Source organism: Treponema sp. SP13 (assembly GCF_050938355.1).
Classification (GTDB): domain Bacteria; phylum Spirochaetota; class Spirochaetia; order Treponematales; family Treponemataceae; genus Treponema_D; species Treponema_D socranskii.
The window spans coordinates 1-57,671 of the sequence record NZ_JADOVM010000003.1 but is presented as its reverse complement, the minus strand read 5'-3'; the positions used below and the strand labels follow the sequence as shown (position 1 = coordinate 57,671).

55 protein-coding genes (1 of these 55 running past the window's edge) are annotated in these 57,671 nt (G+C 48.2%); 28 read left to right on the top strand and 27 right to left on the bottom strand.

Annotation, left to right across the window (positions count from 1 at the left end):
* The 16 genes from IZU26_RS06480 to IZU26_RS06405 form a co-directional block, all read left to right on the top strand.
* Positions 1–178 carry the end of a hypothetical protein gene (locus tag IZU26_RS06480; protein WP_433277685.1) on the top strand. It extends 800 nt beyond the left edge of the window, so only the last 178 of its 978 coding nucleotides appear in the window; its start codon lies beyond the left edge, outside the window; the stop codon is at positions 176–178.
* A 45-nt stretch (positions 179–223) separates the two neighbouring features.
* Positions 224–592, top strand: coding sequence for a hypothetical protein (locus IZU26_RS06475; protein WP_433277683.1), 369 nt, complete (start codon positions 224–226; stop codon positions 590–592).
* Between the two features lie 55 nt (positions 593–647).
* Positions 648–1,598, top strand: a complete 951-nt coding sequence (locus IZU26_RS06470; RefSeq protein WP_433277681.1) for a major capsid protein — start codon at positions 648–650, stop codon at positions 1,596–1,598.
* Positions 1,599–1,691: 93 nt separating this feature from the next.
* Positions 1,692–2,081: a hypothetical protein gene (locus tag IZU26_RS06465; RefSeq protein WP_433277679.1), complete on the top strand. Its 390-nt coding sequence runs from the start codon at positions 1,692–1,694 to the stop codon at positions 2,079–2,081.
* Positions 2,071–2,676, top strand: a complete 606-nt coding sequence (locus IZU26_RS06460; protein WP_433277678.1) for a hypothetical protein — start codon at positions 2,071–2,073, stop codon at positions 2,674–2,676. Before IZU26_RS06465 ends, IZU26_RS06460 begins: the two co-directional genes overlap by 11 nt.
* Positions 2,677–2,694: 18 nt before the next feature.
* A complete protein-coding gene (locus IZU26_RS06455) occupies positions 2,695–3,111 on the top strand; it encodes a hypothetical protein (protein WP_433277676.1) in 417 nt (138 codons plus the stop codon).
* Positions 3,112–3,124: 13 nt separating this feature from the next.
* Complete coding sequence (locus tag IZU26_RS06450) at positions 3,125–3,811, top strand: hypothetical protein (protein WP_433277674.1); 687 nt, start codon at positions 3,125–3,127, stop codon at positions 3,809–3,811.
* Between the two features lie 2 nt (positions 3,812–3,813).
* Positions 3,814–4,266 (top strand): hypothetical protein, encoded by a 453-nt coding sequence (locus IZU26_RS06445; protein WP_433277672.1) that lies wholly within the window; start codon positions 3,814–3,816, stop codon positions 4,264–4,266.
* 59 nt (positions 4,267–4,325) lie between these two features.
* Positions 4,326–4,562: a hypothetical protein gene (locus IZU26_RS06440; RefSeq protein WP_433277670.1), complete on the top strand. Its 237-nt coding sequence runs from the start codon at positions 4,326–4,328 to the stop codon at positions 4,560–4,562.
* Positions 4,563–4,581: 19 nt separating this feature from the next.
* A complete protein-coding gene (locus IZU26_RS06435; protein ID WP_433277668.1) occupies positions 4,582–7,149 on the top strand; it encodes a phage tail length tape measure family protein in 2,568 nt (855 codons plus the stop codon).
* A 1-nt stretch (position 7,150) separates the two neighbouring features.
* Complete coding sequence (locus tag IZU26_RS06430) at positions 7,151–7,507, top strand: hypothetical protein (RefSeq protein ID WP_433277666.1); 357 nt, start codon at positions 7,151–7,153, stop codon at positions 7,505–7,507.
* Positions 7,500–7,979 carry a DUF1833 family protein gene (locus IZU26_RS06425; protein ID WP_433277665.1) on the top strand — a complete coding sequence of 160 codons (480 nt, stop codon included), beginning with the start codon at positions 7,500–7,502 and terminating at the stop codon, positions 7,977–7,979. Before IZU26_RS06430 ends, IZU26_RS06425 begins: the two co-directional genes overlap by 8 nt.
* Positions 7,979–8,395, top strand: coding sequence for a C40 family peptidase (locus IZU26_RS06420; RefSeq protein WP_433277664.1), 417 nt, complete (start codon positions 7,979–7,981; stop codon positions 8,393–8,395). Before IZU26_RS06425 ends, IZU26_RS06420 begins: the two co-directional genes overlap by 1 nt.
* Entirely contained in the window at positions 8,367–12,578 is a 4,212-nt protein-coding gene (locus IZU26_RS06415) for a host specificity factor TipJ family phage tail protein (RefSeq protein WP_433277662.1), read from the top strand. The genes IZU26_RS06420 and IZU26_RS06415 overlap by 29 nt, the downstream gene beginning before the upstream one ends.
* A gap of 21 nt (positions 12,579–12,599) precedes the next feature.
* Positions 12,600–14,111 (top strand): hypothetical protein, encoded by a 1,512-nt coding sequence (locus IZU26_RS06410; RefSeq protein WP_433277660.1) that lies wholly within the window; start codon positions 12,600–12,602, stop codon positions 14,109–14,111.
* A gap of 32 nt (positions 14,112–14,143) precedes the next feature.
* On the top strand, positions 14,144–15,184 hold the full coding sequence (locus IZU26_RS06405) for a hypothetical protein (protein WP_433277658.1): 1,041 nt from the start codon (positions 14,144–14,146) through the stop codon (positions 15,182–15,184).
* A 6-nt stretch (positions 15,185–15,190) separates the two neighbouring features.
* Here IZU26_RS06405 and IZU26_RS06400 read toward each other — a convergent pair whose 3' ends face one another.
* Together IZU26_RS06400 and IZU26_RS06395 are read right to left on the bottom strand one after the other, a co-directional pair.
* Positions 15,191–15,433, bottom strand: coding sequence for a gp53-like domain-containing protein (locus IZU26_RS06400; protein ID WP_433278132.1), 243 nt, complete (start codon positions 15,431–15,433; stop codon positions 15,191–15,193).
* 11 nt (positions 15,434–15,444) lie between these two features.
* On the bottom strand, positions 15,445–15,708 hold the full coding sequence (locus IZU26_RS06395) for a gp53-like domain-containing protein (protein ID WP_433277656.1): 264 nt from the start codon (positions 15,706–15,708) through the stop codon (positions 15,445–15,447).
* A 22-nt stretch (positions 15,709–15,730) separates the two neighbouring features.
* Between IZU26_RS06395 and IZU26_RS06390 the strand changes: the two genes are divergently transcribed.
* Positions 15,731–16,414, top strand: coding sequence for a recombinase family protein (locus IZU26_RS06390; RefSeq protein ID WP_433277654.1), 684 nt, complete (start codon positions 15,731–15,733; stop codon positions 16,412–16,414).
* Positions 16,415–16,607: 193 nt separating this feature from the next.
* Positions 16,608–17,396, top strand: coding sequence for a DNA adenine methylase (locus IZU26_RS06385; protein ID WP_433277652.1), 789 nt, complete (start codon positions 16,608–16,610; stop codon positions 17,394–17,396).
* Positions 17,397–17,558: 162 nt separating this feature from the next.
* Here IZU26_RS06385 and IZU26_RS06380 read toward each other — a convergent pair whose 3' ends face one another.
* From IZU26_RS06380 to IZU26_RS06355, 6 genes are all read right to left on the bottom strand, one after another.
* The gene (locus IZU26_RS06380; RefSeq protein WP_310822471.1) at positions 17,559–18,386 is read right to left on the bottom strand and encodes a carbohydrate ABC transporter permease; all 828 of its coding nucleotides are present in this window, start codon (positions 18,384–18,386) and stop codon (positions 17,559–17,561) included.
* A gap of 1 nt (position 18,387) precedes the next feature.
* A complete protein-coding gene (locus IZU26_RS06375; RefSeq protein WP_433277649.1) occupies positions 18,388–19,278 on the bottom strand; it encodes a carbohydrate ABC transporter permease in 891 nt (296 codons plus the stop codon).
* 512 nt (positions 19,279–19,790) lie between these two features.
* Positions 19,791–21,068 carry an ABC transporter substrate-binding protein gene (locus tag IZU26_RS06370; protein WP_310822474.1) on the bottom strand — a complete coding sequence of 426 codons (1,278 nt, stop codon included), beginning with the start codon at positions 21,066–21,068 and terminating at the stop codon, positions 19,791–19,793.
* A gap of 51 nt (positions 21,069–21,119) precedes the next feature.
* A complete protein-coding gene (locus tag IZU26_RS06365; protein WP_433277646.1) occupies positions 21,120–22,391 on the bottom strand; it encodes an AGE family epimerase/isomerase in 1,272 nt (423 codons plus the stop codon).
* Positions 22,392–22,511: 120 nt separating this feature from the next.
* On the bottom strand, positions 22,512–23,618 hold the full coding sequence (locus IZU26_RS06360) for a hypothetical protein (RefSeq protein WP_433277645.1): 1,107 nt from the start codon (positions 23,616–23,618) through the stop codon (positions 22,512–22,514).
* Between the two features lie 64 nt (positions 23,619–23,682).
* On the bottom strand, positions 23,683–25,569 hold the full coding sequence (locus IZU26_RS06355; protein WP_433277642.1) for a PfkB family carbohydrate kinase: 1,887 nt from the start codon (positions 25,567–25,569) through the stop codon (positions 23,683–23,685).
* A 129-nt stretch (positions 25,570–25,698) separates the two neighbouring features.
* On the opposite strand from IZU26_RS06355, the gene IZU26_RS06350 reads away from it, so the two are divergent.
* Positions 25,699–26,679, top strand: a complete 981-nt coding sequence (locus IZU26_RS06350) for a LacI family DNA-binding transcriptional regulator (RefSeq protein ID WP_433277640.1) — start codon at positions 25,699–25,701, stop codon at positions 26,677–26,679.
* Positions 26,676–27,602 (top strand): ROK family protein, encoded by a 927-nt coding sequence (locus IZU26_RS06345; RefSeq protein ID WP_433277638.1) that lies wholly within the window; start codon positions 26,676–26,678, stop codon positions 27,600–27,602. Before IZU26_RS06350 ends, IZU26_RS06345 begins: the two co-directional genes overlap by 4 nt.
* Before the next feature lie 156 nt (positions 27,603–27,758).
* Here the strand turns inward: IZU26_RS06345 and IZU26_RS06340 are convergent, their stop codons facing one another.
* On the bottom strand, positions 27,759–29,849 hold the full coding sequence (locus IZU26_RS06340) for a methyl-accepting chemotaxis protein (protein WP_433277636.1): 2,091 nt from the start codon (positions 29,847–29,849) through the stop codon (positions 27,759–27,761).
* A gap of 41 nt (positions 29,850–29,890) precedes the next feature.
* Positions 29,891–30,190, bottom strand: a complete 300-nt coding sequence (locus IZU26_RS06335) for a hypothetical protein (protein ID WP_433277634.1) — start codon at positions 30,188–30,190, stop codon at positions 29,891–29,893.
* 96 nt (positions 30,191–30,286) lie between these two features.
* On the opposite strand from IZU26_RS06335, the gene IZU26_RS06330 reads away from it, so the two are divergent.
* Positions 30,287–30,433 (top strand): hypothetical protein, encoded by a 147-nt coding sequence (locus IZU26_RS06330; RefSeq protein WP_432898179.1) that lies wholly within the window; start codon positions 30,287–30,289, stop codon positions 30,431–30,433.
* Positions 30,434–30,480: 47 nt separating this feature from the next.
* Here the strand turns inward: IZU26_RS06330 and IZU26_RS06325 are convergent, their stop codons facing one another.
* The 3 genes from IZU26_RS06325 to IZU26_RS06315 form a co-directional block, all read right to left on the bottom strand.
* Entirely contained in the window at positions 30,481–32,061 is a 1,581-nt protein-coding gene (locus tag IZU26_RS06325) for an HAL/PAL/TAL family ammonia-lyase (protein ID WP_433277632.1), read from the bottom strand.
* Positions 32,062–32,220: 159 nt separating this feature from the next.
* Positions 32,221–33,600: an MATE family efflux transporter gene (locus tag IZU26_RS06320; RefSeq protein ID WP_433277629.1), complete on the bottom strand. Its 1,380-nt coding sequence runs from the start codon at positions 33,598–33,600 to the stop codon at positions 32,221–32,223.
* Positions 33,601–33,930: 330 nt separating this feature from the next.
* Positions 33,931–34,347, bottom strand: coding sequence for a VanZ family protein (locus tag IZU26_RS06315; protein WP_433277627.1), 417 nt, complete (start codon positions 34,345–34,347; stop codon positions 33,931–33,933).
* A gap of 213 nt (positions 34,348–34,560) precedes the next feature.
* On the opposite strand from IZU26_RS06315, the gene IZU26_RS06310 reads away from it, so the two are divergent.
* The 3 genes from IZU26_RS06310 to IZU26_RS06300 all read left to right on the top strand — a co-directional run bounded on the left by IZU26_RS06310 (position 34,561) and on the right by IZU26_RS06300 (position 38,875).
* Entirely contained in the window at positions 34,561–35,775 is a 1,215-nt protein-coding gene (locus IZU26_RS06310) for a pyridoxamine 5'-phosphate oxidase family protein (RefSeq protein ID WP_433277625.1), read from the top strand.
* A 473-nt stretch (positions 35,776–36,248) separates the two neighbouring features.
* Positions 36,249–37,418: an FIST signal transduction protein gene (locus tag IZU26_RS06305; RefSeq protein ID WP_433277623.1), complete on the top strand. Its 1,170-nt coding sequence runs from the start codon at positions 36,249–36,251 to the stop codon at positions 37,416–37,418.
* 20 nt (positions 37,419–37,438) lie between these two features.
* The gene (locus tag IZU26_RS06300) at positions 37,439–38,875 is read left to right on the top strand and encodes an aldehyde dehydrogenase family protein (RefSeq protein ID WP_433277621.1); all 1,437 of its coding nucleotides are present in this window, start codon (positions 37,439–37,441) and stop codon (positions 38,873–38,875) included.
* An 84-nt stretch (positions 38,876–38,959) separates the two neighbouring features.
* Here the strand turns inward: IZU26_RS06300 and IZU26_RS06295 are convergent, their stop codons facing one another.
* The gene (locus IZU26_RS06295; RefSeq protein WP_433277619.1) at positions 38,960–39,724 is read right to left on the bottom strand and encodes an IclR family transcriptional regulator; all 765 of its coding nucleotides are present in this window, start codon (positions 39,722–39,724) and stop codon (positions 38,960–38,962) included.
* 174 nt (positions 39,725–39,898) lie between these two features.
* Here IZU26_RS06295 and IZU26_RS06290 point away from each other — a divergent pair, with 174 nt between their 5' ends.
* Positions 39,899–40,339, top strand: coding sequence for a Dps family protein (locus IZU26_RS06290; protein WP_433277617.1), 441 nt, complete (start codon positions 39,899–39,901; stop codon positions 40,337–40,339).
* A gap of 148 nt (positions 40,340–40,487) precedes the next feature.
* Here the strand turns inward: IZU26_RS06290 and IZU26_RS06285 are convergent, their stop codons facing one another.
* On the bottom strand, positions 40,488–40,946 hold the full coding sequence (locus IZU26_RS06285; protein ID WP_433277615.1) for a YbhB/YbcL family Raf kinase inhibitor-like protein: 459 nt from the start codon (positions 40,944–40,946) through the stop codon (positions 40,488–40,490).
* Positions 40,947–41,198: 252 nt separating this feature from the next.
* Complete coding sequence (locus IZU26_RS06280) at positions 41,199–41,948, bottom strand: PrsW family glutamic-type intramembrane protease (RefSeq protein ID WP_310822495.1); 750 nt, start codon at positions 41,946–41,948, stop codon at positions 41,199–41,201.
* Positions 41,949–42,005: 57 nt separating this feature from the next.
* Here IZU26_RS06280 and IZU26_RS06275 point away from each other — a divergent pair, with 57 nt between their 5' ends.
* Entirely contained in the window at positions 42,006–42,587 is a 582-nt protein-coding gene (locus IZU26_RS06275; protein ID WP_433277613.1) for a shikimate kinase, read from the top strand.
* A gap of 27 nt (positions 42,588–42,614) precedes the next feature.
* Here the strand turns inward: IZU26_RS06275 and IZU26_RS06270 are convergent, their stop codons facing one another.
* From IZU26_RS06270 to IZU26_RS06255, 4 genes are all read right to left on the bottom strand, one after another.
* Positions 42,615–43,127: an FKBP-type peptidyl-prolyl cis-trans isomerase gene (locus IZU26_RS06270; protein WP_021329646.1), complete on the bottom strand. Its 513-nt coding sequence runs from the start codon at positions 43,125–43,127 to the stop codon at positions 42,615–42,617.
* 10 nt (positions 43,128–43,137) lie between these two features.
* On the bottom strand, positions 43,138–43,380 hold the full coding sequence (locus IZU26_RS06265) for a NifU family protein (RefSeq protein WP_021329614.1): 243 nt from the start codon (positions 43,378–43,380) through the stop codon (positions 43,138–43,140).
* 106 nt (positions 43,381–43,486) lie between these two features.
* Positions 43,487–45,583: a flagellar assembly lytic transglycosylase gene (locus IZU26_RS06260; protein ID WP_433277610.1), complete on the bottom strand. Its 2,097-nt coding sequence runs from the start codon at positions 45,581–45,583 to the stop codon at positions 43,487–43,489.
* A 21-nt stretch (positions 45,584–45,604) separates the two neighbouring features.
* Positions 45,605–47,149: a LysM peptidoglycan-binding domain-containing protein gene (locus IZU26_RS06255; protein WP_433277608.1), complete on the bottom strand. Its 1,545-nt coding sequence runs from the start codon at positions 47,147–47,149 to the stop codon at positions 45,605–45,607.
* A 286-nt stretch (positions 47,150–47,435) separates the two neighbouring features.
* Between IZU26_RS06255 and rbr the strand changes: the two genes are divergently transcribed.
* Together rbr and cls are read left to right on the top strand one after the other, a co-directional pair.
* Positions 47,436–47,975: a rubrerythrin gene (rbr, locus tag IZU26_RS06250; RefSeq protein ID WP_433277606.1), complete on the top strand. Its 540-nt coding sequence runs from the start codon at positions 47,436–47,438 to the stop codon at positions 47,973–47,975.
* 28 nt (positions 47,976–48,003) lie between these two features.
* Positions 48,004–49,593, top strand: coding sequence for a cardiolipin synthase (cls, locus tag IZU26_RS06245; protein WP_433277605.1), 1,590 nt, complete (start codon positions 48,004–48,006; stop codon positions 49,591–49,593).
* A 33-nt stretch (positions 49,594–49,626) separates the two neighbouring features.
* Here the strand turns inward: cls and IZU26_RS06240 are convergent, their stop codons facing one another.
* The 7 genes from IZU26_RS06240 to IZU26_RS06210 all read right to left on the bottom strand — a co-directional run bounded on the left by IZU26_RS06240 (position 49,627) and on the right by IZU26_RS06210 (position 57,460).
* A complete protein-coding gene (locus IZU26_RS06240; protein ID WP_433277603.1) occupies positions 49,627–50,304 on the bottom strand; it encodes a fructose-6-phosphate aldolase in 678 nt (225 codons plus the stop codon).
* An 18-nt stretch (positions 50,305–50,322) separates the two neighbouring features.
* Positions 50,323–51,801, bottom strand: coding sequence for a xylulokinase (xylB, locus tag IZU26_RS06235; RefSeq protein ID WP_433277601.1), 1,479 nt, complete (start codon positions 51,799–51,801; stop codon positions 50,323–50,325).
* Positions 51,802–51,965: 164 nt separating this feature from the next.
* Positions 51,966–52,766, bottom strand: coding sequence for an SDR family NAD(P)-dependent oxidoreductase (locus IZU26_RS06230; protein WP_433277599.1), 801 nt, complete (start codon positions 52,764–52,766; stop codon positions 51,966–51,968).
* A 15-nt stretch (positions 52,767–52,781) separates the two neighbouring features.
* A complete protein-coding gene (locus IZU26_RS06225) occupies positions 52,782–53,816 on the bottom strand; it encodes an NAD(P)-dependent alcohol dehydrogenase (RefSeq protein WP_277056757.1) in 1,035 nt (344 codons plus the stop codon).
* An 88-nt stretch (positions 53,817–53,904) separates the two neighbouring features.
* Positions 53,905–54,876, bottom strand: a complete 972-nt coding sequence (locus IZU26_RS06220; protein WP_433277596.1) for a sugar ABC transporter substrate-binding protein — start codon at positions 54,874–54,876, stop codon at positions 53,905–53,907.
* Positions 54,877–54,932: 56 nt separating this feature from the next.
* The gene (locus IZU26_RS06215; RefSeq protein WP_433277594.1) at positions 54,933–55,928 is read right to left on the bottom strand and encodes an ABC transporter permease; all 996 of its coding nucleotides are present in this window, start codon (positions 55,926–55,928) and stop codon (positions 54,933–54,935) included.
* A gap of 2 nt (positions 55,929–55,930) precedes the next feature.
* Positions 55,931–57,460, bottom strand: a complete 1,530-nt coding sequence (locus IZU26_RS06210; protein WP_433277592.1) for a sugar ABC transporter ATP-binding protein — start codon at positions 57,458–57,460, stop codon at positions 55,931–55,933.
* Between the last annotated feature and the right edge of the window lie 211 nt (positions 57,461–57,671).

Genomic DNA, 57,671 nt, shown 5'->3' with positions numbered 1-57,671 from the left:
TACGGAAACGAAAAAAACTTCCGCACTCGACCTTTTCGCGGATGTCCTCGATGCGGGATTTAAAGATGCGGGCAATCTGACGCGGCAAGTCTTTACACCGGGATCTTCGGATTTTTCCGATGCAAAAGATCCGAGCGGCAAGAGCGTCGACTGGAACGCACTTGCCGCAAAAATGTGACGCGGGATCAGCGGCATAAGTATACATACCATTCGGGAGGTTATTATGATAAGCGAAAGAGTGTCCGTTGCAACGGGAGATCGCGGCGTGTTTACGACGCAGCATCCGGCAGTGCTCTTGCCGGTACAGCTTACAAACAAAAACAAAACGTATCAGGCGGGTACGATACTCAAAGTATCGGCAGGCGGAACGTACGAACCGGCGGCAGATGCTGACACGCCCGCGTGCATCCTTGCCGAAGATACGGACGGCAGCACGGGACTCGCGCATGCGGGATTTCACGGGGTCGTTGTCCGCGCACGGCTTATCGATGCGTCCGGCGCAAGCGCAAAAGATGCGTCCGATACGCTTGTGAAAAAGCTCGGCGGCATCGGTATCTTTGTCACGCAGTCGTTTGCAGGCGACATGCGATAAAAGCTCCGGCGCCGAGTTTCGGCGTCTGTGTATTATTCATTTTTTGAGGTAGAGTATGATTATTATAAAACCTGAAGATATCGTGCGTATCATCACGGCGTTTCCCGCAGAAACGAGCAATGCGCGCCTTTATTTTAAAACGGCAAAAAACAAAAACACGACGCAGCTTGCCGTCAGCGATATCAAATCGACAGTCGGGAATGTCCCCGTTATCAAAAGAGGCGGCGTCGGTTTCCGGCCGAAGATGGAGGCGGACGTGCTGCACATCGAGCCGCAACCGATCGAAATCGATGACACGTTTTCCGCGGTCGAATCCGACGACTACGAGCGCGCCACGGCGATAGGCAAGCAGCAACTCATCGATGACAGACTTACCCGTTGGGGACGGCTCATCCAAAACACGACGAAAGCGCTGTGCGTACAGGCGCATAAAGGGAAAATCGACTACATGATGCAGGCAGGGCCGAACCTTATCCGTTATGAAGTCGATTTCGGAGACGTCAAAGCAATCATCGCAAATAAAAAGGCATCTGAGCTTGCACTCGCGGATCTCATCGACAGCTTCGAACAGCTTGCCGAAGTGCCGGCCGCAAACGGTATCGGGGGTGAAGTCGAGTTCATCGCTGCGAAAAACGTCTACAAGTGTATTGTGGCGCTTGCGGCAGCTCAGACGAAATTTCCGGTTACGACGGGCGCGGGTTTTATCGACATCGGCGGCTACAAAGTGCTGCGCGATAACGACTCGTATACCGATGTCAACACGAGCGGTACGAGCGTCACAAAACACATGCTTGCCGACAGTGAACTGCTCGTGCGCGCCGTAAACGCAGGGCAGGAACTCGACTTTTTGCGCATCGACGATACGGTGCAGCGCGAAGCGACTCCGCTCTACGCTTTCACGACCGAACGCGATGATCACAGAGGTACAAACCTCTATGTGAAATCAAAGCCGTTCCCGCTCATCAACACGAAGGGTATCGCGCTGATGAAATTCAAAGCGGAGTAAACCCGTACGGGAAAGCCGTAAAGCGCAGATAACGCCGTATGATACAGGGAGCGGATCGCTACAGTCCGCTCTCTTTTTTTTATCGGAGGCACTATGGACATACTTACCGCAGCGGATTTAAAACACGAGCTGACACCGCAGGATTATCAAACACTGACATTTACCGACGACGGTATTGCCGCGCGGTGTATCGAGCGGGCGCGTATGGTTGTAAAGGGTCTCATTCTTTCGACCGGGAACGCTTACGACGAGGATGACGAACTCTGCCGTATGTGCGTCTTAAAGCGAGGCCGCGTCGAGCTCTATCTCTTTAACGGGATGCACGAAACGGCGGATAAAGAGCAAAGCGATCTTGATATCATAATCCGAACGAGTTACGGCCCGATTATAACAAAAAACGGCTCGACGGATGAAAGCGGGCCGAGCGTCGCGGTGATAAAAAAACCGAACGGCAACGTATTGGATCGGCACTATGGGAGTTAGCATCGTAGAAAAGCCGCGAGAGACGGGAGCCGTGATGCGGACACTTAAAAACGGCTTACCCGATGTAATGCGCCGCATGTCGGTCGTCATGAGTAACGAAATAATCGGCGCGATCAATAGGGGTGTCCCGCCGCCGAATGCGCCTTTGACTGCCGCAGTTAAAGGCGGGACAAAAACGCTTCGCGATAACGGCGAGCTTATGGCATCGATCGCGGCTCACTCCGGTACCGATTGGGCAAGCGCCGGAACGAATAAAAAACAAGCGAGTGCCTTACAACACGGAAAGACGATTACGGCAAAAGGAAAAGGTCTTTGGCTTCCGGCAAATGCAAATACACGCCGTTTATACCGAAAGTACAACGCGCAGTCTCCGGCCGCACTTATAGCAGCGATGAGGGGTGACGGCTATTCGTTTTTCAAAATGGGAAAAGTTTTTTGTGCGAGAAAAAAGAACGGCTCGCCGTTCGCCGTTTTTATTATAAAAAAACAGGTGACTATTCCCGCTCGTCCGTTTGTAAAGATTACTGAAAGAGCACGGAAAGCGATAAAAAAGATATGGGGCGATGCGGTAAAGACCGTGCTGTCGAAAAAATGATTTTACAGAGGGGCTGATATGCAAAAACTGTTTGATGCATTATGTGATGCGATACGGAAAGAACTCAATCTCGAGCCGGTGCTGCTGCCGCAAAAGTCAAAGACTGCAACGGGACATGTCGTCCTTGTATTTCAAGATATCACGGAGTGCGGAAACGGCAGTGAAACCTTGTATATAAATGCCGAATATCGATCGGGCGGTACGGGGTCTACATGGGCGATTGAAACGGCAAAGGCGAAGCGGAGATTTCTTAAAATCGAGCAAGACAATATGCCGATTACCGTAAACGGCAAAACGCTGTGCGCTCACTGGACGAGCCGAGGGACGCCGTATTTGGAGTATCCTGACGGAGAGGAAAACGGCGGTATGCCTTGCGCTTACGTCGCTCCTTATACGATCCGGATAAGTTATCCGATATCGTTGATTGATGACTGATTAGGAGGTAGGTATGAAACCGGCTGGAAAAGACGGAAAGTTGTATTTGATCGCATTTAAAGAAGCGGTGACAGGAGGAGCGAGTGTCACGCTCGATAAAAGCGGCTTTTTCAAAATCAAATCGATCGCGTCATCGACAAGCTCTCTTCCGACAAAAGACAGCGGCATCGCCGGAGGCGAGAACATCAAAGTCGGACAAATCGTCCACTTGTGGAAGGGACAAGCGCTTGCCGCAGGCGATGCGGTGATCCCGCTCGAACTTACACTCGTCGGTTTCGTGAAAGACATACCGAACAGTCTGCAAGGATCGAGCGTCGATATTTCGACGCAGGAAAACGTCGAGTCCGGAATCCGCGAATGGGCCGAAAGCGCGTTTTCCGACGGGAGCGGAACGATCACCGGTACATTTGAAACCGACAGCGAAGCGCAGCGGAAACTGCTCAACAATTTTCAGGAAATCACGATCGACGACGGTACGCACGTCACGCGGCTCCCGGCAAAAAAGCAGCATCAGGATTATATGCTTTCGAGACGCGAAACCGAAACCGTCGGAGAGACGGCCGTGTGGGAACATTTCCCCGTCATCGTCGAAAGTCTTACGAAAGACAAGCCGCTTGACGGCGAGCAGAGCTTTTCGTTCGCATACAAGGTTGACGGCGGAAACTTTCCCGGCGTCATCTACTACAAAGTCAAGGAGTAGTTATGATTTTTACCGAAGAGCCGCGCTATGATTTTTATCCCGACATACGTGACAATCTGTCAAAGCCCGAACATGAGCGCCTTGCAGTCGAGATAATCCGTCCGACCGGCTATATGCGAAAAGAGTTCGTAACGACGGTTGCTACGCGCGAATACTACCGCGACGATCAGCCGGTAGATGACGCGGGTAACGAGCGCGCCGTCAAAAAGCTCAAAAAGGTCACGCTTAAAATGCAAGTCGACGCGGATTATATCCTTCGAAATTGCGTCGGGAAAATAAAGAATATGAGCGTCGAAACCGTCGGTAAAGACGGCAAAAAAGCCGAACGCGTTATCGCCGACGGTGCCGCCCTCGCCGAGTGCCGTGCCTACGGTACCGAAGAGCTTGTCAGCGCAATCGTCGTCGAAGTGCAGTCAGACACGATCACCGATTCAAAAAAAAAGAATACCGCATAGCGCTTCAGTGCATTCTCTCATCTCTCTGGCCTCCCGCGTGGGAGGCGGAGTTTTGCGAGATGAGCGAAAAAATCGCATGGCCGGAATCCGAAACCGGCTACATCAGAATCAAACGAAAAGATATTGCCTCATACATGACGCAAGAGTTTTTTACGCTTGTCGATACCTACGCACGCATAAAGCAATACGGCTGGCCGCAAGGAAAAGGCTACCTCGCAGAGCCGAGAATGCTGCTCGCGCTGGTAACATTATTCGACGACGAAAAGGCGCATTTTAAAGCCTTTGCTGAAAAATAATTATTAACGAGGAGCGGATATGCCCGTTACGGAAGAAGAGCTTCGCGTACTTGTCACTGCCGAAGTCGATAAGGCGATCAAAGAAATGAGCCGCATGGATAAGCAGACGAAAGCGAGTTCGAATGAATTCAAGCAGCTCGGAAAAGCTATCGCGGCGGGATTTTCAGCAAAAGCCATTATCGATTTTACGCGGCAATCGGTTGCGGCGTACCAGCAGGATAAACAGGCGCTCGACATACTCCGTTCGACAATAACGGCGACGGGAGCGGCCGCGTGGACGAGCGTCAACGATCTCGACGCGATGGCAGAATCGTTGCAGGATGTGACAAACTACAGTGTCGATACAATCGAATCGATGCAGTCCGTTTTGCTCGGATTTAAAAACATCAAAGGCGATAATTTTACGCAGGCGACGAAAGCGATCCTCGACATGGCGACCGTTATGAAAACGGATCTCTCAAGCGCGGCGCAATCGGTCGGGAAAGCGCTCGACGATCCGATCAACGGTATCGATTCGCTTCGTAAGCAGGGATTTAATTTTTCCGCCGCACAGAAAAAACTAATGCAGGATATGATCGATACGGGCGATATCGCAGGCGCTCAGAAAATCATCCTCGACGAACTTGCAAATACTTTCGGAGGAGCTGCGGAAGCGGGTGTAGTTGCAGGCGAACAGATAAAAAATTCTTGGAACGATGTTAAAAGTTCATTCGGTGAATTTGCGACGGCAATCGCACAGACGACAACATCTTCCGGCGGATTGAAGACGATGCTCGGAGGGCTTACCGATACCTTTAAATCGCTTACAAAAGCGATGACCGTATCGAATAGCGGCGGCTTTGATGCATGGTATTCGTCCTTAACCGATAACGACAAAATCGCCGAAGCTGAAAAACAGATACGGCATTATCAGGATCAGCTCACCATTTTTTCAGGAAAACAAAAAGATGCAGCTGAGGCGAATCTGGCGTATTGGATCGCCGAAAAGCAGCGCGCACAGGATGCGTCGGAGGCATTACAAAAACAGGCAAAGGCCGAAGCGGATGAAAAAGATGCACTCAATGAAATCAACGAACTCGTGTTTGCGATCTCACAGAAATATGAAAATCTCGGAAAAGACGATCCGGTGATTCAGCTCGAAAAATATAAAAAACAACTTGAAAAAATCGCCGCGGATCGTGCAAAGCTTTTAAAGCCGGCAAAAGATATTGACGGGACTATCATCGATACGAGTAAAGCGCAAAAGGAACTCGATTACATCGAAAACGCGATCAGAAAAAAGATGAGCGAGCTCCGAGACGGGGAGAAAAAATCGTGGAAAAAATGGCTTTCCGATATTTTGAAGATCGATGCCGATGCGTTCGGTACGGGAAAAGAAGCGGCCGAGCTGTACATACAAGGTCTCAGCAACGGATTACAGAGTGATCAAAAAATCAGCTCTCTCCTCGGCAATTCTTTTGATTTAGTGTCAACGCTTGAAAAACAACAGGACGAAGTGGAGAAAAAACTGTCGGAACTTTTAACAATCGATCCGCATACCATAGACGAATCCTTTAAAATCGAAGATCAGATAATACAGGGGCTTATAAAAAAATACGGTGAGCTGAAAGCGGCAAAGGGTGCAGCATACGGAGAAAAAGAACTTGCGGATATACAAAAACAGATTGCCGATATTACAAAAACGGAAAAAGAACTGTACCTTGAAAAGCTCAAGACAAACGGTGCGACGGAGGCACAGATAACCGAAGCTGACCGTTTGTATGACAAATATAAAAAACTGAAAGATGCCGGCAGAAGTTGGACGGATACGATGCAGGAAGGGCTTACGGAGCTTATCCTGAAATACAGCGACCTCGATAAAGCAAGCGCGGGTATCCTTGCAAATATGGGAACGGAGCTTATGTCAATGTCGTTCGATTCCGCGATAACCGGTTTCCAGTCGCTCGGCGAAGCGCTCGGTAAAGGAAGCGATGCGGGAAAGTCGCTTCAGCAGGCACTTGCAAATATGGCCGAGACGATTCTCGATCAGCTTCCGATGATGTTTTTGCAGGCAGGCTTACAGCTCATCGCAAACGGTATGTGGCCGATAGGACTCGGCTTTATAGCCGCCGCAGGATCTTCGGCTATGATCAGCGGCTTTGTTAAAGGGCGCACATCGGACGGCAGCGCGTCGGCAAATGCGCTCGGGGGTGTCTACGATACGGACGGTGCGCTCCCATTCGCGAAAGGCGGTACGTTTACCAATGCGATCGTACAAAGTCCGACATTCTTTCGTTTTGCATCCGGCGCAGGATTCGGACTCGGTCTTATGGGAGAAGCAGGGCCGGAAGCCGTTATGCCGCTCTCGCGGGGCGCCGACGGCTCTCTCGGCGTAAACGCATCGGGAATCGGCGGCATGCAGTTTGCGCTCCGCGTCGTGATCAACAATTATTCGACAGAGGAAGTTGCAGCGACGGAAACGGTAGGAGATGACGGTCAGCGGCAGCTTGAAGTAACTATCGGGACATTGATAAACGGACATCTCTCATCCGGTAAAGCCGATAAAGCGCTTTCGGCGCGGTACGGTATAAAAGCGCAAGGAGTGTAACATGACATCTCTTACATGGCCTATAGGTTTACCGCAAGTGCTACGACTCGACGGATTGAGTGCCCAGCGAAAAAGTTCGGTCGTACGCACGCAGATGGATGCAGGCCCCGATAAAATCAGACGACGGTATACCGTCTCGACAAAAGTATTTACCGGCTCAATCGTCGTCACGGAAAAACAGCGCGAGCTGTTTGAAGTGTGGTATCGAAATGTCATTGCAGACGGTGCGTTACGATTTGTGATGAAAGATCCGCAGACGTTACAACCGGCAGAGTTTCGTTTCACTGAAGACTACAGCGAAGAACCGATCGAGGGACTGTGGAAGATTGCAGTAAGCGTGGAGAAATTACATGGCTGAAAAAAGATTGAGCGCCGATGCGGTCGCGGCGGCGACTGCGCCCGAAACGGCGGCGGTATTTGTAACGCTGGTGACTATCAATGTCGACGGGGATGCGGTTTTACATGTCTGTGATGATAAACAAGCGATAATATCACAAGGGACTGAATTCATCCCGTGCGGATTTACCGCACTCCTTCCCGATCAAAGCGAGGGCGGAAACAAATCGTGCCGCCTCAGTATCGACAATGCCGACCTCTCGATTTATAAAATCATAAAGCAAGCCGTTAATAAACCGATAACGGTCGATGTCGCGGTCGTGCTTTCAACTTCGCCCGACACCTACGAGCAGGGGCCGCTGCACTTTGTACTTCGAAACGTTACGGCAACAGTCGATGCAATAACGGGCGAGCTCTACGACGCGTATATGCACGACAGAAAATTCACGTCGCTCACCTATTCGCCGGATGATTTCCCGGGGATGTTTTTCTGATGTACGCATGGACTCAAAAATACGTCGGGATCCCGTTTTTATCCGGCGGACGCAATGAGGACGGCGTCGATTGTTACGGTCTCGTCAGACTCATACTTAACAACGAATACGGATATGATCTGCCGCTTTTAGCAAACACGTACGATAACGCACTCGATATTTCCGAAGCGGGATCTTTATTTCAAAAATACGTGCCGCTTTTATGCGGAGAAAAAATATCGAAGCCGGAAGAAAAAGCGGTTGCGCTGCTCAAGATGCGGGGACTCCCGTCGCACGTTGCCCTCTATGCAGGCGATGACTTTATAATTCATGCGATGAGTAAAACCGGCGTCGCGTGTGAGCGACTTTCGCGGCCGGTACTTACATTACTGATCGAGGGTTGGTATCGTGTCGATAAAAATAACTGCGCTTCTTAATCCGTTCTCTTCCGAGCGTAAAGAATTTGACGTCGCACCCGGACAATCGATTGCGGAAATTCTAAAAAAAATTGACACATTTCACGCGGTTAACAGCGGATGGCGTGTACTCGTAGGTGATACCGTAATTACCGATTTTTCAACCGTACCGACCGACGGAGAGCGGGTATATATCAAACTCGTTCCCGAAGGCAATAATCAGGATATGGGAAACGGCATGAAAGCCGGCGGCGGCATTCTCGTTGCACTCGGTATTGCGGCTTCTTTTATTCCGTATGTTGGAGGCATACTTGGGGCAGCACTCATCGGATCGGGTATCGGCATGCTTGCGGGTGGAATTGTTATGTACAACATGCAAATCCCGTCCCTTACTGAGCGGGAAAAACCCGAACAAGATCCGTCAATAAGAGGCAGTCGAAATCAAATGCGGCAGCTCGGGTATATTCCTTTCCTTTTTGGCAGACGGCGCATTTATGCAGATCTTGCAACTTCGTCTTATACATGGGTCGATCCCGCCGACGGCAGTCAATATCTCTATCAGCTTTTTTGTGCCGGTCAAAAAGATCAGCTTATCGACAAAAATACGATTAAAATCGACGAAACGCTTTTGAAAGATTATTCGGCGTCAGGCAGTATCGATCAAATCCTTGCCGGTACGGATAAGCTCTTACAGATGAAAATTGCATACGGAGAAGATACGCCGCCGCTCGTAAAAAAATGCGTTCATGAAATACAGATCAATAGCTTATTAAAAAATAAGACGGATGAGGGACAGGACGGCTCTGTTATCCGAACGACACCGGCGGGAACGACGGAAATCAATGCCGACGTATTTTTTTATAACGGGCTCGGTAAATATAACGACAAGGGCAAAGTCGAAGAAGCCTCCGTCACGCTCGGCGCGTGGTATAAACAGGCAGATGAAGACGACAGCGCATATAAGCCACTCGGATTCTTTTCTGCCGGAAGTAATACGATTTACGGACATGAGCTTAAAACAAAACGCTACGCGATACATAAGACGGGACTTAGTGCCGACAGATGGACGGTAAAAATCTCCCGTCTCTCGGGCGACAGTACGGATTCGAAAGTCGTCGATGCCGTATACGTCGGATCGATCAGAGCGATAAAAAACGAAGCGCCGGTAAGCAAAGAAAAATGCCGACGATTGACACTCATCGGTCTCAAAATAAAAGCGTCGGAAAAACTTAACAATATCGTCGAACAGTTGAACTTCGTTTCCACGGCGAAGCTCCCCGTGTACACCGGAAACGGAAGCGAAGAAGCCGCATGGGAAATGAAGCTTACGGACAATCCCGCATCGGCGGCGCTCTATGTACTTCGCGGGGATTTTTCTCAGCAGAAGCTCGACAAAAATGAAATCGACTGGCAGGCGTTTGAAAAACTGTATACGTGGTGTGCATCTCACGGCTACGGCTGCAATGAATATGTCGCGGAATCGATGCCGGTAAGCAGTCTCCTTTCGGCGATCGCCTCTACATGCCGTGCCGATATTTTTAAGTCAAACGGCAAAATGACCGTCGTGCAGGATATCGCACGGGACGGTTTTGTGCAGCTTTTTACGCCCCGTAATTCACACGGTTATACTGAAACGCTCGTTATGGCCGATATACCCGATTCCCTTGCATTGCAATTTGTCGATAAGGACGCAGGCTTTGCAAAAAACAAATTACAGGTCTATAACACTTCCGACGGTAACCGCATCAAAGAACCTGAAACGACACAGGACGTTCAGCTCTGGGGCGTTACGGACAGTGTACAGACACGCAAACTCGGTATGTATAAATATGCCGTTACCAAAAACCGCCCTATAGTACATAAATTTTCGGCGGATTTCGAATATCTCCTTGCAATGAAAGGCGACTGGATCAAATATGCAGGCGACATCGCGCTCGCAGGCATTACGCAGGGACGAATTACCGAACTTATTAAAAACGACGCTCGGCAAATTATCGGCATAAAGACCGATGAAATGATTCCGATGGAAACGGGAAAACAATATGCCGTACGCATCAGAAAGAGCGACGGAAGCTGTATGCTCATACAGCTTCGGACAATCGCCGGCAGCCGCGACGAAGTGTTATTTCAATTACCGGTTTCCGAAAACAACGGGCCACGAGAAGGCGATTTATTCGCGTTCGGGACGCAGGGGAACGAAGCGATCGATTTAATCATTACGGATATACAGGCAGGCGAAAATCTCTCGGCAGATATAACGTGCGTTGAATATGCACCGGAGATCTTCGCAGTCGATGATCCGAATTTCGTTTTACCCGATTTCAAAAATAATATCACGGACGTACCGGCCGCCGTCGATTCGGGACGTGTCGATTTATCGGGATGGCAAACGTGGACGACTTTTCACGACGGAACGGCAATCCCTGACTTCCCGACCGGCGACGGATCGTCGGGCGGATGGCATCGGATTGCAACGGCAAAAAGTATGTGGATGTCGACGAAGACTGCGCGAACGATTTACGAGGGCGTATGGTCTGCTCCCGTGCCGACGGGTACGCTCACGGTAGATCAATTACTCGGCGGCGATACCGTTATCGGAAAACCCGATAAACCGCAAAGACTTACAGCGGAAGCGGAAAGAGACGGCATCGAAATCAAATGCCGCGCACAATCCGACGGTTTACGAAATACGATAAAAAAATATGTCTGGGAAATCATAAAAGGAGTCCAGAGCTCAACTATTGAAACGACAGGGGCGGCATGTACCTATGTCTTTAATCGTAAGGTCGACGGGTACCCCGAAACATCCGATCTTACAGTGTGGTCGATACGAGTGCGAGCCGTAAACGTATACGGGAAAGAATCCGAATGGAGCGATGCTGCATTTATCGATCTCGATAATTACGGAACATGGCAAGTGGGTGTTCCGATTGTCAAACAGGAAGTCGTCGGGCGAACTGTTATTCTCACGTTTGCAATCCCGCCCCGCAGCGATAATCGTGTCATCTACGGAAATATACGCTATGGTGTACAAATAAAAAGAATCGGGAATGCCGACCCCGTACATTCACCCGATGTATCGTGCGTCGGAGATACCCTTTGGTATGAGCCAAACACGAAAGATGATCCGCATAAAAATGAGCTTGCCTATCGTAACGGAGCATCTCAAAAATGGCTTACAAGCGGAACAAAATATACCCAGCTGTTACCGCTGCTCGGACAATCGACTAATAAAAACGTCAACACAAAATATTCTTTCCGTATACGAGCGGAAAACGAAGCCGGAAACAGTGAGCCGATTGAGAACGTAGAAGTTATAGCGCTTTGTACTGATATTGCAGATATTGTGCATTCGCACGAACACTATAAAAAACTCTATGTGGAAAATCTCTCCGTTATAAGTGCGGATATCGGGAAGATTACCAGCGGTACATTACAGTCGAATATAAAGGCCGGAGAAACAAAACCGAATGTATTACTCGACTTGACGAACGAGGAATTCAGGATCGGAAACGAGCCGTCGCTTGAAGAAGCAGACGATGAGGCTGCCCAATATATTCATTATCGCAGAATAAACGGCGCTGCACATCTTGCTATGAAAGTAGCAAATTTTATTTTGACTTCGGCCGCCTCGATAATCAAAGGGCTTTTTTATGTGAAATCCGTAATGAGCGATATTGCAAGCTCTTTTTTTGTCGTAAATCCGACCGATGAACAGGATAAAATAACCGGTGTCGGTGCGGAGAGTGCCGTTGTAAACGGTGCGCTCGAAATAAAATCACTTAAAATCAGAAAACAAAAAAATGTCGAACTGCTCCTCCATACCGATTACGGTTATCTTATTACCTCATCGGGTGAACGTATACAAATCGGAATACTTAACAGTTTCGGCGGCAACGCGGATATTGAGGGCGATGTAACTGTCGGCGGAGATATCAATGTTGCCAATAATGCCGGTATTACAGGTGATATAACTGTCGGCAAAAACGCAACCGTAAACGGCACCGTTACGGCGAAAGAGTTTAAAACACTCGGAGGAAAATTTTCTGTACCGAATATCGAGGTAATGCAAGATACGTCATTGAATAACGTATCCGTAACAGGGAATGCAATATTGAAAAAGGATTTGTCAATCGGAGCAATACATTTTTGTGCAGTAAAACCGGATGCACCGGTAAAGGGTGATATATGGTTCGAGGAATAAGAGGAGGCTTGCGAGAAAATTATGAAACGAAATTTATTAACGTTATTGGCGGCAATATTCTTTATTGCCTGTGCAGTAGGTTATGAAAAGCATGAGGAAAACAGTACAATGACTTGGGATACATCGAATTACGATAGCAATATACGTGTTGCGCACTTGATTGACTTTAAAGGCAAATTTATCGCTATCGCTTTTAATTTTCAGGACCGACAGCTCATTGTCAAAATAAGTGCGGACAAAGGTAAAACTTGGTCTACCGTCTTTTCCGATAACAAGTATAAGAAATATTATAATACAACAGGTTGGGAACAGGCCGGCAAAACAGATTCTTTGCTTTGGTTTTTTAGCTATGGTGACACTTATAACGGCACAACCCCTGGTTATATTTTTTGGAGTACCGACGGTTATTTATGGCATATTATTGATCTCAATCCTGTTCTGCAAAACGGGTTCGGTATCAGCAATTTGTTCGTAACTGATGATGCAATATTTTTGCAGCAGAGAAAAAGTTTAGATGATGCAGGCGGCACCCCCTACGGGCATACCGATAAAGTCATTGTCAGCCATGACAAGGGGAACTCATGGCAAACTGTTTATTTAAAAACTTCCAACGACGGTTGGTCTCAAACGATAAATATTGGAACTTATTTTTCTCAACGTATAGGTATAATCATTGAAAATCAAGGAGATTTCTCACCTATAAACTATACAATAAAAATCAGTTTCGATAAGGGGAAAAATTTTATCGATGCTTTTTCAGGGATAAATATACTCGCCTTCGCTTTCACCATCGAAGATGAACAGCACCTTTGTCTTACTGCACTGCCGAATCAATACTCATCGTCTACCGTTTCGGTTGTATTATGTTTGAGCCATGACGGAGGGAGTACATGGCATATTGTAAACGCGACATTGCCAAAAGACGCCAACAGTACTTTACAAAATTTACGTATCAGAAAGTTACGCAATCTATGGCTTTTTTTTGTTGATGGCCAATGTATTGCAGAAAGCGATACCTACGGGGAAACATGGACAGCTGCGGCGAGCGGCAGAACTAATATCGCTGATAATTTTGTATACGTCGGTACAACTGTTGTCCAATATAAATTTGCCGGCAATGGGGTCGATTTTTATGTAAGCCCTGATTGCGCTCGAACATGGAGCCAAGAGCGTTTGCCGCGCATAAACAGTGCGTCCTCAATTTTGTATGACGGCTATACGACGATAATCGGAGAGTGCGGTACTATCCGCACAGAGGGGCCGGATTTTATAGGAAATGTTGCTGAAGTATCGCGACTGAAAGGATGCGACACAACAGGAAGTAAATTCAGTTTCGCACAGTTTAAACCCGCAACCTTTGAATCTCCGTTACATTACTGTGATGACAGCGGCAATATGAAATCGATCATACTCGTAAAGCCGACGTCAAAAAATGTAAGCCGATTTGTAGTTAAAATAAATCCAGAAAGCGAATATGCGAAATTGATACTCGGAGAGAACAATAATGGAATATGTGCTCTGGCAAAGTGCTAAGAGTTTAATAAGGTATTTTATAGGAGTAAAAAATGGCAGGCATAACGATCGGTAAAATCTATACAAATGCACCGGCAAATAATACGTCAGACGCGGATCTCCTCATTATCGAGCAGGGAACAAAAACAAAAGCAGTAAAACTCAAAGACGTGACTGTCGGGAAAGCGAAAGAAGCAACCGATGCGAAATATGCCGCTCATTTCGGGGCGGACGGCGCTCCGTTATCAGTCGGAACGGAAAAAACGCCAGTATACATTGATAATGCCGGTATACCGAAAGCATGTACAAAAGTCGCCGCAGCGACATCTGACGTTGCCGTATACGCACAAAAAATCGGCACGGCACAAGCGCATCCGGCAATCGGAAATACATCGACGCCTATTTTTATCAATGGCGACGGAATCGCGACTGTATGTACGGAGATACACGCGACACTCGGCAATGCAGGGAGCGCCGGTATCCCTATATATACGCAAGGCAATACAGTCCGCGAGTGTGCAAATTTCGCTGTATGCCAGACTGCCACAAATACGATGGATAAAGCGGTAACGATTGAAGGCTTCGTGCGGAAAGCGGGAGCGCATTTCTATGTTAAGTTTGCCAATGACGGCGGCGGTACACGAGGCACTTATAATTTGACGCTCAATGTACACGATGGCAATAACTATACCGGAGCCGCACCGGTGTATGTCGGTAAATATCAATGCGGTATAGGCGCAATAAATGCAGGCTGTGTGTATGAGATGCTTTTTGACGGAGAGCGTTATGCCATCCTTAATTCCGATATCGTCGCACAGGAAGCGAGCGAAACCGCGAGCTATATAAAACATGGGAACGGTTTAATTAAGCAATGGGCCAGCAACGTAAAAACAGAACCTTCTTCAAGCAATCGATATGTAAAATTTAATATTATTTTTACTCGCCCTCCGCTGCTAATCGTTAACCAACACGCAGATGAAAGTGGAAGTGTTTATTATAATGAATTTGGCTATAATGTAACAAAAGAGGGATTTCATATTCGCCACGCAGAAAACGAGCGTCGTTTTATTCATTATCTTGCCGTTGGTGTGTAAAAGATATTAATTTGCTTGCCCGATAGCAAACCAGTCGACATATCCGTTTGGATAACTATTCGTATATTGTCCCAGAACAAAAAACCTGTCTTTTTCTATAGTCCATCCAGCTGCATAATGCTCGACTGCCTTTCCCGAATATACGCCGCTATGCTGTCCACATATTAATCTCGGTATGGCAGTAAACGCAATTGGATAGTATATGGGAGTATTTAAATCGGAATTTTTTGTCACGCCCCATTGCTTAATTAAACCGTTCGTTATTTACCGATACAAATAAACGAAAGGCTTGAATTTGTTATTTCGCCAGAATGGTTTGCTGAAATGTTAAAACCTTCAAGATTTTTATTAAAAATCTTGACCGTTCCTGAATAAGAATCAGCACCTGTATGGGACATAGAGCCCATAACGCTTGGAATTTTTGAAAATTTTATCGGAAAAGAGACCCTCATTGATTCAGACCAATTTCCAGCAACGTTTATCCACTGCACAATCAAACCGTTCGTTAAAATCATGACCGACATAAAATTATTATGGAGGTGCTATATGATTTATGGATATATTCGCGTATCAACCGACGGACAAACGACAGAAAATCAAAAACTAGCTATCAGGTTGTATTGCAAAAAAATGAGATTGTTTCACGTACACTGGATTGCGGAAAAGATAAGCGGGTTAAAGAATCCTGAAAAAAGAAAATTAGGTGAATTATTAAAAACTGTACAACCGAATGATACAATCATCATGACGGAACTGTCGAGGCTTGGCAGATCATTGATAATAATTCTAAATGTGCTGCAAAAATTATTAGAAAGGAAGGTGCGCGTCATTACACTAAAAGAGGGATTTGAATTGGGAGATAACTTACAATCAAAGGTTCTTGCGTTTGCCTTCGGGTTGTCCGCCGAGATTGAACGTTCTTTGCTATCCGAACGCACAAAACAGGGATTAGCACGAGCGCGGAAAGCAGGAAAACAGATTGGTCGCAGAAAGGGGCAAAAACCGCAGTATTATAAGCTAACTCCTTATCGATATAAAATAAAGCGAGCTTTAAGAGCCGGCAGGAGCAAGTTATCTATTGCAAAAGAATTTCGCGTTACGTGGGGAACGCTCGATAGATTTATACATGAACATATCAACGATAAATTACCTCCCGCACTGACTGAACGCCCTAAGAAACACGGACATCCGACAATTAGAGAAAAGGAATATTTTATGAAAAATTTATAAAATATTCCTCGCGTCGCTTTCGGTAATTACATTCAAGATATACTCTCTGAAAACAGGCAGAAACCCGCGAGCGGCAACTCGCGGACAAGTGCTAGCACACTTACGGGATAACCCGCTTCCACCCGGCCCATAGCTACGAGCAGTTTAAACATCGGTGCGTTTAGTCTTCAGGTTTAGCCCAAAGGAGACATGAATGAAAACACCTATTTCGTATTATGGCGGAAAACAAGAACTTGCAAAAAAAATTATAAGTCTTATACCGTCTCATAAAACATATTGCGAACCGTTTATCGGAGGCGCTGCAATTTTTTTTGCGAAACCGGTATCGAAAGCCGAAATAATTAACGATATCAATTCGGAAGTTGTCAATTTTTATGAAGTGCTAAAACATGATTTTTCCGCATTGCAGGCAGAAATTGAAATCAGTTTGCATAGCCGAAAATTGTACCAGCACGCCCACGTCATCTATGAAAATCCTGATATGTTTGACAGAATAAAAAGAGCATGGGCATTTTGGGTGCTCGCTAATATGTCTTTTAATAACTCGCTTACCGCCGGATTCAAACATGATAAAATCGGCAAAACAAGCCGCAGCATTGCGCATAAGCGGCAGCAGTTTACCGAAGATTTGGCTATCCGCCTTCAAAATGTACAAATCGAATGTTGCGATGCGTTGAAAATCATTCGGCAAAACGATAACGGCGAAACTTTCTTCTACCTTGATCCGCCGTATGTCGGCGCTTGCCAGGGGCATTATGATGGGTATTCCCAATCCGATTTCAATGAGCTTATTGATCTGCTTGCAAAAATTGAGGGGAGATTTTTACTTAGTTCTTTCCGAAATACGTATCTCTCCGAAGCCTCAAAACAGTATGGCTGGTCTCAAATCGAACTGAAAATGAATACGCATCCGAGCTTCATACCTGATCAACATAAAAGCAAAATCGAGGTTTTAACGGCAAATTATCCGATTTCTTTCTAGACATTGTTTATAAAAATTCGGTTTTTAGCACATCTGTAAAAATGTCATTATTTATTATAATTATGTATTCAAATATGGTTATAAATAATAACTGCGAACACGCTTTCACTTAAATAATTGGGAGCGGCTGTCGCAATTTTTGCAAGCGGCAAAGCACCGCATTCAACCTTTTACCGAACCGGTCAACAAACCCTGTATAAAATATTTGCCGAAGAAAATATACACGAGCAGCGTGGGTATCGACGCCAAAACCGCACCTGCCGTAACCGTATTCCATTCGACAACCTGCGAACCGGAAAGATTTTGAAGGGCGACCGTTATCGGTTGGATCAAAGGATCCTGCGTAATGACGACCGCAAATAAAAAATCGTTCCAAACGCTCGTAAATTGCCAAATTAAAACAACGACAATAGCCGGAACGGAAACCGGAAGAATCAACCGCCGGTATATGCCCCAAATGTCAAGACTGTCCAAAGTTCCCGCTTCGACGATTTCATCGGGGACTTCCATATAATAATTTCGAAACATCAGTGTCGATATCGGGAGTCCGTATATCGTATGCGTGAGAATGAGGCCGAGCAACTTTCCGTAAAGATGCGTTTTATTCAAGGTCTGTACGAGCGGTATCAAAATACTTTGGTAGGGGATAAACATACCGAAAATGATAAGCACAAAGATAACATTGGAACCTTTAAATTTAAACTTTGAAAAAAAATATCCGTTTAACGAACCGATAAGTATGGAAAAAAAACAAACAGGCAGCACCATCTTAAAGCTGTTCAACAAATTCGGAAGCAATTTTTTTGCCGCTATCCGATAATTCGACAATGTCGGATGCAATTCCAAAACCCATATCGTACTGAGGCTGACATTCGCAAACGGTTTTACGCTTGTGTTGAGTAAAACGTACAAAGGAAAGAGAAAAAGTACGGCAAATACGGCAGCAAAGAAATATTGAAAAAACGGGATCGTTTTATTTTTTTGCATCATGTCAGTTCTCCGCCCTAAAGGTCGATACTACATACGGCACGATAATAACCGCAACGCAAAGCAGCATGATAATTGAAATCGCGGCTCCTTCCGCATAGTGATTGCCCCTAAATGTCGTTTCGAACATATACAGGCCCGGAAAATCGGTAACGAATTTCGGGCCGGAACCCGTCATCGCGTATACCAAATCGAAAATCTTCAAAGAGATATGTCCGAGCACGATCAATGCGGAAAATACGATCGGTCTGAGATGGGGAAGTAAAATACTGAATATTATCCGCAATTCGCTTGCCCCGTCAATCATACCCGACTCGACGATCTGCCTCGGTACGGTACGAAGCCCTGCCAAAAACATCGCCATCGTATACCCGAGATATTGCCAGGAAGCGGCAAGCACTAAAGAAATCAATGCAACGTTATAAGGACCGATATGCCCCGTAGAAGTATACCAACCGAAATCCAGCGGTATTCCCATCATGCGAAAAAGCTGATTTACGCCGGTAGACGGAGTGAGCTGCCATTTCCAGACGACGCCTGACACAATAAAAGAAATCGACAGCGGATACATGAATACCGTACGAAATACACCCTCTCCTTTCAGTCCGCGGTAAATCAAATACGCCAGCACAAAGCCGCCGACAATACAAACGCTCATAAACAGAACGGTAAAAAACAGCGTATTCCACAGATCCGCCGTAAAACGTCTGTTTCGAAACAGTTCGATATAATTTGAAAAACCGACGCTTTTCATATTCGGAATGATACCGTCCCATGACGACAGAGAAACCCGAAACGACCACAGGATAAAACCGTACACAAAAATAAAAAGCAATACGGTAAACGGTACAATGACAAGCATGCCCTTGCCTATTTCCCGCTTCGGGTAATACATAGCGCCTCCCATAAAACTTTTGCAGGAAGTTAGAGCCTCCGGCTCATTCTGCAAAGAATCGATTCTACGTGTCCGCTTTCGCGGACTTCGAATCAACTTCCGAAAAAGTTTTTAGCCGTGCACAAACGCGCACACGTTTAATAATCGAGCTTGCAAAATAAAGTGTATCGTATTCATTCGATTTTCATCAAAATGATACGTATACATATCTTCCGCCAATATCCGCACAAACTCGAGATAAGAACGCTGCGATTTCGAGCAATGCGCGACTTGCAACGAGCGCGAAGCGCGAAGTTCCCCGCGCGACTTGCAACGAGCGCAAAGCGCGAAGTTCCCCGCGCAGAAATCGCAAGGGTCTCCTATAAAAGAAAAACGCTTTGGCGTTTTTCATCTTCAGACTCCAGCGACGGCGATATTTCAGACGACGCTTTTTATCACACATCCTTTTCCTTAATAAAACGAAATATGCACGCCGCTACGGGCAGACCGAGCCTGCCCGTACCGGCAATCGGTTAATTTTTCGGCGCATACCTGTTTGCGGCGGACTGGAATTCTTTTATCGCAGTATTGACGTCTCGATCGGACGTAAAGACATTGACGATATCGTTTACTTTCGTTACCCACGCTTCCGAAATAGCGGAACCGTGTGCGACGGACGGAACGATCGCATTGGAAGCGAAATCCGCCATCGCTTGCTTTGAATATGCGGAATATTTTGATCTGTCCGCGTCGAGCCGTGCAGGGATCGAACCTTTGATAGGATTAAACGCATCCTGCCCTTGTTTCGAACCGCACAGCGTCAGCCACTTAACGGCGTTCGCGCGGTTCTTCGCTTTTCTCGGCAAGCCGAAAGAATCGGAAATCAAAATGAAATCGCCCTGTGTTCCGGGAAATACTGCCCATTCCCAATCGACGCCCTCCTTTTTGCCTGTCTGCTGATACAGGCCGAGCGCCCAGTCGCCCATCAGGTTCATCGCCATTTTGCCCTCGGAAACCGCGAGCAATGCGTTCATATCGGTATAGGCGGAATGATCGGTATTGACGTAGCCTATGAGACGGGCGTAATCGTTCAGCGCCTTTACGATATCCTTGTCCGACCAACTGCATTTTCCGTTCCACAACGCAATATATTTTTCCGGACCGGCATCGGCAAGGATGACATTTTCCAAAAGCTGCGTCGCCGTCCACGGAGAGGTATCGCCGAGCGCGAATGCGATAACTCTGTTTTTTTGTAATATTTCACAGGCCGCAAACAGTTCATCCATCGTCTTCGGAACGCGAAGATTGTATTTTTTAAAAATTTTAGGGTTATACCACAGCACATTGGAACGATGAATATTTACGGGAACCGAATATATTTCGCCCTTATACGAAACGATATCCAAAACGCCTTTCGGAAATTTATCGAGCCAACCGTTATCTTTGAACATCTGAGTTAAGGGTTCCATATAATTGGAAACGACCCACGTATCGATCAATTCATGTCCCGCATGTACTTGAAAAGAATCCGGCGCGTTTCCTCCCTGCATACGCGTAGCGAGGACGGCTTTCGCGTTTGAGCCGGCGCTGCCGGCTACGGTTGCGTTGATCAATTCAACGTCGGGATTTTCTTTGTTGAATTCGTCGATCATCGCCTGCAGCCCTTCTGCTTCGCCGCCGGCAGTCCACCAACTGAAAATTTCGACGGAGTTTTTCCCCTTCTTTTGCACTGTGGAATCATCCGTACCCATTGCAAACGCAAGCCCGTATACGCAAAGACAAGCGATAAGGACACCAATGCATTTTCTCATAACCGTACCCCCTGATATTTTTTTATCTCCGGTCAAAGAGATAAGTATACGCTACCGCATCGCAGCAATTTTTTTGAGCCGTTCTATGCAAAGCACTGCACATCTGATCGTATGATAATTGGCTTTCCATGAATTGCTCATATATGTCCATATCGGGTCGCCCTCACGCGTCAACAGCGGCCACCATTCTCCGACTTTATGATTGATTCCTTTTTCCATAACAAACGTGTGAATATTCCGATATGCATCGATGTATGTTTCATCGTGGAAAAGAAGATACGCTTCCAACAACCCGTTTAATAATTCCGCTTGCTGCCAAAATTCTTTCGTTTCATCGTATACCGCATGTCCGTCCGATGCGCCCTCAACGTATACGCCGCCGTATTTCCGGTCGATACCGTATGTCACCGCATTATCCAAAACGGCTCTGAATGTCGGTTCATAGGACGCAGACGATTCGGCGAGCGCTTTTAATGCATCCGAAAGCAGCCAAAACAATTCGACATTATGGCCGTACGACATATTATCGGCGTGGGGTTTTGCCCCTTTGTCAAATCTGTCCATACCCCAAACGACGGAAAATTTTATTTGAGGCACTTTATTCCAATCTTTATCGAACTGCGGAATCCCCGTTCGATATGTTTTATCGAGCATCGTATTGACGAGGATATCGATAAGTTCCTGCAATTTTCTTCGATGAATATCTTTTCCCGATGCACAGTACAAAGCCGTATACGCTTCCATCAAGTGCATGTGGACGTCGAGCGTTTTTCTGTCGCCGCCTGCGGATCCGGGGCCGCACAATCTCCACTCGCGCGAAAACATTTCCCAATAACCGCCCTTTGAAGTTTCCGCCGCATACACCTGCAAAAGTTCAAAACATTTTTCCGCATAGAAGAGCGCCTGCACATCGTGAAACGTTTTTGCATAAACGGCAAGCGCATATATTGCAAAGCTCTGTCCGTATACGATTTTTTGATTGTCGATAATACGGTTTTTCCGATCAAGCATCCAATAAAAACCGCCGTATACGTCGTCCCAGAGCGTTTGCACCGCAAACTCAAAGCCTTTTCTGGCAATTGCTGCGCAGCGGCCGGCAGTATCATGCCCGTACTGCACTGCGAGCGACAACGAAAACAAAGTACGCATATGCGCCAGCATCGGTTTTTCATTGCAATCAGTCAGATTGCCGGCCGCATCGTATTGTGTGATAAAACCGCCGTTTACCGTATCCCAGCAGCGTTCAACCCAAAACGGCAAAAGTTCTTTATGTATATGGCGTTTCCACTCGTCTTTCCACGAAACAATCTCTCTTGCATCCATAAAATTCCTCGTTTATGAAATGATCCATTGTTTTATGAAACCGTTCTCATAAATTATACGACCTCATTTTCGAAAAGTCAAAGATTTTTTTGCCGCACCTTACCCATTCGAATTCGGCGGCTACCGGTGCAGCGCTCTGTACAATTCCACCAATATGTCTCGGTTATCGGCCGACGTGTAATCGACGGGACAGCCCATCCTGCTGAAGGTCTTCATAAAGCGCAGGTAATATGCGGGATTGTCCGCAGGCGGCTCACCCCTTCTCCAATCCCACGTTTCGCGCTGCAAATCGAATACGTGGATCGCAGCGTTCCGAATCTCTTGCCCGTTTTGAATTGCAACGTTCCTCGCCATCGACAGCGCTTTTTCAAAAATCATCGGACTCATAACCGCCGATCCGATCGACAAATACACGCCGTTTTGCAAACCGCTCACCGATGCAACATAGCGTAAAAAATCGACTTCCGCCGTCCTCCCGATCGCAGCTCCCTTATTCGCTTTGTGCGTATAGATGATATCGTGGCCGAACATCGGATGATCGGTAAACGGCACGCCGTTTTCATAGCAGGCAGCCTGCACGCTGAAACGCTTATACGGATGCGCTATCGCCAAAAAGCGCCCTTCCGGCAGATCGAGGGAATGTATTTCATCGAGAAAATCGGCGGCGGCGGCGCGTTTTGAAAGCGGAGCGTTTTTATCGCAGACGACCTTTTCGAGCTCTTCTGCCGACGGAATATCGATGCCGTCTTTCGAAATCATTTTGCCGACGGCCTCTCCGTAACCGAGCCCTTCGTATGCGCCTGCGGCGATCGCCGCGTTGATCGAAAAGCCCGTCTCCTGCCACGTGCCGAACTGCCCCAACGCGACATTCGCGCGGACATCTTCGCTGCTTTGCCCTTGAAACGCAAATTCCCAATCGTGGATGACGCCGGCGCCGTTCGTCGCAAGGTGCGTAAACCATCCTTCCGCAACGAATTTCGAAAGCAGCGGACCGAGCCCGTTTTTGATCGCGTGCGCGCCGAATGCGCACATGCGGGAAGCGCCCGCCTCTTTCGCTTTCCGCAGTTCGTCGGCAATTTGTTCGGCACGGCGGCGTAGTTCAGGCGAGGCTTTGCTTTTATACGTTTTTTCATCGACGTAATCGCGCTCAATGAAAACTTTGTTTTTCCTTTCCGACAGCGGGAAATAGCGCATCTCCGACCTGTCGAACAATCGCATCGCAGCCATAACATTCCTTATTAAAATTTATTAACCGATGAAAATATCGCCCCGACCCGTAAAATCGCACCGATTACGCCCCGCCGTAAATACGGCGTATCTGCGAAAAATCGGGAATCAATACGTCCGCCCCCGCAAGCACGAGGCGCGCCCTCTTTGCCCGATTGACGCCGAAGCGCTGTTTTTCGTCGGACAAAACGCCGACTGCAAAAAATCCGTTTTCGTGCGCTTCGCGCATTTCGACCGGTCCGTCGCCGAAAACCGCACAGCTTTCCGGACGAATACCCCGCCCTGCAAGCTCTTTAATAATTTTCTGAATGATGATTTTTTTCGGATCGTTTTTAGGATCGCCGACCGAACCGCAGATGCCTCCGGTAAACAGATGTGCATAACCGAGCAGTTCCGCTTCGCGCACGACGTCGTCGTGATCGCTGCCGCTTGCCAAATACAATTTCGTTCCCGCTTCAAAAAGCGTTTGCAAAAAATCCCGAGCTCCTTTTATCGTTACGTCGTCGGTGTTCAATTCACCGCGGCTCAGCGCATCGACTTTTTCCTGCATCGATTGTTTTAATCGCCGGACGAATATCGCTTTGTAATCCTCCGCCGAGCGGACGGTTTTTACAAGCCCGTATTTTTCTATGATCGGGATGAGCAGCTGCATTTGAATGATCGTTTGAATACCGGTCGTTTTATCGATAAGTTCTTTGACGTCCGCCGTAATACGCTTCCGAAGCTCTTCATCCGCGCTCGCATCCTGCGTCACCGCTTCGACCATGACGGCTTCCATGACACTTTCCCAGCCCTGCCGAAGCACGCTGATCGTTCCGTCGTGATCGAAGATCGCAACCTGCGGATAGATGCGGCGATTTTCGAATGCCGCCTCGTCAATGATTTCGATGTGCGAATCGGGAAGCGTGCGCGGCTTTTCCGCATAACTCGCAATTTCAGGATGATAGCGAAACATCGCATTGTGCGCGACGGCGCGCATATCGGAAAGCGAAGGATGTCCCGTCCGATACAGCGTCAAAACGCTTGCCGATGCGCCGAGATTTGCGGCATCGACGGCATCGAAAAACGAAAGCCCCGAAACAAGGGCGGCGGCCATCGTCGCGATAAACGCATCCCCCGCTCCGACCGTATCGATCGGCTGTGTAAAGTCTATGCCGAGCGCGCGGCGGCTTTTGCCGTCCTGCACTGCGAGCGCGCCTTCTTTTCCGAGCGTTACGGCGATCGGCCGGTTCCAACGCGCGGAAAGAGAGGCGGCGGCTTTTTCGACGGATCGTTCGCTTCCGGTTTTTCCGTTATAATACGAGAGCGCTTCACGCTCGTTTATCTTGTAGATGACGTTTTCATAACTTCCGATGCGGTGCCGCGTATCGACGAGCCAAACGATTTGCCCCGCACTCGAAGCGATCCGCTTATTGAGTTCGCGTATAAAACGGTCGGTCGTCAAACCGGAAAGCAGCTGTTCGTTTACGATGATGCAGCGGTATTCGGAAAGCGACGCATCGAGTTTTTCGAGCAGCTCGTTTTGCGTCGCTTCGGAAACAAGATTGAAATTTCCCAAATCGAAACGGGGCAGCTCTCTTCCGTCTTTAATAATTTTGTGGTACATGTTCGTCTGCCAGTCCGTTTTTTGTACCGCGATGCCGCGAGTCGAAATTCCGCGTTCTTTGCACAGCGCTTCCAAAATCGCACTTTCGGCATCAGAACCCGAAATGCCGTAGAGATCGACGTTTCCGACTCCGAGCGTCCGAAGCGTTTCGGCAACGTTACCCGCGCCTCCGAGATAATACTCGCTCGATTTTACCGATACCGTTTCCAGCCCCGTTTCTACGGATATTTCGGATACCGCCGAATCGGTAAAATAATAATGATCGATACAGATATCGCCGATAACGGCAACGGATGCGGCTTCCAAAGCCGCTTTATCGAATTGATCCGAAAACGAAAGGGGCATATTTTTACCTTTTTTGAAACCGGTTTCATTAAATGATACGGCATGACCGTCCGTCTGTCAATAAAAAATTTTAAGTTATACAAAAAATTTAAAGTTGCAAAAGGACAAAATACGGTTGATAATAATCCTATGATTACCATCAACGATGTCGCACACATAGCAGGCGTATCGAAGTCGACCGTTTCCCGCGTTATGACGAATCCGTCCATCGTCAAAGCGGAAACGAGAGAAAAAGTGCAGCGCGTCATCCGCAAAAAAAATTACGTACCCAGTACGATTGCACAAAACCTCAGCGGTACGCCGACAAAGACCGTCGGCATCGTCATCAACGAAATGGCGAATTTCTTTTTCGTCGAAATCCTTGAAGGAGTCGACCGCGTGCTCTCCGCAAACGGATATTCGCTTGAAATCCATTCGTCACAGTGGATCGCCGAAAAAGAGAGCGCGCAGATACGCTCGCTCATCAGCAAACGTGCGAACGGCGTGCTGCTCGCCCCGCTTTCGAATTCGAGCAAGAGTATCAATATACTGCTGAAAGCGAAGATACCGCTCGTCGTATTCAACTGCATCCCCGATTCGCGCCGATGCCCCTACGTCGCCTCCGACAATTTCGCAGGCGGAAAACTCGCGGGTGAATACATGAACACCCTCGGCGCAAAGCAGCACATCGTCGTGTCGGGCTTCGAACACCAAACGATTACGGACAGAGTAAACGGATGCCTGGCCGTACTGAAAGTGAAGCGCGTCGTCCGTTATGAACACGTAAGCACATTTGAAGACGGAGAAAATCTCGTTCCGATTTTAATAAAAAACAATCGAATCGATACGGTAAAAACCGCACTTTTTATCACGAACGACAACGTTGCAATCGGAACCTTGCATAAATTGATCGAAAGCGGAATACGCGTTCCCGAACAGGTTTCCGTCATCGGATACGACGACATAAAGCTCGCAAAACTGTGCAAAGTTGCGCTGACGACCGTTTCTCAAAATGCATTCCGGCTCGGAGAAGCCGCTGCAAAAAAGCTCCTCGACATCATTTCACAAAAAGACGTGCCGACGGGTACCGTGTACGCGCCGTCGATGATCGTACGGGAGTCGAGCAGATGAAAAAACGCACCGCACTTGCAATCGATATCGGAGGCTCAAAACTCTTCGTCGGAATCGTAGACGAAACGGGACAGATTCTCGCTGAGCGCAAAATGCAATTTCAGTCGGTCAGCCGGCAGATCATCCTCGATTCGATCCGGCAGCTCTGTATGCCGCTTGCCGAAATGTTTGCGCCCGACCGTATCGGCGTAAGCATTCCGGGACTTGCCGACCCGAAAACGGGTGTTTGGAAAGAAGCGGTTTTTTCAAAAGTACGGGACTTTCCCATCGCGGAAAATTTGGCGGCACTGTTCGCTCTGCCCGTGTTTATTGACAACGATGCGAACAACTGCGCATGTGCGGAAAAAATATTCGGCTGTGCAAAAACCGTCGACGATTTTATTTGGCTCACGATAAGCAACGGCTGCGGTGCCGGTATCTTTCTCAACGGACAACTCTTTTCGGGAGCGTCAGGCAACGCGGGAGAACTTGGACATGTGTGCGTCACCGACGAAGATTTTCTTTGTCCGTGCGGAAACAGAGGCTGCCTTGAATCGGTCGCTGCGGGGCCGGGAATCGTTAGAAGATATGAAGCCACCGTCACGGCTCGAAAGCCTTCGCTTTCAGCTAAAACAATTGCACACATGGCGGAAGCGGGCGATGCGGCGGCGCGCGCCATATATGAAAAAACAGGTGTCTATATCGGTAAGGCAATCGCCGCTGCGGTAAACATACTCAACGTTCCGCTCGTCGTTCTTGGAGGCGGAATCGGTATGGACAGCAGTCTCTACATCGCCGCGCTCAAAAAGACGGTCGACGAACACCTATACGCGACGGCAAATAAAAATCTGACGATAGTTTCGACGGCGCTCGGCTACAATGCGTCGCTGCTCGGCGCCGCGGCAACGGCATTTATCCGCGGCTCAAAAATACCGTTCAAATAGCGATGCGTATGCAGCGGAGATCGCCGATACACGAAACGGCGAAAGATGGAGCATCAAAATGACTGAAGATACACCCACAGCGAATACGTTTGTGCGCGCGCTCGAAACTTTACCCGCAAGCATACTCATCACAAAATACGCCCGCAAACGAACGCCTTACACTTTAAACTTCCCGACTTCAGCCGCCAATTTTTGAATGCTCGTTTTGTTTTCCTGCGTGATCCGGTTCACTTCCTGCACCGCGTTGTTGATCTGCACCGCTCCCGACGCCATTTCATTCATGCTGTCGGTAATGATGCGCGTCAGATCGTCGAGCTTCCGCATCTCTGCGGCGACGCTTTCTCCGCCCTTCAGCATCTCTTCCGACCCCGCCTGTACTTCCATCGTCACCGTGTTGATGCTTTTAATCGCAGAGAGCACTTCTTTGCTCCCGTTTTCCTGCTTACGCATCGCTTCCGTCAATCGATCGCTCATCGATTTTACCTGCTCCGACAAATTGAATATCGTATTGAACTTTTCTTCCGCCGTTTTCGACGACGCCGACAGCGTTTCGATTTCTCCGGAGAGCGTTTTCAGCGTCTCCGTTATCGTCTTGCCCTGCATCGCGGAATCTTCGGCGAGCTTTCGGATCTCATCGGCAACGACCGCAAAACCCTTGCCCGCCTCTCCCGCATGCGCTGCTTCGATCGCCGCATTCATCGCAAGCAAGTTCGTCTGACTTGCGATGTGCTGTATGACGCTCGAGGCTTCAAGCAAACTCCCCGATTCTTCGGCGATCTGTTGCGTCACCGCATTGGCGCTGACGACGCTGCCTTTTCCGTCGGCCGTCGCATCCGCAAGCGTTTTGATAACGTCATCCGTCTGTTCGAGCGTCTGCGAAACCGCGCCGATATTCGCGACCATCTCTTCCACCGATGCCGACGACTGGGCAACGCTCGCAGCCTGCGTTTCGATGCTGTTGTTAAGCTGTTTGATCGTACGCACGATCTCTTCGATCGTCGCGGCCGTTTCGCTCACGCTCGCCGCCTGTGTCAGCGCCTGCTGCTTTACCCCGTCGATATTCGCGCTGATTTCGTGTACGGAACTTGCCGTTTGGGTCATATTCGACGCAAGCTCTTCGCCGATGGCTTCCATCGTGCCGGAGTTCTCTCCGACGGTCTTTATGGAGCGGCCGATTTTCGCGATCGTTTCGTTGAAGTATTCGGCCATATCGGTGATCTCATCGTTGCCGTTTACCGGAAGACGGACGGTAAGATCGCCTTCGCCCTGTGAAATATTCCGCAATGCACCGACGGCGGTTCGGATCGGCTTTATAATTGCGCGCGCAACAAAATAGATAACGACAAACGTGATAACCAAAATAATCGCAGTAAGCCCCAAGAGCGAAAGGCGCAGGGTGTTTACCGCTCCCAAAAATTCGTTTACGGGAGCGCGGATGATGACCGACCAGTCGGTCGTTTGCATCGTCGCAAAAGAAGCGATATAGGCTTCGTCTTGGTATGTGTAATAGCCGATTTCACTTTCGTCGGTGTTCCAAACGTGTTCCAAAAAAGCGGCGCACGAAGCAAGCTCTTTATTCGTCTTTGCCTGCTCGATGATATTGGCTTGACTTCGAACCAGCTCGGTATCTTTATCCGCGACAATGACACCGCTGTCGGCCATTATATAGCAATTGCCCGTTTTACCGACAACGATATCTTTAATTTGTTCGGAAAGCCAAAATCCGTCAATATCCGCACTCAAAACACCGATGATCTGATGATTATTGTCGTATATGGGAACGGCAATAACTTGGATGAGTTTTTGCGTTGTTTTTGAAAAAAGCTGTTCGGAAAGAAACGGTTTTCCGCTCCGTGCCGATTGGAACCACTCCCGATCGCCGACTTGGGCATTTCCGCCGATACTGTGGAGCGTGCCGTCAAGCTCGCTGAAATCCAATTCCTGAATGGATGTATTGAATGACGCCTGTTCCCGCAGCAGTCTGATTTTTTCCGCATTTGAAACGGATGCATCGGTAAACATAGGCATACGCGCTATACCTTCAAGGAATTGCCAAATCGAGGTAATGCGCCCGTCTATTATCCGCGAAACATCGGTCGCTTTATCGATAAGGTGTATTTCCACTTTTTCAATGACCGCTTTGCGAGCCGAATGTATGGCAAGCAGCGATTCAATTGCACCCGCCGTTAAAATCAATAATCCGAAAACCAGGATAAGCTTATAACGGAGCGAAAAACGTTTTTTCAAAGTAAGCCTCCTATAAAAATTTCTTATATTGCACATCGCAATCATGTAAGCTTGCCGATGCGTATTTCATTGTTATTTCCGAAACGATATAAAACGGATACCTCATTTGCGCCGGGCGGATGTTCAAAGCCGGCACGATAATAATCGATGGCATCTTTATTTTTTAATAAAACGGTTTGACAACGCGTAAGTAAATCATAGTAATCGCACAATAAGTGCCGATATTTTTTTAATAAGTCGTCGCAAGCAGAGAGTAAACGTTTATAATCATGCGTATTAGCGAATGCTATTTTTCGGGGGGGGGGGGGGGTAAAATTGTCGGTCGGTATAGGAAAGCTCAACGATATCTCCTGATACTTGATATAGTATAACTCCAAATGTAAAATTTGAAAAGAGGAAAAATCGATAATATCAGTGAAATAATTGAACGAGCTTTTATGCTGTACGCAAGAATGCGGCGCGTGTTTCCAGCCGACGATAATCCGGAAAACATAGAGGCCGCCGAAGCACTCGGGCTTTCGACTTTTTTATTTACAACGGCGGAAGCACTGGAAACGCGTCTTTCGGCGCTCGGTTTGCTGTGACGGGCATCTCGAAAAACCCGATCGTATTTTCAGCAAGCCCGGATCGTTCAGTCGAAAAGCTCCGTCGCTTCGAGCAGCCGTGCGACTTTTTCCGCATCTGCATCGAGCCGGCGGTCGTCAACGAGCGGAGCGGAGACGGCGCGGACTTCGGCATGCACTCGTTGCGTAAATTCTCCGAACTCCGAAGCTCCGACTAAATCGACCGCTTGGCACACCGCGAGTATGTGTACGGCGTATTGCAGATAGATGAGATCGATTTGGTCGCGCAGTTTTCGCGCCGAAATCGTACCCATGGAAACTTTATCCTGGTTGAGCGCTTCCGTCGGGCTCGACTGAATACTCATCGCCGTACAGCAATGCTGCACTTCCGCACGAATCGCCGACATCGTAATCTGCGCCGCCTTAAAGCCGAAGCGCAGTCCCGCGCGTTCGTCGGTATCGTCGGTAAACGGGATCAGGTTTTCCGTGAGATTGTTGAATTTTCCGTCGATTATGATCTCCGCCTGTTTGTCCGCCAAATCGCTGATGTTCGCAAGCGCGATGCGCAGGTAATCGCAGGCGGCGCAGATGTGCCCGCCGTAAAAATTGCCGGTGTTGTAAAGCTCTTGCGTATCGACGTTGACGAGCGGATTGTCGTTCGCGGAGTTGAGCTCTTCTTCGATCCACTGCCGCGCGATCCGAAGCGTGTCGCGCAGGACGCCGTTTATCTGCGGCGCGCAGCGAATGGAATAACGATCCTGAATTTTGACAAAGCGCTTTTCAAACTGCACGTCGCCGATGGAGCCGATGCGTTCGAGCAGGTCTTCGTATCGATACACGCGCTTCGAGTTTTTTACGATATCGTAAATATAGCCCGCGCTTTCGATCTGTCCCGCGTGATTTTTCATCTCCGCGACTTTTTTTCGGAAGGGCACTTCGTTGCCGCGTACGATTTCCGCAGTCGCTGCGGTGACGAAATCGCAGATATTCGCAAGCCTCCGCGCGCGTTTCCACGAAAGGGAGGCGACGGCCGTCATCACCGACGTACCGTTCATGATCGCAAGTCCTTCTTTCGCCGCAAGCGGAAGAGGGGCGATTCCTTCGGCTTTGAGCGCGTCGATCGCCGGAACGATTTTCCCTTTGTAATACGCTTCGCGCTCTCCCATGACGACGGCAGCCACATAGGACAGCGGCGTCAAATCACCCGATGCGCCGACCGATCCCAGTTCGGGGATCACGGGAACGATATCTTTGTCGAGCAGGGTTTTGAGCATTTCGGCGAGGGCGACTCTGATCGCCGAATGCCCGCCTTTTACGTCGGAGTTCAATCGGCACAGTACGACGGCGCGTCCTTCTTCGTGCGAAAATTTTTTACCGAGCCCGATGCCGTGAAAGCGTACAATGGATTTTTGCAGCTCTGCCGCGCGTGAAGGATTGATTTGATTTGCGCACGAATCGCCGAAACCCGTCGTTACGCCGTATGTCGGAAAACCCTTTGCGATATACTCTTCGAGAAATTTGCGCGAGCGGCGGAGCGTTTCGAAAAACGCGGCGTCCTCCGGAAACGAAACCGCACTTTTACCGTATGCGACGGCACACACGCCGTCGATTGTAAGATGCTCGCCGTCAATCGTTATCGTTTTCATCATTGTATTCCCTTGTTTGAATTACTGTATAGTATATTGCACCGATGCACAAGCTGACGAATACGCAATATACTTTTATTTGAAAGTTAAAACGAAACGCTGAAATAGCGCGTCCCGTTTAATTTCGAGTTTTCTAAAGTATGCAGAGGCCGCGCAGCGATTTTACTTTTTATCGGAAGTCAAGTTCACAAGCCAACGTTCTTTTTTGAGCCAAAAATGCGCGATGACGGCTTTGACCGCATCGGAGGTTTTAACGATCGCATACATCGCAACGGGACCGAGTGCGGTAAAGCGTACTAAAAGAAAGATGCCGCCTACAAAAAGAATATTGGCAATAGTATCGCAGATAACACCCATCGTCGTATCGCCTCCGGTGCGTGAAATCGCATACTGTGCATTTAAATATGCCCAAAGCGGAAGGTATGCAGCTGCGGTGATAATAAGACCGCGTGCAATAGTTTGAGAACCGCCGCTTAAATTTTTAAACACAAAGGGGATTAAACATACCGTACAAAATCCGGCTGCCATAAATATAAAGCCGAAGAGTACGGAGCCGGACAGTATCCAATTTTTATATTTTTTTGCTTCTTGCAGTCTGCCCGCCCCCAGTTCCTGTCCCAATATAACCGACGAAGCAGTTACGATTCCTGAAAAACAGATAAAGAAGAGATTTGCAATCGCAAAACCCGCCGACATACCGGAGACGACTTCCGCTCCTCCGCGCGTATTGTACAAAGCGGTTGAAACGGCTTCCGCCAAAGCCCATGTCAGCTCCGAATATAAAATCATAGTCGATTTTTTGATAATTGTTCCGAACAGCCGCACTTTTATGTTGAAGAGTTTGAATATATTGAAAAGGAACGGCGGCTTTTTTACGATAACATACGCAATAAACAATATCAGCTCCGCCGCTCGCGCAATAACTGTTGCGATTCCGGCTCCTTCAACTTCAAGACGCGGAAAACCGAGGTTTCCGAAAATAAAAACCCAATTAAAGAATGTATTTACAAGTGTTGCAATAACTGAGATAACCAACGGAGGGCGGACGATTTCGATTTCGCGCAAAGAAGAAGCAAGCGATTGTGAAAACACCATCGGTATCCATGAAAGTGCAACCGCGCGCGAGTACCGTACGGCCTGATCGATAATCGGCTCCGCATCGGTATTCACCGTCAGCATAAGACGGAACAAACCTCGCGGTGCAATCAAACCGATAATCGTAAACGCAAGCCCCGCCGTACCGGTGAGCAAAAATTTAAAGCGCAGGCTCTGCTGCATGCCTTCACCGTCTTTTGCTCCTCTGAATTGCGACATAAAAATACCGCCTGCAGAGCAAAGGGTATTTACGAGGATGATAAAGACAAAGATAATCATCCCTGCGGTATTTACGCCGGCCATTTTTATATCGCCGAGTCCGGCAACCATAAAATTGTCGATCAGCGAAACAAAGCTTTGTACAAAAAGCTGCGCCATGACCGGCAGTGCAATCGAAAGCGCGCGAGTGTAAAAATGCGTCGTGCCGAAGCAGGTATGTTTTGACATATAATTCCTCTGAGAAAACATTCGGCGTATTATAGTGACTTTGATCGATTGCGTTAAGTATCCGACGAATATCGGATTTTATTAAGAGATAGTATCTGCAAAATACGATCTGTTCGGAAGCGACGCGAAAGCCCTGTACTTGCTCGACAACGAATTGAAAGCGCGCGCTTATGTGCCGCCGCCGCTCACATTGTAAAAATTATTAACCTGCGAAAGGGAAGCATCAACAACCCCGACGCAAGCGTCGGGGTATTAAACCCTCCGCACGAATAAGGGCGCGGGGAAAAGAAACCGTCGGTGTCGTTTCCCCGCAAATCTCTTTATGTCCCTTTAGCGTTCGATTTTTTTAACACGCGCGACGTGTTGACGCCGTCGGATAAGAACCGTGCGCAAACAAGACGCGGCGAGTGCTCCGGTACAGTCGGCAATCCAATCGTATACGGAAGCGTCGCGGCCGGGAACAAACATTTGGTGAATTTCATCGCTTGCCCCGTAACAGGCGGCGGCGATGCACACGATCAAAACGCATACGACAGGCTTTGCCTTCCACATATCGCTGCCGAGCCAATACGAAAAAGCGAACGCAAAGCACCCGAACGCGAGCGCATGCAAAACTTTATCCATGCCCGGAAACACTACCGAATCGGGCAGCGGCAGTTTCGAGCGCGATGAAAGCATAAAAATAGAAAGTGCGACGACAATCGACATACAGCGCATACAATAAACGAAGCGTTTTTCGCTTGGCATTAGAGAACCTCCGTCGTACAACGATTTTAAAACCGCTGCGTTGTACGCGACAGTATAACGGAGGAAAGAGAATGATTACAATATGCCGTCTGAAGTTTAAAACAAAAGAGGCTGCTTTGCATACGCTGCAAAACAGCCTTTGAGATGTTACATACATCGCTTGACGTAAATCGAACTTTGTTATACTAAAAAGCTGGGCGTACGGAGGTTCGCATGCGAAGAAAAGACAGAGAAGTGACCGATATCCGGCAAATCGAAAACATCATCGAAAAAGCGAAGGTCGTGCATATCGGCATGATCGACGACGGCGTGCCCTACGTCGTACCGATGCAGTACGGTTATGTTTTTACCGACGGAGCGCTGACGCTCTATCTGCACAGCGCACAAGAGGGGCGTAAAATCGGTTGCATTAAAAAAAATCCGAACGTTTTTATCGAACTCGAAACGGACATTGCTCTGATTTCAGGCGGCGACATTCCGTGCAAATACAGTTCCGCGTATGCGAGCGTTATGGGCAACGGTACGGCCGAAATTGTCGAAGACCCAAAGGAAAAGGTGTTCGGTTTGGAGTCGATTATGAAAACGCAAACCGGCAAAGCTTTTACCGTATCGGAAGAGATGGCTGCGGCGGTGAGCGTCATAAAGATTTCCGTTCCCCGCGTGACGGCAAAGAGCCGGTCGAGCGAAGCGCCGAAAGACGTACGGCAGGAAAACGGTGCGATAAAAAGCGGCGATGCGAAAGACCTCGTGTCCGAAAACAGGATACCCGAACGAGCTGCATCGGAAATCGAAAAGCCGGAAACGGAACGGCAAAACGGAAAAAAGCCCGATCCGAAGCAAACGACGTATCTATTGGTTTTCAATCAAAACGGAAATGAAACGCCGTTCGCCCTGTTTGAAAACATCGACGAAGCGAAAAAGAGTCTTCGATCCGTTCCCGGTTATACGCTGACCGAAGAACGGGACGGCGATTTTTGCGACGTGCGCGAAACGCTGAGTCCCGAAAAACTGCCCGATTATACCGAAATCGAATATAACGGTAAGTGCATACCGCTCAGCCGTTTTATGTTTCCGGATACGGAAGACGCGGAAATCATCTGGCGGGAAATTCCGAATATGGAAAAGCCGGGTCGGGGTCTTGCGGACGGATGTACGCGCGTGGACGCATACGTTATCGACAATGCGGAAGTAAAAGCGTATATCGAAAAGCGGGAGCGCACATACGAACGCGCAAAAATTTTGCTTGAACGGCAAGGCTGCGAAGTTGACAGGTCGTTTTTCGGTTCCGAAGATGGAGAGGCGATCGTGTATAAAAAAAAGGAAGAAAGCGATTGGCATTTTTTAATGCACATGGATCCCTCTTTCGTCGACGGGGCTCCCGACGATGAAAAGGATTTCGAACGTTGGCTGGAAGAGGATATGCAATAATTTTTTGCATATCAAAACTTCCCGCTTAAAAATTACTGTATAATAATTATTCTCTATAATAAAACGGCGGCGGTGAAAAGCACATATACCGCCGTTGCCGAAAGCCGAATCATCTATTGTTTCATATTGTAAAACCGTATTTTTAGTATGTAAAACCGTAAATTTTTATTTTCGTTGACAGCTGAAAATTCACCTCCTATCATAAAATCAAAAGGTCGAATGTCGAGTTTGAAAAATATCAGCTGATAAAGCTGTGTTTACGGCGAGAACCCGTCTGCTTAGCCGCGGTCGAGCTTTTTAAGACAGGCTTCCGTAGGCCTAACGCTCGAAACGGCACGCAGCCGGAACCTTGCCGTAAACATAAATTTATTTGCTTTTCATACTCGCCATTCAGTTAATACGCGAAACGGATGGAAAATTTCGAGTTTTAGAAAACTCGAAATTGAGCATAAAAGTTTTTACAGGAGGTTGCTATGTTACGAATACGGACTGCGAGCAGCAATAATGCCGATGCGGCTCTGGCAGGAAAGGAATGCGCACGGAAAGTAAAAGACGCGCTGCACGATCTGAAACTTGTATTTGTATACAGCGGCGTTTCGTATGATCAACAGGCGTTATTGAAAGCGATCGGCGAAGAACTTCCGGGAGTGCCGTTGATCGGAAACACGTCGTTTTCCGGCGTCGTCACGCAAGACGGGTTTGTTACCGGCGAAAAAGGCTTTGTCGGAATCATGGCGCTGTCGGATACCGATTTGACGGTCGGAACGGCGGGCTTGGCAAAGAGCGGAAGTGCGCGGGAAACGGGACGGAAATTGGCGGAAAAGGCGCTCGCCGCTGCCGGTAAAAAGGAAGCGCCCGCCTATATGTATATGGTCGCGCCTCCCGGCGAAGAAGAATACTATCTGAAAGGTGTTTCCGACGTTGTGGGAAGAGTACCGCTTTTCGGCGGCAGCGCGGCGGACAATACGCTCGCAGGCGAATGGAAGCTGTTTGCCGACAAAACGATAACCGGCGACGGTGCAGCCCTTGCTTTTTTCTATACGAAAGCCGCCTTTGCAAACAAATATACCGGCGGCTACAGTGAAACCGGTAAATACGGCGTTATCACCAAAATCGCAAAAGAGCGTACCCTCGTGGAAATCAACGGAAAACCGGCGATTGAACAGTACCGCGAATGGACAGGTGCGAGCACAAAAGATACGGAAGGCGGCAATCTGCTCGTGCGTTCCATTACGAATCCGCTCGGAGTAAAAGATCCCTTAGGCGATTTGATCGCGGTGCGTCACCCGATGAACGGCAATGCCGACGGTTCAATCGCAGTAGGAAACAATCTTGCGGTCGGAACGGCGATAGCCCTCCTCGAAAGCAATACGGACGGTTTAATAAAAGCCGTGAGTACGGCTCTTGCCGACTTAAAAGCGAAAATGAAAGGGCCGATAGCCGGTTTCCATTTGGTTCACTGCGGCGGCAGGCGGATCGGAATCGGAGAGCGGATAAACGAATTGACCGCAGCGATTAAAAAAGAGGCGGGAACGATTCCGTTTATCGTCGAATTTACGTTCGGCGAATACGGTTACGAAGACGACGGACGCAATACCTGCGGCGGCCTTATGCTGTCCTTTACGGCGTTCGGTGAAAAGTGAGTTAACGAGAGGTAACAACTATGAAGATGATTATCAACGGAAAAAAGACCGACAGCGCGAGCGGTCAAACCTTTGACGTAATCGCGCCTGCGACCGGCAAAGTGATCGACAGTGTCCCGCGCGCAAACGAAAAAGATTTGGATGCGGCAATCGCTGCGGCCGTACGCGGACAAAAAGAATGGGCGAAAGTACCTGTCTTCAAACGTGCCGAAGTGTTGTATAAGTTTTTGAGCTTGGTGCAAAAATCGCACGAAGATTTGGCACGGCTTTTGTCGAGCGAAAACGGCAAACCCATAACCGAAGCGAGAGCCGAAATCGGAAACGTTACGATCGGCTTCAGCGGATTTATCGAGCGGGCAAAACACTTTTACGGCACGATCATTCCGCAGGGAACGGAAGCGGGACAGCAGACAACGATGCAGCTAGTGCTCAGAGAGCCGGTCGGCGTCGTCGTGTGCATCATTCCGTTCAACTTCCCGTGCGACCTGTTCGACCAAAAAGTCGCTCCGGCTTTGATGATGGGCAACGCCGCGCTCGTCCTGCCTTCATCCGACAATCCGTTGACATTGATGCGGCTGACGGAACTGCTCGTCGAAGCGGGCGTACCCGACGGTGCAATCCAGTGCGTTACGGCTCCCGGCTCCGTAAAAAGTTACGCCGTTTCCGACAAGCGGGTCGGCTTGGTTACGTTGACGGGAAGCACCGAAGTCGGAATCGATTCGGCGATAAAGGCGGCCGCAAACCTTACGCACACGGCGCTTGAATTGGGCGGAAACGATGCGTTCATCGTGCTGGACGACGGAGACGTCGATTTGGCGGTCGAAGAGCTCGTGTGGGGGCGCATGTACAATACCGGACAGGTATGCTGCGCAAGCAAGCGCTTTATCATTCACAATTCGCTGAAAGACGAATTCGCAAAGAAAACCGTTGCAAGAATAAAGCAGCTGAAATTCGGTGATCCTGCCGACGAAGATACGAAAATCGCCTGCCTTATCAGCGAAAAAGCGGCGATACAGGTTGAAAAGCAAGTGCAAAAAACCGTCGAACAGGGCGGCAAAATCGTTTTGGGCGGAAAACGCAACGGCGCTTTTTACGAACCGACGGTCATCACGGATGTTCCGAAAACGGCCGATGTCGCAAAAGACATGGAAATATTCGGTCCTGTCGTACCGATTATCGGATTCGATACCGATGCCGAAGCGATCGAAATCGCAAACAATTCCGTATTCGGTTTATCAAGCTGCGTATTTTCACGCGATCAAAAACGCGCGTTTAAAATCGCAAACGCGATGGAAGCGGGTGAAGCGGTTATCAACGGAGCGAGTTTTTATCGCTCGTTTGAAATGCCCTTCGGCGGGTGGAAGCACAGCGGCATCGGCACTGAAGGCGTCATGTCCACGTTCAACGAAATGACGAAGGTAAAAACCGTCGTGCTGAAAAATATTATTGAAGCGTAAAATAAAAAGTTAAAAAAAATTTATAAAAATTCCGAAAGGCGCTTTCGGATAAAATCCGCGAGCGCCTTTTTTATGAACGCCGTCTTACGGAACGTAGCCCATATTTTGAGAAATCTCCGCGGCGGTTTGTTTTAGGTATTCGACTATTTCGGGAATCCGCTCGTCGGTGAGTATACTCGTGCTGCCGCTTGCGCTTATTGCCGCGATTATATCGCCCCGATAATCGTATACCGGCGCGCCGATACAGCGGTGTCCGATTTCGAATTCTTCGTTGTCGATCGCCCAGCCCCGCTGCCTGACCGAATCGATTTCTTTTTGCAGCGCTTCAATCGTCGTAATCGTATTCGGAGTAAAACGCGTGAATTCGGTTCTTCCCATAATCGATCGGAGCTGTGTGTTGGAATAATTTGCCAAAAGGCACTTGCCGAGCGAAGAACAGTATGCATGCATACGCAGTCCGATTTGCGAATACAATTTGATATTCGAAAATATATCCATCTTTTCGATATAAACTACTTTATCGCCTTCCAAAATGCCCAAATGCGACGTAAGCCCGAACTTTGCCGTAATCTGTGCGATGTACGGACGCACTTCCGTTTGTAGCTCCAAACTGTCGATATAATAGCTCACCGCTTCGATAAGCTTCAATCCGATTTTATATGTACCGTCTTCATTCTTTTTTAAATAACCGCGCTTGAGCAGCGTCGAAATAATGCGGTATGCCGTACTTTTATGCAGACCTACTTTTTCGGCGATTTTCGTCAGTACGGCGGAATTTTTATTTGCCGCTACCGCTTCGATGATATCCAATGCCCGTTCAATAGACTGAACACCGTAATCATTCGCCATCGCGCACCCCCTTTAAATGTACGGTAAAGTATCCCTGCTGTTCAAGTACCTCGCACGCTTATCCTTAATGAACGGTTGACGATTGCCGTTTTTTTTATTATTTTAAATGAAGTTAGCGTAGTGCAATTTTTTGAAATTGCATAAAACTCAAACGTTTTTTAATACGAGGTTTATATGACAAAAGAATTGGAATCAAAATTAAATCTGTATCTTGCAAATCAGATGATCGATTATGTCAAAAAACATAATCTCCATTGGAACTTAAAGGGTACTCAGTTTTTTACCCTTCATGCAAAACTCGAAGAGTTGTACGACGAAGCGAACGACATCCTCGATGAAGTTGCCGAACGCATTCTCGCACTCGGCGGCAATCCCGTTTCAAATATGAAAGAAGCGCTCGCGATGGCGACGATCAAAGAATTGGACGGCGGTCCGAAATCCGCCGACGAGACGATCCGCGCCCTCGTTTCCGACACCGACTATTGGATCAAAGATTCGAAAGAAATCGTCGAACTTGCGGAAAAAGAAGGCGACGGCGTGACGGCCGACATATTCAACGGTTTTACAAAAGAATATCAAAAATTGGCGTGGATGGTGAAAGCTTATAACAGCTGACAGCCTTCTCCGCTCGTATGCTGACAGTCATAAAAAAAACGCGGCGTTTTGCTTTTTTGAAAGGGGCGCCGCGTTTTTTATTCGTACGGAGGATTTAATACCCCGTCGCTTTGCGTCGAAGTATGTCGATTCGATCGCGCGCGTAAAGCTATTTTCTGAAATTATCCAGCGCGCCGAACATACCGGTGAGCGATGCGCTTTCGATTTCGTGTCCGGAGATCGCATCTTTGAGCGCTTTGACGTCGCTGCCCGGGCGAAGATCGATCGTCGCGTCAAGCGCATACAGGTAAAAGATATAACGATGCGTACCGAACGGCGGCTGCGGCCCGTTGTAGCCGCTCGTACCCCAGCTCGTCTTTCCTTCTACGGCGCCGCGAGGAACGGTTCCGTCTCCGATCGCCGTCGTCTCGGGCGGAATGTTCCACAGTGTCCAATGATAAAATCCTCCCGCACACGGTGCGTCGGGATCGTGCATGATAAGGGCAAGGCTCTTTGCCCCGTTCGGCACTCCTTCGATTTTCAGCGGTGGAATGCGGTTCGCCCCCATTTTTGCAAATTCTTTCGGCAGTTTTTCGCCGTCGGCAAACGCCGTGCTTGTCAATTTCATAACGCGATGCCTCCACACGTCATTGTATCGCAAGGATGCGGAAAGTCAACACGAACGATGACCGTGCGAGGTAATCCATATACCGCTCGCCGGTATAGTTTTTGCAAACCTCTGCAGCGGTTTTGCAACGCTGCGATGCGACATCCGTACCATAACAATACAAAGATTCCCGCGCCGCTTGCAATAAATACACACGCTCAAGGTCTCTCGTTTTACGCGTCGACCGCTGCGTTAATCAGCGTTTTTTCCGCTTTACCGAACCTTCAATTTTTTCGCGGAGTTTTCCTTTTTCGTCATCTCTTTTTCCGCCGTCTTTTTTGCTTTCGACCTTATACCCGCTTTTTGCTTTTCGTCCGATTGCATCCTATAGCTGATTCTGCATTGAACGGCCAAAAATAAAATAGCCGCGATAGAAAACCATTTAAAATCGTCGTAAAGTGCGAAAAAATCGTATAGACCGTGCAGCAGCGGCGCAAACAAAAGTGCGGCGATGTCGATCCGCATCCGCTTTACCGATCGAATAAACAAAGCGCTCAATCCCGCACACAAAGTATGCACCGCATCGCTCGTAAACATTCGCTCAAACAGCTGAACGTAGATGAGATGCGCACCTATCGTATTCGCCTGCTGCAAGTGCTGCAAAAAATAAATCGCCGATTCAAAACAGCCCAAACTCATACCGCAGATACACGCGCACATAAAAAACTTTCCGAGCGACAGCCGCTTTGACGGCAAAAACAACATGACGATCATTTTAATAAATTCTTCGATGAGTCCGTTAAACAAAATCGCGCGTAAAAGCTGCGTAATCCAATCATCGGAATGCAAAAACGGAATATCCGCCGCGTAAAACTGTAAAATCGAAATAGGCGCTACAGCCAGCAAGCCGAGCAGCACCGCATACAGCATCGAGATTATCCCGACGCGACCGAAGCGGTGTATCGGCAAAAATATGATAAGGAGAGGAACAAAGCAAAGCGCAAGCGGCGCGTAGATATTCATATAAAAAGCATACTGCAAGTTATGGACTTTTGCAATTACAAGCAATATACTGACGGCATGACAACATCTCCTGATCCGGCATACATCCTCTTCGGCATAAAACATTCGGGAAAAACGACGCAAGGCCGTCTCCTCGCAAAAAAACTTTCTTTTCCCTTTGTCGATATCGATGAGATCATCACAACGCAAACGGGTTTTACGCCGCGTCAAATATACTTCGATTACGGGCCGGAAAAATTCATGAGCGCCGAAGAAAAAATCTGCCGCGTACTCGAAAAAAAATGTACCGGTAAAAAGATCGTCATCGCGACCGGCGGCGGTATATGCGACAACGCTCCGGCGCTGATGCGTTTGCGTGATTTGGGAACGTTTATTTTTCTCGAAGTTTCCGAAGAAATCGCATTCGACAGGATTTTGGAAAAGATAAAGTTCAACGACGACGGCTCGATCGCAAATCTGCCCGCATATATCGCGCGTAAAGAACCGAAAACCGAAGAAGAAGTGCGCGCTGTCTTTCACGACGTTTTTACCGAGCGGACGGCGCGCTATCGATCCTTTGTCGATACGATCGTTCCGCTCGACGCCGTTTCCGAAGAAGAAAATTTCAAAACGCTGTGCGGCGCGCTCGGCATAGTGTGACGCCGGCGGTCGTTCGGATTACCGCGATCAACCGCACCCGCCGCTGCAGCCTCCGCATCCTCCGTTGCAGCTCCTGCCGCAACCGGACATCTCGGGCATGAGCTCTTCGTCCGTCGCTTCGCGCACGTCGACAACCTTAATATCGAATACGAGCGTCTTTCCCGCCAATTCGTGGTTACCGTCTACGGTAACGGTGTTGTCCGTAATATTTTGTATCGTCACCGTCATGGGACCGCCGGCAGTCTGAGCTTGAAATTTCATACCGACTTCAAGCGGAGATCCGTTGTCGAACTGATCGCGCGGCACTTCTATGTGCAGCTTCGGATCGTATTCGCCGTAACCGTCTTTCGGCAAAACCGTTACCGTAAACGCATCGCCGGGATTTTTGCCTTCAAGTTCCGCTTCGAGTCCCGGAATCAGATTGCCGTTTCCGTGCAGGTATTCGAAGGGAGCAAGCCCTGAAGACGAATCGATCAACACGCCGTCGGAATCTTTCAGCGTATAGTGTATTTTTACCATTCTGTTTTTTGCAATGCACATATTCGATTCCTCAATCCATATCCTGAACGACTTCCGTTACTTCCGGACACGCGTCTTTGAGATATCGCTCGACGCCCATTTTAAGCGTCATCATCGCCATGGGACAGCTGCCGCAGGCTCCGACCAATTTTAAATGAACGCGGTTCTGTTCATCCAAGGAAATATATTCCATATCACCGCCGTCAGCCTGCAGCTGCGGGCGGAACATATCGAGCGCTTCTTTTATCGAAGCTTCAAGTCTTTCGTTTGCCATACGATCTCCTAGCGGTGCCGACGGGTTATCACCGAAAGCATGAGTTTATTTAACCGATACTTTCAAACTTCGTCATTCAACCTAATACTATAAATATACTGTAATTTTATCGATTTGTGATTTTTTTCACAACGGTTTGAACCGGCGTATCGTAGTATAAAATACCGTACATCGCCGAAGCGGAGATAAGCTTTCGTCCGTAATCGCGCGTTTCCGAATACGGAATCGTTTCAAGAAACAAATCGCTTGCCGTATGTCGGCCGAGTTCCAAATGCGAATTATTCATCCAGCGGCGTACCCGCCCGATTCCCGCATTGTATGCGAAAAATGCGGTGAGCGGCGAACCGTCGAGCCGCTTCGTAAGATATGCGAGATAATACGCGCCGAATTCGATATTCGTCGCAGGATCGAGCAAATTGTAATCGCTTCGTTTCAAGCGCATTGCGATTTCATCCGCCGTCAAATCCATGAGCTGCGTTAAACCGCGCGCGCCCGCTGCGCTTATGACATTATTGCTGAAAAAGCTTTCCGTGCGGATGAGCGCGTACAAAATCGCCTCGTCGATACCGAACGCTTCGCACGAAGCGGAAACCTCTTTCACATAATTGCGCGGGTATAAAAGTCGGTATGCGTCTTCGCCGAACGGCATATCGCTTTCCGCAGCCGTTTTTGCGACGATCCGAAGGCTCTGCGTATAATATTCGTCCGTACCCGACGCCCCTTTATTTAAAAAATCCGAAAGGGTAACGGTGCATTCGACACTTATCGCTTTACCACCGGAAGTAAACGCAAGCCATTCTGGATAAATTTTTTCCGGCAATCCGAAAAGCGCATAGCCCGCAAGCAGCCGCTCGGCGGCTTCGTCCTTTATAAAATTTTTATTAATTTTTGTTCGATACAGCGCAGCTTTCGCCTCTTCTCTGTTGAGATCGAGTTTTGCCGTCGCAAGCGCTTTATAATAAAGATCGCAATCGAGCGAAAGCACGCGACGAAACGCGTTATCGGCTTCCGTTCGCGGCTCGCCGGATGCAATCAAACCTTCCTGCACGAGCCGTCCGTAAAGATACGCAAAGCGGCCGACGGACACATCCGATGCGTAGCCGTCGATAGCGTCGTATACTTTTTTAAAATCGCTCCAGCGCGATTGCGAAAGGAGCAGCGGCGCAAAGAGCTCGAAAAAATCGTCGAAGTACGAAGGATTGTCGATCTTTGCGCGATGGATTTTAAACACGTCTATCGAAGTATCGACCGAAACGCGCAGACTGGCGTTCAAGAGATACCACAGCGCATTGTCGTACTGCGCACCGGTCGGCGCACAGTCCATGGCACGGACAAAACGATCCGCCGCCGCCGCGTAATCGGAATCGGCTTTATCGTAGAGCCGGCCGGCATAAAAATACGCATTGTAGACGACGGCCGCATCGTTCTTTTCATGTGCCGCAATATCGCTGAAAATCTTCGCATTTTTTATATAGCTCGAGCTGCCGTAGAGACAGGCCTTTCCCATGTCCGAAACGATCTGCGCCGTAAGCGGCAGCGCCTTGCTTTTTACCGTGATATCGATAATGTCCGAAAAGCGCTCATACGCCGAATTGTAATTCGCATTATAGACGTCGATTCGAAAATTAATAATTTTGTTTTTCGCCGATTGAAGATTTTCAGTTACCGTTTCCTGATACAACCGATTCATCGAAAGCGTCATCGCCCTCGACGTGTACCATACGTACGCTTCGTCTTCAAAACGCCGGCTGTTCCTTTTAAATAACGCGTTCAATTTAATACGGGCGATTTCGCTGCTGCACGACGCAACGTCGATCGGCTCCGTCAAAATGAGAATTTTCGAATACTCGCCCGCGTTTTCGTATTCGCGCAACGCGATCAAAAGCGCGTCTTCGTCGGTATAGTTTGCTAAAAGTTTTTCGCACGCCGAAAGCCGATCCTGCATCGAACCGAATTGTGTAAGTGCTTCGGCGCTGCGGCGGGCTGCGTAATACGAGCCTTTTTTCGCGCATCGCAAAAAAAGCTGGCGTGCCGCTTTTTCTTCGCCGTCCGCTTTTTTCCGAAGCGCGATATAATAATTCGCATCTTCTCCGTACAGCCTGCGAAGCGAATCGAAACCGCTTTCGCTGCAACCCGAAAAACCGACGGCAAAAGTGAAGAGCGTAAAACAAATTAATAATTTTAATAACCGAGAATTCCGCACAGCTTCTTTACAAGACGGCGATTACTCTACCGGAATGAGTATCGTCGTTCCCGAAATGATATAATCGGGATTTTTGATATTGTTGTACCGCGCGATCCGCGGATAGCGCCACGGATTTTTATAATACGCGTCGGCTATATCCCATAACGTATCGCCCCATTTGATGCGGTATGCAACGTCTCCCGTCGATTTCGGAGCAGGTGTGGGACGAACGGGCGCAACCGTTTCTGCACGCGGCGCAACGACGATTTCATCGGTCTTTGCAGGCAAAACCTCCGTCTCCTGCGGAAGAGCCTGCGTATCCCGCGGCGGCAAAACGACGGCGCCGCTTCCATGCGAAGCGCGCGATAAAAGCACATTGTATTTCGACGGTATCACAAACAAAATCAATATGGTTGCAATAACACAGATTAATGCGCACAACAGGCAGATAAGCACCGGCACTTTTGTCTTTCTTTTGATTGTTTTTTCCGATTGGTATTTCGTAGCGGTAGTCCCCTCTTTTGTTTGTATATCATCGGTTTCGTCGAATTGCAGATCATCGAGCGAATCGATATTCCATGTCGCAGTGTCGGTTTTTTTTGACGGCATATCGATACCGTCAAAAAAATCATCCGAAAACGCATCATCGCCGGATGCCGCGTCGGTATCCCGGGCATCGCTTTGCGCAGACGGAGCTTCATCGAACGACGGCAAGTCGGCCGCATCGAAGTGAAAGTCGTCGCTGTCGTCGACTGCAGGCGATTTTGCAGCTACAGTCGATTCTGCCGCATTGCTTTCACTCACCGCATTATCGGCAAGCGCAATGCCTGCGGAATCTTCTGCCGCCGATGAACCGACAGTACCGTCAAGCGCCTGTTCTGTCTGCAGCTCGGCACCGGCCGTCGAAAGATCGATATCGCCAAAATCCGCATCGTACACGGTATCAAATGATTCCGCAGCGGAACCGCTTTCATCCGTTTCTTCCGTCGAAGAAATCTCAGGCGGCACGAACATATCGTCTGCCGGCAACATATCGGAGGTATCATTTGCCGCATCGGAAACATCCGAAGCAGACTCGGAAACCGGTTTTGTTAAATCCAATTCTTCCGGCAAATCGAGATCGCTGAAATCGGGCGGTTCGATCGGTACGTCTTCCTGCGCCGCAGCGGCGCGCATCAATCCGCCGGACGCAATTGCAGCTCCCGACGTAATCGCAGGTCCGTATCGATCGCCGCCGTTCGGATGCGGCGGCGAGGCACCTTCGACGAGCGATACGGTAACCGTATTGTGCCCGCCGGATTCCCCATCGTTGATTTCCGCAAAAAGCTTATTTTCTTCGTCGAGAGCGACCGTAAACGATATGTCCGGCTCGCCGTTCGGATGCGCGACGAGATTGTCGATCTGCAGCGTCGCCGCATACTCCGCGTCTTCCATAGAAGACGTTTCCGAGCGGTATAAATCGACCATAATGGCGGTTTGATTGTCGCGTGCCGTCGTCAAGTCGAGCGTTTTTTTTGCGGGAACGCCTTCTTCGAGCAGCGGATAAAACGAACCGTCCGCAAGTTTGATTCCGATCATCTTCATAAAACACCCTCAACTGTTACAGCTATGATACACTGAAACCGAATATAGCGCAATGCGTGCGCCGAATACAAAATCATTCCGCCTTATTATATTGTCGACATCTTTGCCTCTTTTCTTACGTCAAGTTTCACAGTATAATTTATAAAAGCTATGTACATTGAACGAAGCCGTGATAAAATTTTTTATCATTTCCGTTTTTTGCGTTGCAAAAAAACGGTTCGCGCGGCGACGGGCGTTTCGGTAAAAATCGCTGCGTGCGGCTCACATTATGTTATTCGAGGTTGCTATGGCACAACTGAAAGGTTCAAAGACAGAAGAAAATCTTAAAACGGCGTTCGCGGGAGAATCGCAAGCTCACACGAAGTATCTCTATTTTGCAAGCAAAGCGCGTAAAGACGGATACGAACAGATCGCCGCGCTGTTTGAAGAAACGGCGCACAACGAAAAAGAGCACGCGAAAATATGGTATAAGCTGCTCAACGGCGGCATCGGTACAACGGCGGAAAATTTAAAAATCGCTGCAGCCGGCGAAAACTACGAATGGACCGATATGTACGCCGAATTTGCGAAAGTCGCAAAAGACGAAGGGTTCGATAAAATCGCGCAACTCTTTGAAGGGGTCGGCGCTATCGAAAAAACACACGAAGAGCGCTATCGGAAATTGCTCAAAAACGTCGAAGACGGACTCGTCTTTTCGCGAGACGACGATCGAATTTGGCAATGTCGGAACTGCGGCCATATCGTCGTCGGGAAAAAAGCTCCCGACGTTTGCCCGGTGTGCGCGCATCCGCAAAGCTTTTTTGAAATCCGCTCAGAAAATTATTAATTAACGGAAAGCCGATAATCGGGGGTATATGACGGCAAAGAGAAGAAAAAAAATCGATCGGAGTAAAGACAGCGAATATCACAAATGGCTTACCATGCCGATCGTGCAATCGCTGATCTACGGCAGGATCATCTTTATGATTTTGCTGCTCGTTTTGCAGCTTTTGCTGTTTATCGGATTTTTTCTGTGGCTCGGTTCGTCCATAGAATACTTCCTTGCCGTCAGCCTCTGTGCGAGCGTCGTGTTTTTTGTCTTTTTAATAAACCGGGAAAGCAAAAACGAATACAAACTCGCATGGCTGCTTCCGATCTTTATCTTCCCGTTGAGCGGAATCTGCTTTTATATTTTAGTACACTATCAAACGCTGACGAGCAAAATGCAAAAGCAGATTTCCCGCGCGGATAAAAACGCCGCACGGAAAATTATTAATTCCACACATAAAAAAGAAAACATCCCGTATCCGGAAATACGCGATATCATAATGTATCTCGAAGATTCCGCATTTTTTTTGCCGTATGCGCATACCGGTATCGCGTACTATCCGAGCGGAGAAGACGCCTTTCCCGAAATGATACGGGCGATGAAAGCTGCAAAAAAATTCATCTTTATGGAATACTTTGCGATTTTTCCCGGCGTTATGTGGGGAACGATTCTCGACACCCTCGTTGAAAAGCGTAAAGAGGGCGTCGAAATCCGCATCATGTACGACGGCTTCGGCTGTGCGCCGATTTCTCCGCGCAGCTATCAAAAATACCTGCGATCGCTCGGTTTGCAGGCGGCGATCTTTACGCCGGTCATACCGATATTCACCGCATATCTCAACAATCGCGATCATCGAAAAATCTGCATTGTGGACGGGAAAACGGCATTTACCGGCGGCATCAACTTAAGCGATCAATATATCAACGAAACGCATAAATACGGTTATTGGAAAGATACCGTTATCGGCGTGTCGGGGCCGGCCGTGCGCTCGTTTACCGGCATGTTTTTGGAACTCTGGGATATCGTCACCGAAACGAAAGAGGATATCAACACCTATCTCGACTTGCGCTATAAAAAATACGACGTGCCGGGAATCGTCATTCCGTACAGCGACAACGCTTACAATAATCAGGATATCGCGGAAAACGTATATTATTATATTATTACGCAGGCGAAAAGGTATGTGCACATAACGACGCCCTACGTCATCATCGATAATCAAATGATGAACGCGCTCATCTTTGCCGCACGGCGCGGCGTCGACGTGACGCTGCTTGTTCCGCATACGATCGATCACTTTATCACGTTTTGCACGGGGCGCGTGTTTATCAATACGCTCGTCGAAAACGGCGTGCGCGTATATGAATTTACGCCCGGCTTCATTCACGCGAAAATGTTCATCTCCGACGATACGACGGCCGTCGTCGGCTCGGTCAATCTCGATTACCGAAGCCTCTTCGACCAGTTTGAAGACGCCGCGTTTATCTACAAACATCCCGTCGTCGCGGAGATCGAAGCCGACTTTCAAAAAACGAAAGCACAAAGCACCGAAATAACGAAAGCGACATACAAAAAGACGCCGGCTCACCGCCGCATCATCGGCCGCATATTCCGAGTGTTCGCACCGCTTCTCTAACAAAGCACGGCAACGGATTGATAATTAACAAATTTATAATTTTGCGATCGTCTTGTCGCCGTACATCGATTTCCAATCCCTGTTGAACGCATCCACGGCGTCGCGGACGGAAACAAAGTTCGCTCCCGATTTTAAAATATCGCAGCTTGCCGTACAGCTTTCCGCTCCGTTTACAAACGCGGCGACAAGCTGTCCCGTATTTTTAAAGCTTGCTCCGAGAATTTTACAATCGCCGTTCGAAGACACGGTCAAGCCGGAAAGCTCGCGGATAACGCGGTCGGGATCACCGCCGATGTTCATAATCCGGTTGTAGTACACCGCGATATAGTTTGCGCCGCTCATCATCGCAAGCGCGCCCTGCACCGTCGAATACACCGCCGTCGCGGTGACGTGCCGTCCCGTCGCAGAAAGCGCTTTTATCGCCGCAAGTCCGTCCTGCGTAACCGGTATTTTAACGAAAGTGTCGCTGCCGAGTTCTCGGATAATCCGCTCGGCGTCGTCGAGCATTTCGTCGCAGCGGCCGCTGGAAACCTGCACGTGCAACGGACAGATATTTTTGCATACGCTTTTGATTTTTTTCAAATGTGCAAAAAAATCCGCAGGCCGTTCGCGTTTTAGGATCGTCGGATTCGTCGTGATGCCCGAAACCGGCAGCCAGCCGATTCCTTCCGTAATTTCGTCGATGTTTGCCGTGTCGAGCATGAGTTCCATTGCATACCTCTTTATATATTACATATCATAATACGATTTTCGTGCAGCAAGATAGGCATTGTAAACATCTTCGTACAGCGCAGCGTTTTCTTTTTTCGGAACAGTCGTCTTATCGGAAAAAGAGACGTGCGCTTGACACAACGATTGTATATCACCTTCGCCGCACGCGCTCATCGCGAGTATCACGGCGCCCAATGAACCGGCTTCTTTATTTTCCGGCGAAACGAGTTCCACTTGAAAAACATCGGCGATGATCTGCCGCCACGGCTCGCTGTTGCTTCCGCCGCCGACGACAGCCATTTGATACAATCGTATTCCTTTTTCCTTTAACAGATCGTATCCCCAGCGCAAACCGAATGCGACCGACTCGGCAGCCGCACGTATGATATTTTCCTGTGTTATATTTGCGATTGTCAATCCCGTGATCGAACCTTTCGCGTGCGGCAGCGGCGGCATACGTTCCCCGTTAAAAAACGGAAGCATTAGTATCCCGTCTGCGCCGGGATGCGACGAAGCGAGTTTCGCATCAAAGGTTTTTAAGTCGAGGGCAAAGAGATTTTGAATCGCCGTCGTCGTCGATGTCGCGTTCATCGTGCACACGGTTGGAATCCAAGAATTCGAAATCAAGTTTTGAATTTGAATGATCGACGGATACCGTGACGGCGCCGCATCCGTGTATACGCTCAGCACGCCGGACGTTCCGAGATTGATCGTACCGACACCGTTTTTGACGATCCCCGTCCCGACGGCGGCCGTCATATTATCGCCGCTTCCGGCGGCAACTTTGCACGCTTCCGAAAGCCCGTATTTTTCCGCGATATCGGGAAGGAGGCTTCCGACAGCCTTATCGTCAGAAACGATAGGCGGGAGCGCCGATAACAGTACACCGGAAGAATCGATCGCATCGATCATTTCGCGATTCCAGTCTTTATGCAGTACATCGAAATAACCGAGGCCGGAAGCGCTGCCGATGTCCGTACAGATAACGCCCGTAAGGTAATAATTGATATAGTCTTTCGGATTTATGACGTATGCGATTTTTGAAAAGATATCGGGCTTGCAGCGTTTAAGCCACACCAGTTTCGACGCCGTATAACCGACCGGAATCGCCGTACCGATTTTTTGTATGACGCCGTCCGTGCCGCCCGCTTTTTCGACGAGGGCATCGTTATCGGCCGCCGTTTCCGTGTCGTTCCACAGCTTCGCATTATACAGAACGTTTTTGTCTTTGTCCAAAACGACAAGCCCGTGCTGCTGCCCCGAAACGCCGATCGCAGCGATTGCATGCCTGTCTTCGGAAAACGAAGCGAGCGCCTGTCGCAGCGCAGCGTCCAATGCGTCGATCCACCACCGGGGATCCTGTTCACGAAGCCCGCTGTTTTCCGAAATCAGTTTATGATTGCTGCTGCCGACGGCGGCGATCCGTTTCTTTTCCGCATCGTAAATGATTACTTTCGTACCCTGCGTACCGCAGTCGACGCCAATATAAAAACTCATGTGATCTCCTGCTATGTAAATCAAGGAAACTGTCCAAAAACCGATTCGCAATCCGCTTTAGCGGATACGATGATAAACTTCCTTTCAGAACAAGCCGATAGGCTTGCAGTTTTCGGACAGCCACAATCACAGCCAAAGAGATGAAGCTTCGACTGTGATATACTTTAGTTAATCACTTTTGTAGCACCGGCGTCAATATGGAAATTCGTTCCGAGACAATACGACGCTTTCGAAGAAGCAAGGAAGAGGTATGTTTGTGCTATTTCCTCCACCGACGCATATCGACCGATAGGCGTCATCGCCGTTGCAATTCTGTTGAAATACTGCTCAACCGTTATACCCTCTTTTTCACTGAGTATTCCCGCGGTTTTATACCAATCGGGAGTCAGTACGAGACCGGGCGAAACGGCCATAACCCGTATCTTGTCTTTAATCAATTCGTCGGCAAGGCATTTCGTGTACATATTGAGCGCCGCTTTTGTCACGTTGTAAATCGGTTCATAGTACAGCGGCTGCATCGCACACATTGAAGCGGTATTGATGATCACTCCTTCTCCGGGAGTTTTTTTCATCAATGGCACGCAAAGCCTGCACAGCCGTATCGCTGCCATAACATGCAAATCCCAATAATAATACCATTTTTCATCGGGTGCATCCATATTCGTTTCTTCGGAGCCCGTACCGGCATTATTTATTAAAATATTGATGCCGCCGACGGTATTTTTCATAAAAACGACGACGGCTTCAATATCTTTCAACTTCGATACGTCGCACGGAATTCCCCACACGTCCTGCGTTTTATACTTTGCTTTTAAATCCGCAACGACGCTGTCGATACGAGCCGCATCCCGCGCACATATAACCACTTTTGCCTTTTCCGACAAAAACGCTTCCGCCACACCGAGACCGATGCCGACCGAACCGCCGGTAATGAGAACGATACGTCCTTGTAATTCCAAATCCATAGCAGCCTCTTGTACTTAGGGAAGTTCTATCATCACTTTAACGACATCGGGATGACCGGCCGCCGCATATTCATACGCTTCAACGGATTTATCGAATGTAAATGTTTTACTGATGAGGCGTTTTACGTCGATTTTTCCCGCGCTGACGAGCGCAACGGATTTACCGAACTGATTGGTATATCTGAACAGCGTTTCGATGCTCAAACCGTGTACTTGAATCCAAGGAACATTCATTTGAACCAATCCGTTCATCATACCGACCAAGACGACTTTTCCGCCGCGTTTTGTGCATTTAAAAAAATCGGGATAAACGGCGGGACTGCCGGATGCTTCGAAAACACGATCGCAACCTTTACCGTTCGTCTCTTTCATTATAAAATCAATAAGATTTTCTTTTTTTACATTTATCGGAATAATATTCGCATAACTGCCCGCGATATCGAGTTTTTCTTGTTTTACATCGGAAATAAACACTTTACTGCAACCGCCGGCAAGGGCCGCAATAGCAACCATTATACCGATCGTTCCGCACCCTACGACGAGTGCCGTATCGCCGGGTTCAATGCGCGCTTTTTTTGCAGCTTCGACACCGGTTGCAAGCGGCTCCATCATGGCACCTTCCGCCGCGCTCATGCCTTTCGGTAATTTAAAACAAAAACGCGCGGGATGAACGACGGTTTCACGTAAACATCCGTGAATCGGCGGCGTTGCCCAAAAACGGATATCGGGATCGAGGTGATAATTTCCTTCAAGCACTTCCGGAGCTTGCATATCGGGAATACCCGGCTCCATACAAACCAGATCGCCGATATTAAGATTTTTTACTTTTTCCCCTTTTTCTATGATGATGCCGGCAGCTTCATGACCGAGTATCATCGGCTCTTTTACGATAAAATCGCCGATAGCGCCTTCCATATAATAATGTACGTCGCTTCCGCAAATACCGCACGCTTTAATCCGTATTTTAACATCATAGGGCCCGACGGTTTCCGTAATGGGAAAATCTCTTAAACTGAGTTTTTTTGTCGATTCAAGTACGAGCGCTTTCATAATTTCTCCCTAAAATAAATATGACAACACTGGCGAAGGGGCTGTCGAAAAAGTAACCGACTTTTGAAACGGCCCCTTCGTCTTCCGCTTACTTCAAAGACCCGGCTGCTTTATGAGCGTCTATTAAATCTTTAACGTTATCTTTTGTAATCAACGGACAATCGATATCAAAATCCACGAGTTTCGTTACCTTTCCCGTCAAAATTTGATCGGCAAGCTCCATATTCTTTACCGCCAAAGCATAGGCATTTTGGAACGATGTCGACGTCATGCGTCCTTCTTGAATTAAAAGCGCAGCTTCCGCCGTACCGTCAACTCCGTATGCAAGCAATTTTTTATATTTCGGATTATCCTTTACGACTTCAAGCGCACCCGCACACATATTGTCGTTCATCGAAATAACCGCATCGATTTGATCGTTTGCCTGCACCCAGTCTTCCATCAATTTCATCGCTTCGTCTTTATTCCAATTCGCGATCTGCTCGCCGACGATTTTTATATCGGAACGTTTGGCGAAGAATTCCTGCTGCCATGCTTTTCGCCGTGCCGTCGAATGCATATTGCCTGCAGGCCCGTTGAGGACAACGACTTTTGCGTTGCGCGGGATCTGCTTCAGCGCCAAGCGAGCATTAACGGCACCCTGTTCATAGGGATCGGCGTCGACGCTGTTCGTACCGGCAAGACCGGGAATGCGCGGATTCGTCAAAATAATGGGGATACCTGCTGCAACGACTTTTTTTACATACGGCGTTTGCGCTTCTCCGTTGTTCGGCTGCAAAATAATAAGATCGTATTTATTTGTTATACAGTTTTCAATCAGCATATTCTCTTTTGCATCGTTCGCTTCGCCGTCCATTATATCGAGTTTGATATACGGATATTTTTTCGCTTCCTTTCTGATGGAGTTCGCCAACCACGCTGCAAACGAATCTCCTTGCGCTCTGGCAATATACACAACTTTTTTTTTGCTTTCGCCGCCGGAATCGGACTGTCCGTTTGCAAAAAGCGTCATCGGTATCAACGCTGCCGCAAACACCATCGCCGTCAAAACCTTTTTCATATTTAACCTCCTAAATATGATACCTATATTTTTATCACAGGAACTTCCTGCAATAATTATCCTTGGCTTTCCGTCGCTTTTTCTTTTATGGCGAGCTCTTTCGGACTCAATCGTTTGTTTTTTGCAACCGTATCCATAATAACGGCGAGCGCGATGATTAAGCCGCGTATTATCTGCTGCAAATACGAATTTATTCCGAGCAGATTCATTATGTTGTTAAGAAATCCGACTATAAATGCGCCTGCAAGCGTTCCCGTCGCCGTCCCGATACCGCCGGAAAAACTGGTACCGCCGATGATCGTCGCGGTCATAGCTTCAAATTCGTAACCGGCCGCCGCATTCGGCAAACCCGCATTGACGCGGGACATAAACAACACGCCGGCCAAACCGACGAGAACGCCGTTTATGACAAAGCAGATAAATTTTACATTCGATACTTTAATGCCCGATGCGTTCGCAGCTTCGGCATTCCCTCCTATCGCGTACAAAGATCGGCCGAAGCGCGTATGATTGAGGATATACCACGTCAAGACGAGCATCAAAATCATAAAAATAATGGGGATCGGAATATATAACAGCGAACCTTGTCCGAATACGGTATACTTATCGATTTGATAGATATTTTGTCCTCTTGTAAACAAAAGTGCCGCGCCGCGCGCTATCTGCGTCAACGCCAATGTCGCGATAAACGGCGGCATTTTATATGCGCTTACAAATATCCCGCTCACGATATTGCAAAGTACGCCGATCAAAATACCGATACAAAATGCAAGTAATAGGGAACCGGTTATTTTAAAAACATATACCGATATGACTCCTGCAAGGGCCAACACCGCACCGGATGAAAGATCTATCAATCCCGCAATGATCAGCATCGTTTCGCCGAACGCCAATATAGTCGTAACGGAAATTTGCCGCATGATATTCGTTAAATTCGCGACCGTAAAAAAATTTTCATTTAAAAATGAGCTTATGATAAGCATGATGACAAGGATCGCAAAAATACTGTACTTTCTGACGACATTCGAAATCTTTTTTGTAGTGTTTATCATTCTCATGCCTCCTTTACTTCTTTTTTCAAACCGGTTGCATATTCCATAATCAGCTCCTGAGAAAAATCGGATCGTTTAATTTCCCCCGTCAAATGCCCCTCCCACATAACATAGATTCTGTCGCACATACCGATCAGCTCCGGCAGTTCGGATGAAATCATAATAATCCCCTTGCCTTTTTGCTTAACGATTTGCGACATAAATTTATAGATTTCATACTTTGCACCGACGTCTATACCTCTCGTCGGTTCATCCAAAATCAATACGGCGGAATCTTTGAGCAACCATTTTCCCAATACGACCTTTTGCTGATTTCCGCCGCTCAAATGCGCAACCGGCGAATCGATATCGGGAGTTTTAATTTTTAATAAATCGCACTGATCGTTTATAGCTTTATTTTCAATTTTTTTATGGAGTCGAAATTTAAAAATAAATTTTTTGAGGTTCGGCAAACTGATGTTCTCCCGCACATTTCTCACAAGCACGAGTCCGTACCGCCGCCGATCTTCCGTACACATCGCGATACCGTTTTCGATGCTGTCGCTGACGTTGCGTATCACAACCTCTTTACCGTCACGCTCTATCGTACCGGAATCTATCGGATCGAAACCGCATATCGCCCGTGCGACTTCCGTTCGCCCTGCACCGACAAGACCGGCAAATCCGACGATCTCGCCTTCATCGAGATGAAAATCGATATCATAAAAGACGCCTTTCCTCGTCAAATGATTGACGGTGAGCAGCCGCCTGCCGATTTCCACCGTCTCTTTCGGATAATTATTCGAAAGCTTGCGCCCGACCATCAGCGTAATGACTTCATCGATCGATAAGTCCGAGGCGGGTTTTGAACAAACGACTTTACCGTCGCGGAATATCGTAATTTGATCGGCAATCTTAAAAATTTCATCCATTTTGTGAGAAATATAAATGATGCTTTTTCCTCTATTTTTTAATTCGATAACTTTTTTAAGAAGCATATCCGTTTCTTTTTGCGCCAGAGACGATGTCGGTTCATCCATAATCAGCACTTGCGATCCTTTTGAAATCGCCTTTATAATTTCAAGCATTTGGATATCGGATATGGATAAATTCTTCAGCTTGGTATGCACACCGTTTTCGAATTTCGTATTTTCGGTAAAATTTTCCGAAACGAGCAAGTCTTCCGTTTTTTTATAAATATACTTCCAATCGACTTGATGCAATGCATTTACCGGTAAATTGCCGAGGAATAAATTTTCCGCGATACTCATTTCGGGGACATAGGCGCATTCTTGGAAAATCATCGCAATTCCGTACCGACGGGCGTCACGGGGCGAATTGATTTCAACCGGCTTTCCGTCGATCAATATTTGTCCGCTGTCCGCTTTGTGAATCCCGTCCAAAATTTTCATCAAAGTCGATTTTCCCGCTCCGTTTTCACCGCACAGGACATGAATTTCACCTCGCCGCACGGAAAAGTTTACATCATCAAGCGCTTGTACACCGGGAAATGATTTCGATATACCTTTTACTTCAAGGAAAAATTCGCCCATCGTTTCACCTCTGCTAAATCGTCACGCTAAATTTTAGAATTGATTGTCCGCCTGAAATACAAAATATACATGGGTACAAAAAAACTGGCCATGCATATCGTTTTTGAGATACTATAAAATGATGTAATGATGATTTAAAATAGACTACACACCGCGGTTGCGCGGTTGCGCGGTTGCGCGGTTGCGCGGTTGCGCGGTTGCGCGGTTGCGC

Bases quoted from the DNA above. Each gene is read 5' to 3' on its own strand.
- IZU26_RS06475 (WP_433277683.1), top strand. From the start codon at position 224: ATGATAAGCGAAAGAGTGTCCGTTGCAACGGGAGATCGCGGCGTGTTT.
- IZU26_RS06470 (WP_433277681.1), top strand. From the start codon at position 648: ATGATTATTATAAAACCTGAAGATATCGTGCGTATCATCACGGCGTTT.
- IZU26_RS06465 (WP_433277679.1), top strand. From the start codon at position 1,692: ATGGACATACTTACCGCAGCGGATTTAAAACACGAGCTGACACCGCAG.
- IZU26_RS06460 (WP_433277678.1), top strand. From the start codon at position 2,071: ATGGGAGTTAGCATCGTAGAAAAGCCGCGAGAGACGGGAGCCGTGATG.
- IZU26_RS06455 (WP_433277676.1), top strand. From the start codon at position 2,695: ATGCAAAAACTGTTTGATGCATTATGTGATGCGATACGGAAAGAACTC.
- IZU26_RS06450 (WP_433277674.1), top strand. From the start codon at position 3,125: ATGAAACCGGCTGGAAAAGACGGAAAGTTGTATTTGATCGCATTTAAA.
- IZU26_RS06445 (WP_433277672.1), top strand. From the start codon at position 3,814: ATGATTTTTACCGAAGAGCCGCGCTATGATTTTTATCCCGACATACGT.
- IZU26_RS06440 (WP_433277670.1), top strand. From the start codon at position 4,326: ATGAGCGAAAAAATCGCATGGCCGGAATCCGAAACCGGCTACATCAGA.
- IZU26_RS06435 (WP_433277668.1), top strand. From the start codon at position 4,582: ATGCCCGTTACGGAAGAAGAGCTTCGCGTACTTGTCACTGCCGAAGTC.
- IZU26_RS06430 (WP_433277666.1), top strand. From the start codon at position 7,151: ATGACATCTCTTACATGGCCTATAGGTTTACCGCAAGTGCTACGACTC.
- IZU26_RS06425 (WP_433277665.1), top strand. From the start codon at position 7,500: ATGGCTGAAAAAAGATTGAGCGCCGATGCGGTCGCGGCGGCGACTGCG.
- IZU26_RS06420 (WP_433277664.1), top strand. From the start codon at position 7,979: ATGTACGCATGGACTCAAAAATACGTCGGGATCCCGTTTTTATCCGGC.
- IZU26_RS06410 (WP_433277660.1), top strand. From the start codon at position 12,600: ATGAAACGAAATTTATTAACGTTATTGGCGGCAATATTCTTTATTGCC.
- IZU26_RS06405 (WP_433277658.1), top strand. From the start codon at position 14,144: ATGGCAGGCATAACGATCGGTAAAATCTATACAAATGCACCGGCAAAT.
- IZU26_RS06395 (WP_433277656.1), bottom strand. From the start codon at position 15,708: ATGTCGGTCATGATTTTAACGAACGGTTTGATTGTGCAGTGGATAAAC.
- IZU26_RS06390 (WP_433277654.1), top strand. From the start codon at position 15,731: ATGATTTATGGATATATTCGCGTATCAACCGACGGACAAACGACAGAA.
- IZU26_RS06385 (WP_433277652.1), top strand. From the start codon at position 16,608: ATGAAAACACCTATTTCGTATTATGGCGGAAAACAAGAACTTGCAAAA.
- IZU26_RS06380 (WP_310822471.1), bottom strand. From the start codon at position 18,386: ATGATGCAAAAAAATAAAACGATCCCGTTTTTTCAATATTTCTTTGCT.
- IZU26_RS06375 (WP_433277649.1), bottom strand. From the start codon at position 19,278: ATGTATTACCCGAAGCGGGAAATAGGCAAGGGCATGCTTGTCATTGTA.
- IZU26_RS06370 (WP_310822474.1), bottom strand. From the start codon at position 21,068: ATGAGAAAATGCATTGGTGTCCTTATCGCTTGTCTTTGCGTATACGGG.
- IZU26_RS06365 (WP_433277646.1), bottom strand. From the start codon at position 22,391: ATGGATGCAAGAGAGATTGTTTCGTGGAAAGACGAGTGGAAACGCCAT.
- IZU26_RS06360 (WP_433277645.1), bottom strand. From the start codon at position 23,618: ATGGCTGCGATGCGATTGTTCGACAGGTCGGAGATGCGCTATTTCCCG.
- IZU26_RS06355 (WP_433277642.1), bottom strand. From the start codon at position 25,569: ATGCCCCTTTCGTTTTCGGATCAATTCGATAAAGCGGCTTTGGAAGCC.
- IZU26_RS06350 (WP_433277640.1), top strand. From the start codon at position 25,699: ATGATTACCATCAACGATGTCGCACACATAGCAGGCGTATCGAAGTCG.
- IZU26_RS06345 (WP_433277638.1), top strand. From the start codon at position 26,676: ATGAAAAAACGCACCGCACTTGCAATCGATATCGGAGGCTCAAAACTC.
- IZU26_RS06330 (WP_432898179.1), top strand. From the start codon at position 30,287: ATGCTGTACGCAAGAATGCGGCGCGTGTTTCCAGCCGACGATAATCCG.
- IZU26_RS06325 (WP_433277632.1), bottom strand. From the start codon at position 32,061: ATGATGAAAACGATAACGATTGACGGCGAGCATCTTACAATCGACGGC.
- IZU26_RS06320 (WP_433277629.1), bottom strand. From the start codon at position 33,600: ATGTCAAAACATACCTGCTTCGGCACGACGCATTTTTACACTCGCGCG.
- IZU26_RS06315 (WP_433277627.1), bottom strand. From the start codon at position 34,347: ATGCCAAGCGAAAAACGCTTCGTTTATTGTATGCGCTGTATGTCGATT.
- IZU26_RS06310 (WP_433277625.1), top strand. From the start codon at position 34,561: ATGCGAAGAAAAGACAGAGAAGTGACCGATATCCGGCAAATCGAAAAC.
- IZU26_RS06305 (WP_433277623.1), top strand. From the start codon at position 36,249: ATGTTACGAATACGGACTGCGAGCAGCAATAATGCCGATGCGGCTCTG.
- IZU26_RS06300 (WP_433277621.1), top strand. From the start codon at position 37,439: ATGAAGATGATTATCAACGGAAAAAAGACCGACAGCGCGAGCGGTCAA.
- IZU26_RS06295 (WP_433277619.1), bottom strand. From the start codon at position 39,724: ATGGCGAATGATTACGGTGTTCAGTCTATTGAACGGGCATTGGATATC.
- IZU26_RS06290 (WP_433277617.1), top strand. From the start codon at position 39,899: ATGACAAAAGAATTGGAATCAAAATTAAATCTGTATCTTGCAAATCAG.
- IZU26_RS06285 (WP_433277615.1), bottom strand. From the start codon at position 40,946: ATGAAATTGACAAGCACGGCGTTTGCCGACGGCGAAAAACTGCCGAAA.
- IZU26_RS06280 (WP_310822495.1), bottom strand. From the start codon at position 41,948: ATGAATATCTACGCGCCGCTTGCGCTTTGCTTTGTTCCTCTCCTTATC.
- IZU26_RS06275 (WP_433277613.1), top strand. From the start codon at position 42,006: ATGACAACATCTCCTGATCCGGCATACATCCTCTTCGGCATAAAACAT.
- IZU26_RS06270 (WP_021329646.1), bottom strand. From the start codon at position 43,127: ATGTGCATTGCAAAAAACAGAATGGTAAAAATACACTATACGCTGAAA.
- IZU26_RS06265 (WP_021329614.1), bottom strand. From the start codon at position 43,380: ATGGCAAACGAAAGACTTGAAGCTTCGATAAAAGAAGCGCTCGATATG.
- IZU26_RS06255 (WP_433277608.1), bottom strand. From the start codon at position 47,149: ATGAAGATGATCGGAATCAAACTTGCGGACGGTTCGTTTTATCCGCTG.
- rbr (WP_433277606.1), top strand. From the start codon at position 47,436: ATGGCACAACTGAAAGGTTCAAAGACAGAAGAAAATCTTAAAACGGCG.
- cls (WP_433277605.1), top strand. From the start codon at position 48,004: ATGACGGCAAAGAGAAGAAAAAAAATCGATCGGAGTAAAGACAGCGAA.
- IZU26_RS06240 (WP_433277603.1), bottom strand. From the start codon at position 50,304: ATGGAACTCATGCTCGACACGGCAAACATCGACGAAATTACGGAAGGA.
- xylB (WP_433277601.1), bottom strand. From the start codon at position 51,801: ATGAGTTTTTATATTGGCGTCGACTGCGGTACGCAGGGTACGAAAGTA.
- IZU26_RS06230 (WP_433277599.1), bottom strand. From the start codon at position 52,766: ATGGATTTGGAATTACAAGGACGTATCGTTCTCATTACCGGCGGTTCG.
- IZU26_RS06225 (WP_277056757.1), bottom strand. From the start codon at position 53,816: ATGAAAGCGCTCGTACTTGAATCGACAAAAAAACTCAGTTTAAGAGAT.
- IZU26_RS06220 (WP_433277596.1), bottom strand. From the start codon at position 54,876: ATGAAAAAGGTTTTGACGGCGATGGTGTTTGCGGCAGCGTTGATACCG.
- IZU26_RS06215 (WP_433277594.1), bottom strand. From the start codon at position 55,928: ATGATAAACACTACAAAAAAGATTTCGAATGTCGTCAGAAAGTACAGT.
- IZU26_RS06210 (WP_433277592.1), bottom strand. From the start codon at position 57,460: ATGGGCGAATTTTTCCTTGAAGTAAAAGGTATATCGAAATCATTTCCC.